The organism is uncultured Streptococcus sp. (assembly GCF_963511325.1).
Lineage (GTDB): Bacteria > Bacillota > Bacilli > Lactobacillales > Streptococcaceae > Streptococcus.
Genome location: NZ_CAUPII010000002.1, coordinates 1 through 57,671, shown reverse-complemented (window position 1 = coordinate 57,671; position 57,671 = coordinate 1). Strand labels below are relative to the sequence as shown.

Annotated in this window: 51 protein-coding genes, 1 tRNA gene, 1 other RNA gene and 3 pseudogenes (1 of these 56 running past the window's edge); 4 read left to right on the top strand and 52 right to left on the bottom strand. The window is 40.0% G+C overall.

Going from position 1 to position 57,671, the window contains the following annotated elements:
• From RQ973_RS01000 to RQ973_RS00940, 13 genes and pseudogenes are all read right to left on the bottom strand, one after another.
• Positions 1 to 768: pseudogene (locus RQ973_RS01000) on the bottom strand (glycosyltransferase family 2 protein); it reaches 110 nt to the left of the window's first position.
• A gap of 215 nt (positions 769 to 983) precedes the next feature.
• Positions 984 to 2,204, bottom strand: a complete 1,221-nt coding sequence (locus RQ973_RS00995; protein WP_311522442.1) for a hypothetical protein — start codon at positions 2,202 to 2,204, stop codon at positions 984 to 986.
• 7 nt (positions 2,205 to 2,211) lie between these two features.
• Entirely contained in the window at positions 2,212 to 3,699 is a 1,488-nt protein-coding gene (locus RQ973_RS00990) for a glycosyltransferase (RefSeq protein ID WP_075232298.1), read from the bottom strand.
• 98 nt (positions 3,700 to 3,797) lie between these two features.
• Positions 3,798 to 5,006, bottom strand: coding sequence for a glycosyltransferase family 8 protein (locus RQ973_RS00985; RefSeq protein ID WP_311522440.1), 1,209 nt, complete (start codon positions 5,004 to 5,006; stop codon positions 3,798 to 3,800).
• 105 nt (positions 5,007 to 5,111) lie between these two features.
• Positions 5,112 to 5,291 (bottom strand): glycosyltransferase, encoded by a 180-nt coding sequence (locus tag RQ973_RS09460; protein ID WP_371607937.1) that lies wholly within the window; start codon positions 5,289 to 5,291, stop codon positions 5,112 to 5,114.
• A gap of 548 nt (positions 5,292 to 5,839) precedes the next feature.
• Positions 5,840 to 6,877: an aldose epimerase family protein gene (locus RQ973_RS00975; RefSeq protein ID WP_049549453.1), complete on the bottom strand. Its 1,038-nt coding sequence runs from the start codon at positions 6,875 to 6,877 to the stop codon at positions 5,840 to 5,842.
• Positions 6,878 to 7,023: 146 nt separating this feature from the next.
• Positions 7,024 to 8,019: a tagatose-bisphosphate aldolase gene (gene lacD, locus RQ973_RS00970; protein ID WP_049549452.1), complete on the bottom strand. Its 996-nt coding sequence runs from the start codon at positions 8,017 to 8,019 to the stop codon at positions 7,024 to 7,026.
• Between the two features lie 10 nt (positions 8,020 to 8,029).
• Positions 8,030 to 9,196: an SIS domain-containing protein gene (locus tag RQ973_RS00965; protein WP_049549451.1), complete on the bottom strand. Its 1,167-nt coding sequence runs from the start codon at positions 9,194 to 9,196 to the stop codon at positions 8,030 to 8,032.
• A 118-nt stretch (positions 9,197 to 9,314) separates the two neighbouring features.
• Positions 9,315 to 9,719: a PTS sugar transporter subunit IIA gene (locus RQ973_RS00960; protein ID WP_000167443.1), complete on the bottom strand. Its 405-nt coding sequence runs from the start codon at positions 9,717 to 9,719 to the stop codon at positions 9,315 to 9,317.
• A gap of 3 nt (positions 9,720 to 9,722) precedes the next feature.
• Positions 9,723 to 10,544 carry a PTS system mannose/fructose/sorbose family transporter subunit IID gene (locus RQ973_RS00955; protein ID WP_004250397.1) on the bottom strand — a complete coding sequence of 274 codons (822 nt, stop codon included), beginning with the start codon at positions 10,542 to 10,544 and terminating at the stop codon, positions 9,723 to 9,725.
• Positions 10,531 to 11,436, bottom strand: a complete 906-nt coding sequence (locus tag RQ973_RS00950; RefSeq protein WP_075230736.1) for a PTS mannose/fructose/sorbose/N-acetylgalactosamine transporter subunit IIC — start codon at positions 11,434 to 11,436, stop codon at positions 10,531 to 10,533. Before RQ973_RS00950 ends, RQ973_RS00955 begins: the two co-directional genes overlap by 14 nt.
• Positions 11,437 to 11,462: 26 nt before the next feature.
• Positions 11,463 to 11,939 carry a PTS system mannose/fructose/N-acetylgalactosamine-transporter subunit IIB gene (locus tag RQ973_RS00945; RefSeq protein ID WP_075230737.1) on the bottom strand — a complete coding sequence of 159 codons (477 nt, stop codon included), beginning with the start codon at positions 11,937 to 11,939 and terminating at the stop codon, positions 11,463 to 11,465.
• Entirely contained in the window at positions 11,936 to 13,723 is a 1,788-nt protein-coding gene (locus RQ973_RS00940) for a beta-galactosidase (RefSeq protein WP_311522438.1), read from the bottom strand. The genes RQ973_RS00945 and RQ973_RS00940 overlap by 4 nt, the downstream gene beginning before the upstream one ends.
• Positions 13,724 to 14,048: 325 nt before the next feature.
• Here RQ973_RS00940 and RQ973_RS00935 point away from each other — a divergent pair, with 325 nt between their 5' ends.
• Positions 14,049 to 14,765 (top strand): GntR family transcriptional regulator, encoded by a 717-nt coding sequence (locus RQ973_RS00935; RefSeq protein ID WP_311522436.1) that lies wholly within the window; start codon positions 14,049 to 14,051, stop codon positions 14,763 to 14,765.
• Between the two features lie 271 nt (positions 14,766 to 15,036).
• On the top strand, positions 15,037 to 19,419 hold the full coding sequence (locus RQ973_RS00930) for a G5 domain-containing protein (protein WP_311522435.1): 4,383 nt from the start codon (positions 15,037 to 15,039) through the stop codon (positions 19,417 to 19,419).
• A gap of 98 nt (positions 19,420 to 19,517) precedes the next feature.
• On the opposite strand, the gene purB is transcribed toward RQ973_RS00930, so the two are convergent.
• From purB to RQ973_RS00795, 25 genes and pseudogenes are all read right to left on the bottom strand, one after another.
• Positions 19,518 to 20,816 carry an adenylosuccinate lyase gene (gene purB / locus RQ973_RS00925; protein ID WP_311522434.1) on the bottom strand — a complete coding sequence of 433 codons (1,299 nt, stop codon included), beginning with the start codon at positions 20,814 to 20,816 and terminating at the stop codon, positions 19,518 to 19,520.
• Positions 20,817 to 20,827: 11 nt separating this feature from the next.
• Positions 20,828 to 21,670 (bottom strand): hypothetical protein, encoded by an 843-nt coding sequence (locus RQ973_RS00920; protein WP_311522433.1) that lies wholly within the window; start codon positions 21,668 to 21,670, stop codon positions 20,828 to 20,830.
• Between the two features lie 25 nt (positions 21,671 to 21,695).
• A complete protein-coding gene (locus tag RQ973_RS00915; RefSeq protein WP_311522432.1) occupies positions 21,696 to 22,391 on the bottom strand; it encodes a hypothetical protein in 696 nt (231 codons plus the stop codon).
• 9 nt (positions 22,392 to 22,400) lie between these two features.
• Positions 22,401 to 23,474, bottom strand: coding sequence for a 5-(carboxyamino)imidazole ribonucleotide synthase (gene purK, locus RQ973_RS00910; RefSeq protein ID WP_311522430.1), 1,074 nt, complete (start codon positions 23,472 to 23,474; stop codon positions 22,401 to 22,403).
• Entirely contained in the window at positions 23,461 to 23,952 is a 492-nt protein-coding gene (gene purE / locus RQ973_RS00905) for a 5-(carboxyamino)imidazole ribonucleotide mutase (protein WP_311522428.1), read from the bottom strand. Before purE ends, purK begins: the two co-directional genes overlap by 14 nt.
• Before the next feature lie 190 nt (positions 23,953 to 24,142).
• Positions 24,143 to 25,405, bottom strand: coding sequence for a phosphoribosylamine--glycine ligase (gene purD / locus RQ973_RS00900; protein WP_311522427.1), 1,263 nt, complete (start codon positions 25,403 to 25,405; stop codon positions 24,143 to 24,145).
• 121 nt (positions 25,406 to 25,526) lie between these two features.
• Entirely contained in the window at positions 25,527 to 27,074 is a 1,548-nt protein-coding gene (gene purH / locus RQ973_RS00895; protein WP_311522426.1) for a bifunctional phosphoribosylaminoimidazolecarboxamide formyltransferase/IMP cyclohydrolase, read from the bottom strand.
• 41 nt (positions 27,075 to 27,115) lie between these two features.
• Positions 27,116 to 27,813 (bottom strand): annotated as a pseudogene (locus RQ973_RS00890) (suppressor of fused domain protein).
• A gap of 41 nt (positions 27,814 to 27,854) precedes the next feature.
• Positions 27,855 to 28,427, bottom strand: coding sequence for a phosphoribosylglycinamide formyltransferase (gene purN, locus RQ973_RS00885; protein ID WP_311522425.1), 573 nt, complete (start codon positions 28,425 to 28,427; stop codon positions 27,855 to 27,857).
• The gene (gene purM / locus RQ973_RS00880) at positions 28,427 to 29,449 is read right to left on the bottom strand and encodes a phosphoribosylformylglycinamidine cyclo-ligase (protein WP_036756560.1); all 1,023 of its coding nucleotides are present in this window, start codon (positions 29,447 to 29,449) and stop codon (positions 28,427 to 28,429) included. Before purM ends, purN begins: the two co-directional genes overlap by 1 nt.
• Before the next feature lie 36 nt (positions 29,450 to 29,485).
• Complete coding sequence (gene purF, locus RQ973_RS00875; RefSeq protein ID WP_311522422.1) at positions 29,486 to 30,928, bottom strand: amidophosphoribosyltransferase; 1,443 nt, start codon at positions 30,926 to 30,928, stop codon at positions 29,486 to 29,488.
• Positions 30,929 to 31,096: 168 nt separating this feature from the next.
• Positions 31,097 to 34,822 (bottom strand): phosphoribosylformylglycinamidine synthase, encoded by a 3,726-nt coding sequence (locus RQ973_RS00870; protein WP_311522421.1) that lies wholly within the window; start codon positions 34,820 to 34,822, stop codon positions 31,097 to 31,099.
• A gap of 63 nt (positions 34,823 to 34,885) precedes the next feature.
• Positions 34,886 to 35,593 (bottom strand): phosphoribosylaminoimidazolesuccinocarboxamide synthase, encoded by a 708-nt coding sequence (gene purC / locus RQ973_RS00865; RefSeq protein ID WP_000095682.1) that lies wholly within the window; start codon positions 35,591 to 35,593, stop codon positions 34,886 to 34,888.
• Between the two features lie 168 nt (positions 35,594 to 35,761).
• Positions 35,762 to 37,102 (bottom strand): bacteriocin secretion accessory protein, encoded by a 1,341-nt coding sequence (locus RQ973_RS00860; protein ID WP_001190313.1) that lies wholly within the window; start codon positions 37,100 to 37,102, stop codon positions 35,762 to 35,764.
• 12 nt (positions 37,103 to 37,114) lie between these two features.
• The gene (comA, locus tag RQ973_RS00855; protein WP_311522419.1) at positions 37,115 to 39,268 is read right to left on the bottom strand and encodes a peptide cleavage/export ABC transporter ComA; all 2,154 of its coding nucleotides are present in this window, start codon (positions 39,266 to 39,268) and stop codon (positions 37,115 to 37,117) included.
• A gap of 355 nt (positions 39,269 to 39,623) precedes the next feature.
• A complete protein-coding gene (locus tag RQ973_RS00845) occupies positions 39,624 to 39,860 on the bottom strand; it encodes a hypothetical protein (protein WP_311522415.1) in 237 nt (78 codons plus the stop codon).
• Between the two features lie 340 nt (positions 39,861 to 40,200).
• Positions 40,201 to 40,389, bottom strand: a complete 189-nt coding sequence (locus RQ973_RS00840; RefSeq protein WP_311522413.1) for a hypothetical protein — start codon at positions 40,387 to 40,389, stop codon at positions 40,201 to 40,203.
• A gap of 317 nt (positions 40,390 to 40,706) precedes the next feature.
• Complete coding sequence (locus RQ973_RS00830) at positions 40,707 to 40,862, bottom strand: hypothetical protein (RefSeq protein WP_162837517.1); 156 nt, start codon at positions 40,860 to 40,862, stop codon at positions 40,707 to 40,709.
• A 208-nt stretch (positions 40,863 to 41,070) separates the two neighbouring features.
• Complete coding sequence (locus RQ973_RS00825; protein WP_000793176.1) at positions 41,071 to 41,247, bottom strand: hypothetical protein; 177 nt, start codon at positions 41,245 to 41,247, stop codon at positions 41,071 to 41,073.
• Between the two features lie 12 nt (positions 41,248 to 41,259).
• Entirely contained in the window at positions 41,260 to 41,409 is a 150-nt protein-coding gene (locus RQ973_RS00820; protein WP_311522410.1) for a class IIb bacteriocin, lactobin A/cerein 7B family, read from the bottom strand.
• Positions 41,410 to 41,426: 17 nt separating this feature from the next.
• The gene (locus RQ973_RS00815; RefSeq protein WP_075229712.1) at positions 41,427 to 41,570 is read right to left on the bottom strand and encodes a class IIb bacteriocin, lactobin A/cerein 7B family; all 144 of its coding nucleotides are present in this window, start codon (positions 41,568 to 41,570) and stop codon (positions 41,427 to 41,429) included.
• Positions 41,571 to 42,017: 447 nt separating this feature from the next.
• Complete coding sequence (locus tag RQ973_RS00810; RefSeq protein ID WP_311522409.1) at positions 42,018 to 42,254, bottom strand: acyl carrier protein; 237 nt, start codon at positions 42,252 to 42,254, stop codon at positions 42,018 to 42,020.
• 5 nt (positions 42,255 to 42,259) lie between these two features.
• Positions 42,260 to 43,252 carry a phosphate acyltransferase PlsX gene (gene plsX / locus RQ973_RS00805; protein ID WP_311522408.1) on the bottom strand — a complete coding sequence of 331 codons (993 nt, stop codon included), beginning with the start codon at positions 43,250 to 43,252 and terminating at the stop codon, positions 42,260 to 42,262.
• Positions 43,249 to 44,019 carry a DNA repair protein RecO gene (gene recO, locus RQ973_RS00800; protein WP_311522407.1) on the bottom strand — a complete coding sequence of 257 codons (771 nt, stop codon included), beginning with the start codon at positions 44,017 to 44,019 and terminating at the stop codon, positions 43,249 to 43,251. The genes plsX and recO overlap by 4 nt, the downstream gene beginning before the upstream one ends.
• Entirely contained in the window at positions 44,016 to 45,185 is a 1,170-nt protein-coding gene (locus RQ973_RS00795) for a pyridoxal phosphate-dependent aminotransferase (RefSeq protein ID WP_311522406.1), read from the bottom strand. Before RQ973_RS00795 ends, recO begins: the two co-directional genes overlap by 4 nt.
• Before the next feature lie 153 nt (positions 45,186 to 45,338).
• On the opposite strand from RQ973_RS00795, the gene RQ973_RS00790 reads away from it, so the two are divergent.
• Complete coding sequence (locus RQ973_RS00790) at positions 45,339 to 46,349, top strand: YeiH family protein (protein ID WP_311522405.1); 1,011 nt, start codon at positions 45,339 to 45,341, stop codon at positions 46,347 to 46,349.
• Between the two features lie 141 nt (positions 46,350 to 46,490).
• Here RQ973_RS00790 and tnpA read toward each other — a convergent pair.
• From tnpA to tadA, 11 genes and pseudogenes are all read right to left on the bottom strand, one after another.
• Positions 46,491 to 47,006, bottom strand: a pseudogene (tnpA, locus tag RQ973_RS00785) (IS200/IS605 family transposase).
• Positions 47,007 to 47,183: 177 nt separating this feature from the next.
• The gene (locus RQ973_RS00780) at positions 47,184 to 47,621 is read right to left on the bottom strand and encodes a CoA-binding protein (RefSeq protein WP_311522404.1); all 438 of its coding nucleotides are present in this window, start codon (positions 47,619 to 47,621) and stop codon (positions 47,184 to 47,186) included.
• Positions 47,622 to 47,742: 121 nt separating this feature from the next.
• Positions 47,743 to 48,711 (bottom strand): ribose-phosphate diphosphokinase, encoded by a 969-nt coding sequence (locus tag RQ973_RS00775; protein ID WP_000010179.1) that lies wholly within the window; start codon positions 48,709 to 48,711, stop codon positions 47,743 to 47,745.
• A gap of 216 nt (positions 48,712 to 48,927) precedes the next feature.
• Entirely contained in the window at positions 48,928 to 49,422 is a 495-nt protein-coding gene (locus RQ973_RS00770; protein WP_311522403.1) for a carbonic anhydrase, read from the bottom strand.
• A 160-nt stretch (positions 49,423 to 49,582) separates the two neighbouring features.
• A complete protein-coding gene (locus RQ973_RS00765; protein WP_311522402.1) occupies positions 49,583 to 50,278 on the bottom strand; it encodes a TIGR00266 family protein in 696 nt (231 codons plus the stop codon).
• A gap of 70 nt (positions 50,279 to 50,348) precedes the next feature.
• On the bottom strand, positions 50,349 to 51,713 hold the full coding sequence (gene radA, locus RQ973_RS00760; RefSeq protein WP_311522516.1) for a DNA repair protein RadA: 1,365 nt from the start codon (positions 51,711 to 51,713) through the stop codon (positions 50,349 to 50,351).
• Between the two features lie 41 nt (positions 51,714 to 51,754).
• Entirely contained in the window at positions 51,755 to 52,246 is a 492-nt protein-coding gene (locus tag RQ973_RS00755; protein WP_311522400.1) for a hypothetical protein, read from the bottom strand.
• 16 nt (positions 52,247 to 52,262) lie between these two features.
• The gene (locus RQ973_RS00750; RefSeq protein ID WP_311522399.1) at positions 52,263 to 52,820 is read right to left on the bottom strand and encodes a histidine phosphatase family protein; all 558 of its coding nucleotides are present in this window, start codon (positions 52,818 to 52,820) and stop codon (positions 52,263 to 52,265) included.
• Positions 52,780 to 53,223: a dUTP diphosphatase gene (locus RQ973_RS00745; protein ID WP_311522397.1), complete on the bottom strand. Its 444-nt coding sequence runs from the start codon at positions 53,221 to 53,223 to the stop codon at positions 52,780 to 52,782. The genes RQ973_RS00750 and RQ973_RS00745 overlap by 41 nt, the downstream gene beginning before the upstream one ends.
• Positions 53,224 to 53,436: 213 nt before the next feature.
• Positions 53,437 to 53,534: signal recognition particle sRNA small type (ffs, locus tag RQ973_RS00740), an RNA gene on the bottom strand.
• 32 nt (positions 53,535 to 53,566) lie between these two features.
• Positions 53,567 to 54,034: a tRNA adenosine(34) deaminase TadA gene (gene tadA / locus RQ973_RS00735; protein ID WP_311522395.1), complete on the bottom strand. Its 468-nt coding sequence runs from the start codon at positions 54,032 to 54,034 to the stop codon at positions 53,567 to 53,569.
• Between the two features lie 303 nt (positions 54,035 to 54,337).
• Here tadA and RQ973_RS00730 point away from each other — a divergent pair, with 303 nt between their 5' ends.
• On the top strand, positions 54,338 to 54,880 hold the full coding sequence (locus tag RQ973_RS00730; protein ID WP_311522393.1) for a hypothetical protein: 543 nt from the start codon (positions 54,338 to 54,340) through the stop codon (positions 54,878 to 54,880).
• Positions 54,881 to 55,364: 484 nt separating this feature from the next.
• Here RQ973_RS00730 and RQ973_RS00725 read toward each other — a convergent pair whose 3' ends face one another.
• From RQ973_RS00725 to RQ973_RS00715, 3 genes are all read right to left on the bottom strand, one after another.
• Positions 55,365 to 56,651, bottom strand: a complete 1,287-nt coding sequence (locus RQ973_RS00725; protein WP_311522515.1) for an adenylosuccinate synthase — start codon at positions 56,649 to 56,651, stop codon at positions 55,365 to 55,367.
• Positions 56,652 to 56,882: 231 nt separating this feature from the next.
• Positions 56,883 to 57,119 (bottom strand): sigma(X)-activator ComW, encoded by a 237-nt coding sequence (gene comW, locus RQ973_RS00720; protein ID WP_311522392.1) that lies wholly within the window; start codon positions 57,117 to 57,119, stop codon positions 56,883 to 56,885.
• A gap of 419 nt (positions 57,120 to 57,538) precedes the next feature.
• Positions 57,539 to 57,612: transfer RNA gene (locus RQ973_RS00715), tRNA-Asn, on the bottom strand.
• Positions 57,613 to 57,671 lie beyond the last annotated feature (59 nt).

Sequence of the window (57,671 nt, the reverse complement as noted above, 5' to 3'; positions counted from 1 at the left end):
CCTGAATTTCCTTATCCAACAACTCCTGAGGTGCCCCAATCAGATTCAAAATAGTCAGACGCTCTTCAATGCTCTTTAAGGGATAAACATCTGCAAGATTAACTGTTCTAGTTACACTTGTGGAGCGTTTTCTATGAATATAAATGGCTTTATTCATATAGGCAATCTTATCTGCTTGAAGATAAACCTTATAGGTCGTATAATCGTCTTCTACCTTCTGATCCGTTGGATAGACAATATCCTTGAAAAGCTCCGCTTTATAGAGTTTTGCCCACGGAACAGTAAAACATTGACTAAGATTATATTTTCCGTCATATTGATGATGGAACCAATCAAAAGGGCTATACACTTGTTCAAAATAGTTGTCTGCACCTACATGAATTAAAAAACTTCCCTGATCTTCAATAAACTGAGTAAAATTACCAATTGCAATATCTGCATCCGTTTTTTTCAATAAATCATAAAGGCTTTGGATATGGTCTAACTCTAGCCAATCATCATTATCCACAAAGACAATGTAATCACCTGTCACAGCTTCCAAGGCACGATTACGACTGGAAGCAACTCCTCCATTTGGCTTATGGTAAACTTTAACACGCGCATCTTGATTCTTATATCGTTGACAAATAGCTGCTGAACCATCCGTTGAGCCATCATTGATTAAAATAACTTCAAGATTTTGATAAGTTTGTTGAAGAATGCTATCTAAACATTTTCAAGATAGGCCTCTGACATATAAACAGGAACGATAACACTTATTTTTTCAATTTTTAGTCTAAGTGCTTCAAATATCGCTGGATTGATACAATCATATTCTCTTAGCCACAAACTCTTGATTATATTTCTTCCATACTAAGTTGATGATTGAAATACAAATTGTCAGCAAGTGAAGTACTAAGCTAAACGCTATATAGTTATTGATATCTTTATCTAGGAAGATCTACTCTAAAGCTTTCACGATACTTCTCTTATTTATCCATCATTTAAAAAAGTAACTTCAACTCTTCCCTGATCGCTAAGTACGGATTCATCTTTTGTTTATCATAAGTAGATTGATATTTTTCTGGATTTGCAAGTTGGGATAATTTGTCAATCATCTCTGCTACACCATCCCTTGGAAACACATGGTCAGTAACATAAAACTCTGGTTGGTGACACGTGTCCTTAAAAGCATAAAGGACCATGCCATTTTCAAGAGCTGTACGGCTACCATCAAGTATTTCCTGCGCATGAGAAATATCCAGATAAATGCTACACGTTTGTAAAAGTTTCTCATATATCTCTCTAGACAGGCCTGGGTAGAGATGAACATTTGCATGACAATCCAAATCTAATAAACGCCCTCCCATTACTGTTAGCGCAGCAATATGAAATTCAAAATTCGGTAGGGCAGATACAAGGACTTCAATTTGCTCTAGTTCTTGCGTATCTGTCAAAATTAAAATATGCGGGCGAAACTCCCTAAAGGCCCCAAGAAACGTTGGTAGATAAATCAGGGGAAGATTCATATTGTCTGTCTTTAATTTCAAATCTCGAGTCAGTAGTTTCCCACAACGATCTTTTAAATACGAAATATCTTCGACAGATAACTCTTCTCTTATATAAAACATTATCTGATTAGATGAGAGGTTAGGCATATCCCTAAGCAAGTTTATATCTGATAATACTAAACAATCACATGTAGATAATTGTTTATCTAAAATCAGTTTTCTTGCTTCATCAATTGAAGAAAGGCCCTGTTCCCGACCGTTTGCTTCTCGATAAAGTGCACGATTATGAGATGAAAAAAGATAGAGTTGCTCTTGATTTTCCTGACCATAAATGTCTATCTCTTTTTTTCCACCACTCCAAATTTCTCTCTGAAAACAAGTTCCCGATAAATCATAATGATCTTTTGCACAACAAATACCTTTGTTATCATACCATTCGACTACCTCCACCATTTGTGGCCACTGAGGATAGCAGTAAATCTTCCCTTTTTTATTTCCTTCCGCTACGATATCACCTGTAGAAAGAACCTCCCAAAATCGAGGTAAGGGAAGTTGAGTCATGTGTAAGGGATTTGAACTTTCATGATTAGAAAAAAAACTAGTAAAAATATTGTTAATCGTTAATGATTTCAGATTCTTCCCCATAAGTTCTAAATCTTTTTTTAGGCGATCGTCATCTGAAGACCATTCCCTTGTCAGATAATAATACATCATTTCTTTTTTATTTCCATTCTCTAGTCAAAAATTCATACCATTGTTTTATTATGCGGTCTGATAAATATTCTTCAGCCAAGCGGTAAGATCCTTCCCTCAGCTGTTTGATTTGTTTGAAGGCTTTCTCTAAAGCTTTTGTTAAATCAACCACAATTTCCTCATCCGAACGAGCAGCAAAAGGAACTAAATAACCATTTTTACCCTCTTGAATAAAGGTCTGATTTCCATATGGTACATCTAAACCAACAAGAGCTTGTCCAGAACCAATTGCTTCTAATAAAGTTATACCAAAAGTTTCCCATTCCGAGGTAGCCAAATAAAGTTCATACTCTTTGAAACGGTTTGAAATTGTCTGATGCCCCTTAAGATGGATATAATTTTGTGCTCCTAGATTGGCAATCTCTGCTTCAATATCCTGCCATAGCATCCCTTGCCCATAGATATCTAAGTTGACGTCTGGAAAAATTTCATGAAAAGCAACGATGGCTTTGATTGCTAAGTCTAACCGTTTTCGGCGTTCAAACCGCACGGCAATCATCACAGAATAAGGTTTTCGTTCATCAGCTAATTGCAACTGTTCTAGGGCAGCTACTGGAAGAACGCGAACTTGACCAGTTTTCCCTAGTAATGCTAAATGTTTTTCCAATTCATCCTTCTGTGATTGCGTTGATACTAAAATATCATCAAATTCCTCGGCATATTGAAAAAGGTGATAGTATTCAGAATTGATCTGATCTCCCCAATAATGAATAGAGTGCACAACACAGGATAATCTTGCTTCTCCTTTTAAACGTAAAAGAGGTGATGTGAAGGGAAGATTCTCTAGACGATCAATAAATACATGATCCTCTTTACTAAACTGCAACTCTGATAAGGCTCGCTCTAAAAATTCAGACTCACTATAGAACCACTCCGATCCACACCGATAAACTGCTTCAGTATCCTCACCTGGTTCTTTCTTAATCTCTTCAAAGGCTATGGAACCATCTCTATTATGAAACAGTCGGCGAACAACTCTAGCTACTATACCAAATCCAGCATCCACTGCTGTAAAAAATTCTGTGAACAGCTTTTTCTTACCATAATGTTCTCTACGAAGTAAACGACCAAATACATAATAATCTACATAATCCACATAATCCGGTTTTAGACTGTTTTTATGTAGAATGGTAGTCACACCATCTTGTTCTTGAAAAATCACTTCACAATTATTTTCCTTATATTCAGCAGTCAGGTGTAAGAGCTGCTTCATATCATCTATACGGATCCCCAAGCTCATATCACGCTGATCTGTCAACAACATATGTGCTAATAGGATTTCTTCCTCAAGATGACCCAAAGAAAGGTAATAGTCCCATTTAAATCGAGGAGGGACCTGTGTAAAAACAAAACTGGCAGGAAGGTCCAAGTCGCGAAAAACCTTCCCACGATATGCTTGAGCAACATCTACACCATTTGGTTCTAAACCCACCATAAGATTAAAAGTGTAAAGCATTCTTTAACTCCAAACTAAACTCTAATCACAAGCATCAAAGCATGGACTCCATAAAAGAAGTGAACTAGCGAATGATTAGATTATCTACTAAAACTTTCTCATTTATCTAACGAATTGAGGTAAGCTTTAATCGCCACTACCATCGCTTCAGGAGTTTGTGAAGAAAAAATCTGACTTCCTCCTGTTGGGTCCTTACTGGTATTATCAAAAGCAAAGATCGGTTTCCCTAATTTATGAATCTCCTGAGTGATATTCATAATTTCGTTAAAATGATTGATATCCAAATAAAAATCGATTTTGCTAAGAACATTTTCAAAATTATAAGGATTGAACTGTGGATAAATGGACACATTTAAATATCGTTGTAAATCGACCACTTGGGAGGCAAAAGTTGTATGAGCCAAAATATGAAAATGAACCTCAGGTAGTGCTTTTATCAAAAACTCCAAGTGCTCCATCTCGCAAGCATTTGTAAAGATTGCAGTATGATATTTTTCTTTTTCTGTAAGCTCATCTAAACCATGTTTGATAATCTCTTTCCGTAAGATAATATCTGACCAATCTAAAGTATAGAAGAACCACCACTTATCTCCCAAGCGATTATTATATACAGCTGACCATGGTTTTTCGTCTGTATAATGAATAACAGAAACCTCTGATTCATATTGATTCGCTTTTACATACCATTCATCTTTTTGAAAACGTGTCGCAATAGTATCCATTCCAACCATAAAATTGTAATTGACGTCTAGCTCTTTCCATTGCCCTACAAAAAATCGGTTTAAAATTCCTTGATCACCAAACTCAACTTCATGGTACTGATCTGCTAATTCAAACAATTTTGTTGAAATCGCATGCTCTCTCCAATGGGCATTATTTATCAATAAAACGCCTGAATTGAAATTTGTTTGCTGCAATTCATCTCTAACTGCTGCGACTGGGCCATCACCTAGATCTATTGCAAAAAGGGGTGTTAAATCTCCATTGACAATAATATCCGAATCAAGATATAAAACCTTATCTTCCTTCAGTATGTCTGGAATAAAAAAGCGAAAATAAGCTGCGTATGATAAATGCGCCGTTGGTAAACGATATTTTCGGAGATGATTATTAGAAATCTTTACATTTACAATTTCTGAATGAATAGCTTTCAATCGCTGATTCATAATACGAAACCATTCCGAAGGTAGATCGTCATTAAAAACATAAAATTTTATATCATCGTTATAAGCACAAACAGACTTGATAGTAGTTTCCACCTTATCCATATATCCATTATCTGCTCCAAGTACGATTGCTTTCTTCATTTTTCAATCCCTTTTATCTAACGTTTATTTTCTTTTTCTATTAACTAATAAAATCTGTCGAATTTCATCTACCATTTTTGAGGTTCTTCATGGGCGATTACTTTATCAAAGAGTTCTGCTTGATGGGCTACAATATCTAAGGGCAGCACAGTTTTTCCCTAGATCTTGATAGGTTTGATTGAGAATACTATCTAGACATTGTCGTAAGTAGTTTTCAACGTTGTAAACTGATACAATTATACTAATTTTTCTGTCATTTTTATATTTCTCTTTATACTTTTCCAAAGTTATGAAAAACGGTTCTTCAGTAGGATTCCCAATTCACTACTAGCTTTCTATAGTTTGCGGAAAAATTCTCTGATGAAAGCTGAAATATCTTTACTCATGATTTTATCCAGCCTCTCAGTAGTCAACTCCTCTGACCGGTTCCACCAATATCCTTGATTTGACCATCGGGTAACAGTTGAAAAAAGCGCTGATGTTGCTTATTTTTATGTGAAAAGATACAGAATTTTCCAGATACTGATACCATTGCTAATCTTCCCCTTATAACTTTGACCAAGAACACGAATCTTCTATAGAGAGTTTTTTTCCCAAAAATCTTTATAAAAATCTAGTATTTTTTAGTCAAAATCCTAGATTTATTCCATTTTAATTATACCTTATTTTTAGCAAAAAAGCCATCTTATAAAATTCTCAATCGGGCATAATCTGGATTTTCAAATCTCTATAAGTCTTCTCTGCCATCATCCGAAAATCAAAAGAATAACCTAAACTCTAACAGCTAGCAAATAACTAACGGTTAAAATCTAGGTTTACTCATAGAAACTTCATTATTTCACGACAAGCTCGTAACGAGTTTTGCTGGTGAAAGTTTCACCTGCTTTTAGGATGACTTGGTCTTTAAGGTCACTATGAATAGCATCTGGTAAAGCCTGTGCTTCAAGAGCAATCCCATTGTGCTGAATCATCGGCTGACCAGCGATGATGACACTCTCATCCACAAAGTTTGCTGTATAAACTACAAAGCAAGGTGCTTCTGTCTTAAAGAGTAAGAAACGACCTGAACCCTGGTCATAGAGGAAACCAGCATTATCATGTCCTGCAGGCAGAGCAAATGGATGGTCCAAACCAGATACGAGTTGGATTTGCTCATCTTCTTCTGCAAAGATATCCTTCAACAAGGCACCATTATAGATATGTTTGACCACATCACGATTAGCATCTGGAGCTTTAGCTGGAACACCATCAGGAGCAATTGGATAAATCCCCTCTGTATTCAATTGGAATACATGGCGGTCAACTGTCTGCGTGAAATCACCAGATAAGTTAAAGTAGCTATGGTTAGTTGGATTGACCAAGGTATCCTGGTCTGTCGTTACCTTGTAACTAACTTCGTAGGCACCACTTTCTTCCAAGTTGTAGCTAATCCAGATCTTAAGATTTCCAGGGAAACCTCCTGTCCCGTCTGCTCTTTCTGTGTAAAGAGTCAAACCATTATCATTCACTTCAACTAGCTCAAACAAGCTAGAATCCCAACCAGTTGAGCCACTGTGGTTACAGTTGCTAGCATTGTTGACTTCAAGATCATAGGTCTTACCATTAAGTTCGAAAGTCGCTCCTGCAATACGACCTGCAACTGGACCTACACTTGCTCCATGTTTAGGGCTATTTCCCACATAGCTTTCAAAATCGTCAAAACCTAGGATAACATTGGCAAAATTTCCAGCCTTATCTGGAGTTACATAGCGTAGAATTGTTGCTCCATAAGTCATGATTTCCAGTTGGTATCCTGCCTCCGTTTCAAAACGGTAAGCGAGGACATCCTTGCCATCAACTTTCCCAAATACACGTTCTGTGTATGCTTTCATCCTTCTCTCCTTTTTCTAATTCAATTAAGTAAACAAACCATAGAAAGCGCATTCACTCTCTATGGTTTTATTTTATGATTTACAGACACCTTTGTCAAGAAACCATAGATATTTTATTAACAAAAGTCGTTTCTTCTATTTCTGATCTATGCTTCTACACGTTCAGTCCATGAAGTAGCTGTTGTTTGAAGTACTTTATTGAGTTCATCAATGTTTTCAAATCCAGTTGTACGAAGCCATTCGCGAGCTGCTGCTTCACCATCTTTGATATAAGCTTCAACTGATCCAGCCCATGTTGCACGTCCACAAAGAACACCGTTGAAGTTTGCACCTGATTCGTGGGCAAAGACAAGAGTTTCTTGGAAGAGTTTAGCTGATACACCTGCACTCAAGTAGATGTAAGGAAGGTTAGTCGCTTCATCTTGTGCTTTGAAGAAAGCAGCTGCTTCTTCACGTGTATGAACAATTTCGCCATCACCAAAGCCTTCAACGTATTTCACGTTAACTGGAACTTCTACTTTCAAGACATCAATGTTGAAGCGTGGGTCTGAGAAGACTTTCATAGCACCGATAACTTTGTGTGGTTTTACTTTAGCGTATTCTGCAGAACCTGCGTCCGCAATCTTTTCATCGTAAGCCAAGATTTCAAGGAAGAATGGAATATCTTCAGCTACACACTCAGAACCAATACGTTCAATGTAGGCTTGTTTTTGTTGGTTGAGTTCGTCAGAGCTATCTACGTCATAGTAAAGCAAGAATTTAACGGCATCTGCACCTTGTTCTTTGATACGTTTTGCAGACCAAACGTCCAAGCAGTCTGGCAAGCGTTTTGTACTTGTTGTATCGTATCCTGTTTTCTCATAAGCAAGGAGAAGACCTGCATTTGGATCAAGAGCTTTTGTAGCTGGAAGTCCGTACTCAGGGTCAAGTAGCATTGATGAAGCGTATTTTGTCAATTCATCCGCTACCAATACTTTAAGTTCTTCCATTTGAGCTACTGTTGGCTCTTCTGTTTGGTATTGAGCCATAAGGCGTTTCAAAGCACCACGTTGGTCAAAAGCAAGAGCTGAGATGATACCATTCTCATCAGAGAGTTTTTGCATACAAGCACGTTTATTTGGGCTTAATTTTAATTTACTCATAAATAACTCCTTATTTTTCAAACTCGTGAATAATGACACCTTGAACTACACGGTTAACTGTACCTGTAGGTGATGGTGTATCTGGTCTGTTACCAACTTTAAGTGAAGTCAAGAGAGCAAATAACTGACCATAAACGATGTAAGGGAAGACACGGTAAACATCATTCAGAACCCCACCGCATCCAAGTGCTACTTCCTTCACATTTTCAAGGCCGAAGGCTTGATCACTCAAGAGAACAACACGTCGAGCAATTTGGTCGCCTGCAACTTCACGAACCAAGTCCAAATCATACTTGCGAGTGTAATCTGTGGTTGAACCAAATACCAAAACAACTGTATCTTCATTGATCAAAGATTTTGGACCATGACGGAAGCCAACTGGACTTTCATACATAGTCGCTACTTGACCAGCAGTCAATTCCAAAATTTTAAGCTGTGCTTCATGAGACAGACCAAAGAATGGACCTGCACCTAGATAAATCACTCGGTTAAAGTCTAGGTCAACCAACTCTTTGACATCTGCCACATTGTCAAGAACTTTGCGAGCTAAACTAGATAGCACGTCGAAACGTTCAGCTTTAACAGCAAAGTCTGTCGGATCAAATACCAAGAGCGCTGTCAACATCATTGAAGTGAAGCTTGAAGTCATCGCAAATCCAGCATCGTTGGAAGCAGCTGGTTGCAAGAGCAAGAGGTTGCGGTCATCACCATGAGCTTGAAGAGCCAATTTCCCTTCAGCCGCACATGTGATTGTTACTTGGTAAAGTTCGTCAACTAAAGCTTTTGCTAAGTCAACGGTTGCTACACTCTCAGGCGAGTTTCCGCTACGTGCGAATGATACCAAAACAGTCGCCACATCTTTTTTCAAATAAGTTTGTGGGTTTGCTACGATATCAGTTGTCGCGATAGCATTAAAATTCCATTTACGTTCATCATAAACTTCTTTAAAGTAAGGAACCAGAGTATCACCTACATAAGCAGAAGTTCCAGCACCAGTCAGGATAACTTTGATGTAGTCATGTTTGTCAGCAATTCCTTGTAAGAAGGCTGCAATTTCATCACGTCGTGCTTGATAAACTTCAAAAGCTTCTTTCCAAACGTCTGGTTGTTGGTAAATTTCGCGAGTTGTGATTTCTGCTCCCAACTCAAGCAATTCTTCTTTTGTATAATCTAGCATTGAGTTCCTCTAATCTATTATTATATTGTTTTTTATTTAAAATATGGGAATGGGAGTAAGCCCCATTCCCATTTATATTCTATGAAATATGTTCTAACAGTATTTCCGTTATTACACCTTATTCATCTTCATCGTCATCGAAGCTTGCCAATAAATCATTAACTTTGACAATGCTCTCTGAAGCACGACTCTTATAATCTGCATCAGCGCCAGTTAGGCTCGCATTGATAAATTCAATCACCATTGGAAGATTCATTCCTGCATAAAGTTCGATGTCACGACCTTCCATAATCAGACGGCTCACCACGTTACATGGTGTTCCACCAAGGAGGTCAGCAAAGACTAGGAAATCATCCAAACCTTCAACAGCAGCTTCAAATTTCGCAGTAAAATCTTCTGGCCCATCTTCTGGAAGAAGAGCTACTGCATGAATGTTGTCTTGTGGACCCATAATCATCTCTGTGCTACCTTTAAGTTCTTCACAGAAACGACCGTGACTCACTAAAATCAATGATTTAGTCATAAATTATGCGCCCATTCCAAGTGCAAATTTACCAAAGGCAGAAAGTGCCAAGGCAAGCACGATAATGATACCGATAGCTTTTGTAGAGTTCATACCTTTCTTACCAAGCAACCAGAAGATAAAGGCTGTGAAGATTGCTGGAAGCAAGCGTGGGAAGATTGAGTTCAAGATGTCTTGGAAGTCAATCATCTTTTCACCGATTGGCAATTTGTATGAAATTTCAAAGTTGATCATTGTTGCTACAAGAGCACCCATCATGAAGACACCAAGTACAGATGCAGCTTCAATCAAAGCTGTCAAAGTGCTTTGCATGTTGTTGATAAGGTTAACCCCTTCTTTGTAGGCAAATTCCAACTGTTTCCAACGGAAGATGTCATACGCTACTGCAACTGCAATCCAAAGGAAGATACCCCAAGGTTGACCAGCGATAGCCATTGTTGCAGCGATAGATCCCATGATAGCAGGTACAAGTGAACCAAAGATAGTATCTCCAAGAGGAGCGAATGGTCCCATCAAACCTGTCTTGATACCATTAACCGCATCTTTTGAGACAACGCCATCTTTTTCTTCCATGGCAAGGTCAAAACCAGCGATGATTGTGTGGAAGAATGGTGAAGTGTTGAAGAATTGAGTATGAACTTTCATCATTTCTTTCAACTCAGGAGTTCCATCTCCATACATTTTACGCAATTGTGGCAAGATCATGTAAAGGTAACCTGATGCTTGCATACGTTCGTAGTTCCATCCCAATTGGAAAGTGAACAAGCTACGTTTGTTAATTTGATTAAAATCTTCTTTTGTTAATTTGTAATTAGAATTCGTCATCTTCAATTTCCCCACTTTCTGATGGTGTAGAAGGTGCTGCTACAGCAACTTTTTGGCTGTTTTTGAAGTGAACAACTGCAAGGAAGATACCTACGATAGAGATACCGATCATAGACAATCCTTTGAAGTTGTTAGCAAAACCGATAGTTTCTGCAACTTCAGCAGGAAGAGTGCCAATGAGACCAGCAACTGCTCCACCAAGACCTGTTACGTATGAGTAAAGAACAGTCAACATAGCTGTCAAACCGAATCCCATAGCAAGGTAGTGAAGGTTACGTTTAACTGGAAGGTAACGAAGCAAGATAGCGAATCCAAGACCTGGAAGCATACGACCTGCAAGAGTCAAACCGTCTGCAACCCATTGGAATTCTTTAACAAAGTTTACAACTGCTTGTACGAATTCTCCACCGAAAGCTAGGGCGAAGAATACTGGAAGGGCACGAGAAGCAGCCCATGGAAGCGCACCAAGAAGGTAGTTACGTTCGATTCCTTTGTAGTCAAAGCGTTCGATCGCAGCATCAATACGGTGTGCGAAGAATGTAGTAGTCATACGACCAAGTACGTCGAAGTAAGTTAAAAGTGCCGCTACAGGAACCGCAATTGTTGTAATTGCAAGAGGTGCGTCAATCCCTTGTGAAACTGAGAATGCTGTTGCAAGAACCGCACCAGAAGTTGCGTCGATACGAGAAGCACCACCGAAGGTACCAACCCCAAGGACAAACAACTGCAAGTTACCACCGATAAGCAAACCAGTTGTCAAATCTCCCATGATCAAACCAGTAATGAAACCAGCGAATACAGGGGAACCTGCAGAAGAAACGATCGTCAACTCATCACAGATTTGATAAGCTGAGTACAAAGTGAGAAGTAAAATTTGCCACCATTGTATCATAACAATGACCTCCTAAAAATTTTTTCCTATTTTAATAAGCTCAAAAAGTCTGAAACTGGATCATTTGGAACCATTTGAGCAGTAAGTTTTACACCTTTTTCCGCCAATTTGTGGAAATCTTCTACGTCTTTATCTACAACGTTGATTGAACGTGTGATAGAACGAGTTTCTGGTGTTTGAGACATGTTGCCGACATTGACTGTTTCAAGCGGTACGCCTGCTTCAACCAAACCAAGGAAACGGTCAGGTTTGCGTGCTACAATCAAGAGACGTTGGCTGTCATATTTGCCAGCAAGGATATTGGCTGCAGCTTTATCAACCGGCAAGATACTAAGTTTTACACCTGGTGGTGTTGCAAGTTTCAATCCGCTCTTCTCAACGTCATTGTTCACAACCTCATTGTCAACGACCATGATGCGTGAAACATTGAGTTTAGCAGACCAAAGATTGGCTACTTGTCCGTGGATCAAACGTCCATCGATACGGCATCCTACAATTGTCATAAGTTTTCCCCCTTTATGTGTTTTAGTGTAGGTTTACGAGTTAAATGTATGTGTTCTTTATAATCCCCTTCAGTTTCAAAGATAATGATACGGTTAGCACCTTCTTTGAGATAGCTGTGTGGAATATAAAGTGATAAGGTTGGACCAACATTCCAGAAACGGCCTAGATTACGGCCATTGACATAGGCAATCCCTTTGCCAAACTCAGATAAGTCTAAGTAGGTATCCTTTGGCACCTCAACTTCAAAGTCGTAGGCGTAAAAGGCAGGTTGTCCTTCTGTCCATCCTTTTGAGAAATCAATCTTTTCAGGATTATCTAGTGGAAGCGGATAGTGTTCCCAATTCAGCATAAAGTGTAGGTCTTTGCAGACACCTGTACGAATCCCTTTTCGTTGTGTATCTGCTAGGAACTTATGCCCGTAATTGACACGCCCCATATTTTCAATAAGGATGTCAAAACGAGAGAGCGCTTTCTTTTCTCCTTGATAGAAGATATCTTCTCCAATTTCAGTTTGGTACTGAGTTGCGACCCATTTCTCATCTACGAACAGCTGAGCTCTATCGCGTCCATCAATGATGCGGATGCGTTCTTCCTCTGCGTCCCAACTAGCTTCTGTACGATAGAGAAGGTAGCCGTAGCTTTGTCCCAACTCTTCCATTTTCTTAGGATAGAGACTTTCAGTTGGAGTTGTTAAACTATCTAAGGTTTCAAATAGAGAAACTTTCTCAACCAATGGAATGTTTTCAACTTCCATGCTTTCTTTGTAAAGCGGTTCTAATTGTGGATACTCAGGATAATAAGTAGCCATCATTTCTTTAACTGCCATGTATTTAGCAGTTGGATTGCCAGCTTCATTAAGGAGAGCGTCATAATCATAAGATGTTACTTGTGGTAAATCAATAGTTCCTCGAGCTGAACAACCATTCATAAAACCAAAGTTAGTTCCACCGTGGAACATATAAAGGTTGATAGAGCCTTGCTCTAGCACCTCATGTACGGCTTCTGCTAACTCCTCTGGCTCACGCGTGATGACTGGTTCTTTCCATCGGTTAAACCATCCATCCCAGAATTCCATACACATGAGTGGCCATTTCTTGTCATACTCATCAAAGAACTCTTGCATTTGCGAGAAGTTAAAGTTTGCTTTTGAACCAAAGTTCCCTGTCACAAAGAGATCATCTTCAATCAAGGTACCAGCTTTCAGAGTTGCTCGCCATGGACCATCAGATGTAAAGAGCGGACAAGTCACTGAACGTTCTTCCATCAATCGGCGAATCTCACGCAAGTAGGTTTTGTCCTCACCGTATGAACCGTACTCATTTTCAACCTGCATCATGAGGATGTTACCACCATTATCCAACAATCTTGAAACAAGACGTGGAAGTAAATGATCATAGTAACGTCCTACCATTTCAACAAAGGCTGAATCAGAGGAACGGATTCGCATGTCTTTATTTAAAAGCCATGCTGGTAAACCACCGAATTCCCACTCTGCACAGATAAAGGGAGATGGTCGAACAATAGCATACAAGCCTAAGTCCTGAGCTGTCTGAAGAAATTTTTCAATATCAAGATTGCCTTCAAAATTGAAGTTTCCTTCAGTTGGCTCATGCAAATTCCAAGCGATATATGTTTCAACAGTGTTAAAACCTAAAGCCTTGAGATTGTACAATGAATGATACCAGTCTTCTTCAGGAATTCTAAAATAATGAATGGCACCAGATAAGATTTTGAATGGTTCCCCATCTAGGTAAAAATCATCCTCAATTTTAAATCTTGTCATTTTACCACCTCATACTTTTCGTTTGCGCTTTCATTTGTTGTTATATTAAATGATAAACTAATGAATCCATCTTGTCAATAGATTTTTCGAAAATTATTTAAAATTTTTCTTTTTTTTACTGAATTGTTTTCTAAAATTCTTATAAAAAAAATTTTTTTCTTAAATATTCTTGATCCAGATAGCATAAATATATAAGTTTATAACCTCAAATAATATGTAAGTCAATCACTTAGAATATTATTTTATTTTTTTACATTATTTACTATCATTTTCAAACCATTTATGATAAAATCAAAGATGGAGAAGGAAAAAATGAGGTGAAAATATGGCAATTCCAAAGTATCAATATATCAAAGATGAATTGAAAAACAAAATCATTTCAGGTCAATTTGCAAGTGGCGACAAGTTCTACACTGAAGCAGAATTGATTGCAATGTATGACGTAAGTTCAATCACTGTTGTTCGCGCCTTAAACGACCTTGCTAAAGACGGTTATATTGTCCGCCAACAAGGAAAGGGAACCTTTGTGGCTCGCGCTCGCAAGCACAAACTCGTAGAATTTTCTGATGTAGAAATTTTTGAAACCAAGGACGATAAAGTCACTGTTCTTTCCATTGAACGCGGTAACGATCTTAACTACTTAGAAAAATTAGGATTGCGTGGCGATCAATTTTATTACAAAATCGAACGTATCCGTGAATCTAACGGTGTTACTTATATCTACCACACATCTTATATCCCTGAACAATACATCAATGCAAACTATCCAAATCTTGAATACTATAGTTCTATCTATAATCGTTTCAAATTGGACTACCACATTCACATGAATGACGAGCATTTTGAAGAAATCAATGAAATTGTATTTCCAACTCCAGAACATGCTGCTTCTATCCTAGGAGTCGACTCTCAGTTCCCAACTGTTCTCCAAACCAAGACAACTAAACTTGAGTCAACTGGCCAAGTGTTGGAATACATTGAAACTTACAAACGTTCTGATTTCTATAATATTAAATTTATCTCATGTGATCGCGATCACTAAACATTAAAAAGTCTGAGACAATTGTTTCAGGCTTTTCTGTTTTTCATTATAGCACGCCAGCTTTTAGTAGGAAATATCAAATGGCTTTAAACTATAATTTGGAGAAATTTTACTAAAAACAGAGTAAAGATTGAAAAGCAGTTCAAATTAAATAACTTCTTATATTTTTTATAGGTATTTTATTAAAATACTTGACTTTACTAGATTCAGATAATACAATGAAATCAGTTTGTGAAAACGCTACCAAAACAATAAATTAGGAGGTTATTTAATGAAACCAGAAAATAAACAGCGTTTCTCTATTCGTAAATACGCAATCGGAGCAGCTTCTGTCTTGATCGGCTTTGCCTTTCATGCGCAAGCTGTTGCCGCTGATGGAGTCGTACCTACTACAACAGAGAATCAACCTACTATCCAAGCCGCAGGAGAATCGTCTCCACAGGCCAGCGAAGAAAAACTTGAAACTAGTCCTACACCAGAAGCCGTAGCTCCTGCAGCTCCAGTGACACCTGTAACAAACACTGAAGCACCAAAAGTTGAAGCTACTCCTGCTCCTATCGTAGAAAAAACTGTTACAACCGAAGAAACTCCAGCAAAACCAGAAGTAACTGAAGAAGCTAAGCAGCCAGAACCAGAAAAGGCAGAAAACAAAGAAGTTGCTAAAGTTGAAGCTCCTGTAGTCGCTACAGAGAGAGCAGCTCAAGTCAATGAAAAACTGGCTAAAAAGAAAATCGTTTCAATCGATGCAGGGCGTAAATACTTCTCTCCTGAACAACTGAAAGAAATCATCGACAAAGCCAAACACTATGGCTATACTGATCTTCATCTCCTAGTCGGAAATGATGGTTTGCGTTTTATGCTAGATGATATGTCCTTAACTGTAGGAGACAAGACTTATGCGAGCGACGATGTCAAACGCGCTGTTGAAAACGGAACAAACGCCTACTACAACGATCCAAACGGCAATCATCTAACTGAAAGCCAAATGACCGACTTGATTAACTATGCTAAAGATAAAGGTATTGGACTTATCCCATCTGTTAACAGTCCTGGTCACATGGACGCTATCCTTAATGCCATGAAAGAACTGGGTATTGAAAAGCCTAACTTTAACTATTTTGGTAAAGAATCAGCACGTACTGTCGACCTTGACAATGAAAAAGCAGTTGCCTTCACAAAAGCTTTGATTGATAAGTATGCAGGCTACTTTGCTGGTAAATCTGAAATCTTCAACATCGGTTTGGATGAGTACGCTAACGATGCTACGGATGCTAAAGGATGGAGCGTACTTCAAGCCTATAAATGGTATCCAGAAGATGGATTCCCAGACAAGGGCTATGACAAATTCATCGCCTATGCTAATGACCTAGCTCGTATCGTCAAATCTCACGGTCTAAAACCTATGGCCTTCAACGACGGTATCTACTATAATAGCGATACAAGTTTTGGTACCTTTGACAAGGACATCATCGTCTCTATGTGGACTGGTGGCTGGGGCGGTTACGATGTCGCTTCTTCTAAATTACTAGCTGAAAAAGGACACGAAATCCTCAATACTAACGATGCTTGGTACTACGTTCTCGGCCGTAATGCTGACGGGCAAGGTTGGTACAACCTCGATCAAGGATTGAACGGTATTAAGAGCACACCGATTACTTCTGTACCAAAAACAGAAGGAGCTGACGTTCCTATTATCGGTGGTATGGTAGCTGCTTGGGCTGATACTCCATCTGCTCGCTACTCTCCATCTCGTCTATTCAAGCTTATGCGTCAATTCGCAAATTCAAATGCGGAATATTTCGCTGCTGACTACGAGTCTGCTGAACAAGCTCTTAAAGAAGTGCCAACTGATCTTAGTCGCTATACAGAAGAAAGTGTTGCCGCAGTTAAAGAGGCTGAAAAAGCCATTCGTTCTCTTGATAGCAACCTTAGCCGTGCTGAACAAGATAGCATTGACCAAGCAATCGCAAAACTCCAAGAAGCTGTTGGTAACTTGACCTTCACTCCAGAAGCTCAAAAAGAAGAGGACGCTAAACGCGAAGTTGAAAAACTAGCTAAGAACAAGGTTATCTCTATCGATGCTGGTCGTAAATACTTTACTCTTGATCAACTTAAACGTATCGTTGACAAGGCTAGTGAGCTCGGCTACTCTGACCTCCACTTGCTCCTTGGAAATGATGGACTTCGCTTCCTCTTGGATGATATGACGATCACTGCAAACGGCAAGACCTATGCTAGTGACGATGTGAAAAATGCCATCATTGAAGGAACAAAATCTTACTACGATGATCCTAATGGAACTACTTTGAACCAAGCTGAAATTACTGAACTTATCCAGTATGCTAAAGATAGAGGCATTGGAATTATCCCTGCTATCAACAGCCCTGGCCACATGGATGCTATGCTTGTCGCTATGGAAAAACTAGGCATCGCAAACCCTCAAGCTAACTTTGACAAGGTTTCAAAAACAACCATGGATCTTGAAAACGAAGAAGCAATGAACTTTACGAAAGCCCTTATCGGCAAGTACATGGACTTCTTTGCAGGCAAAACTAAGATCTTTAACTATGGTACAGATGAGTATGCCAATGATGCTACCAACGCTCAAGGTTGGTACTACCTCAAGTGGTATGGCCTCTATGGTAAGTTTGCGGATTATGCTAATAGCCTAGCTGCCATGGCTAAAGAAAAAGGTCTTCAACCAATGGCCTTTAACGACGGTTTCTACTACGAAGACAAGGATGATGTTGAGTTTGATAAAGACGTTATCATCTCTTACTGGTCTAAAGGATGGTGGGGTTACAACCTTGCATCTCCTCAATACCTAGCAAGTAAGGGGTACAAATTCCTTAACACGAATGGAGATTGGTACTACATTCTCGGTCAAAAACCAGAAGATGGTGGTGGCTTCCTCAAAAAAGCTATTGAAAATACTGAAAAAACTCCATTTAACCAGCTAGCTTCAACTAAATACCCTGAAGTTGACCTACCTACTATTGGTAGTATGCTAGCTATCTGGGCTGATAGACCAAGCGCTGAATACAAGGAAGAAGAAATCTTTGAACTTATAACTGCTTTTGCAGATCACAACAAAGACTACTTCCGTGCTGACTACAAAGCACTACGCGAAGAACTTGCTCAAATCCCTGAAAACTTAGAAGGATATAGCACAGAAAGTCTCGACGCTCTCAAGGTTGCTAAAGACGCTCTTAACTACAACCTCAACCGTAATAAGCAAACTGAGTTGGATGCACTTGTAGCTAACCTTAAAGCTGCTAGAATTGGTCTTAAACCAGCCGCAACTCACTCAGGAAGTCTTGATGAAAGCGAAACTCCTGCTGCTGTTGAAAACCGACCAGAGCTTCTCGTTAAGACAGAAGAAATTCCTTTTGAAATCGTTAAGAAAGACAATCCTAACCTCCCAGCAGGACAAGAAAAAGTCATCACTGTCGGTGTCAAAGGAGAACGTACAAATTACCTTTCTGTCGTGACTGAAAATGGTATGGAAACCGAAACAGTTCTTGAAGACAAAGTCACAAAAGAACCTATCACTCAAGTGGTAGAAGTTGGAACTCCAGTCACTCACGTAGGAGACGAAGAAGGAGTTGCTCCTGTTGCAGATGCAAAACCACGTGTTGTCATCGAGGACGAAGAAATTCCATTTACAACCATCACTCGCGAGACTCCTTCGCTACCTAAGGGACAAACTCGTCTAGTAACTGCAGGTGTGAACGGTCGTCGCAGCTACTTCTATTCTGTAACTACGGCTACTGATGGAACTGAAGTTAAAACTCTAATAAGCAGTGAAGTAAACCTAGAACCTATCACCCAAGTGGTAGAGGTGGGGAACCCTGTCACTCACCTTGGTGATGAAAAAGGACAAGCTACTATTGCTGAAAACAAACCAAGAGTTGACATCCAAAATGAAGAAATTCCATTTACAACCATCACTCGTGAAACTAATCAATTACCTAAAGGACAATCTCGTATCGTGACTGAAGGTGTAAACGGCCGTCGTAGCCATTTCTACTCTGTGACTACTGCTGCTGACGGAACTGAAGTTAAAACATTGGTTACAACTGTCGTAGCGCAAGAACCTGTCGCTCAAGTGATTGAAGTGGGGAACCCTGTCACTCATGTTGGTGATGAACATGGGCAAGCTGCTATTGCTGAAAACAAACCAAGAGTTGACATCCAAAATGAAGAAATTCCATTTACAACCATCACTCGTGAAACTAATCAATTACCTAAAGGACAATCTCGTATCGTGACTGAAGGTGTAAACGGTCGTCGTAGTCATTTCTATTCTGTAACTACGGCTGCAGACGGAACTGAAGTTAGAACATTGGTTACAAGTGTCGTAGCGCAAGAACCTGTTGCTCAAGTGATTGAAGTGGGGAACCCTGTCACTCATGTTGGTGATGAACATGGACAAGCTGCTATCGCCGAAGAAAAACCAACACTAGAAATCCCAAGCGAGCCAGCTCCAGCAACTGTTCCTGCTGAGGAAAACAAAGCACTTCCTCAGGGTCCAGCTCCTGTTGCAAAAGAAAATAAACTTCCTGAGACAGGAAGCCAAGGTTCAGAATGGTTGATTGCTACTGGTCTTATGTCAGCTCTCACAGCTTATGGACTTAGCAAGAAAAAAGATTAAAGATGAATCTTTTGATATAAGATAAAAAGCGGGACTTAAGTCTCGCTTTTTTGTGTTGAATATAAGTACTGTTTTACTTGTGAACCTATCACAGCATATTAGTCACCGAGTCCGAGGCGGTCAAAGATATCATCCACTCGTTTGGTGTAGTATACAGGGTTGAAGATTTCGTCGATTTCTTCTTGAGTGAGGCGAGAAGTTACCTCTGGATCTGCTTCTAGAAGTGGTTTGAAGTCAACTTGGTTATCCCAAGAGTAGGCTGTTTTTGGTTGTACCAAGTCATAGGCTTGCTCACGGGTCATACCTTTCTCAATCAAGGTCAACATGGCACGTTGGCTAAAGATAAGACCAAAAGTCGAGTTCATGTTGCGGATCATGTTTTCAGGGAAAACCGTCAAGTTCTTGACGATATTTCCAAAACGGTTGAGCATGTAGTCAATCAAGATGGTCGTATCTGGCGTGATGATACGCTCAGCTGATGAGTGAGAGATATCACGTTCATGCCAAAGGGCTACGTTTTCATAAGCTGTTACCATGTGACCACGAATGACACGCGCAAGACCTGTCATGTTTTCAGAACCGATAGGGTTGCGTTTGTGAGGCATAGCTGAAGACCCTTTTTGCCCTTTAGCAAAGAACTCTTCTACTTCGCGTTGCTCAGATTTTTGAAGACCACGGATTTCCGTTGCCATACGCTCGATAGAAGTTGCGATGCTAGCAAGAACTGCAAAGTACTCAGCGTGAAGGTCACGAGGAAGCACCTGTGTAGAGATTTCTTGAGCACGGATACCAAGCTTGTCGCAGACGTATTTTTCAACAAATGGTGGAATGTTGGCAAAGTTACCAACCGCACCAGAGATTTTACCAGCTTCCACACCAGCAGCCGCATGCTCGAAACGCTCGATGTTGCGTTTCATTTCGCTATACCAAGTTGCCAATTTAAGACCAAAAGTTGTCGGCTCAGCGTGCACACCGTGGGTACGACCCATCATAATGGTGAACTTGTGCTCCTTAGCCTTGTCAGCGATGATGTTGGTGAAGTTTTCTAGGTCACGACGGATGATGTCGTTGGCCTGCTTGTAAAGGTAACCGTAGGCAGTATCCACCACGTCAGTAGAAGTCAAACCATAGTGGACCCACTTGCGCTCTTCACCAAGAGTCTCAGAAACCGCACGTGTGAAGGCCACCACATCGTGACGAGTCTCCTGCTCGATTTCCAAAATACGGTCGATGTCAAAGTCCGCTTTCTCACGAATCAAAGCCACATCTTCCTTAGGGATTTCCCCTAACTCAGCCCATGCCTCGTCAGCCAAGATTTCCACCTCAAGCCAAGCACGGTATTTATTTTCTTCAGTCCAAATGTTCGCCATTTCGGGGCGAGAGTAACGTTCGATCATGTTGTTTCTCCTTAATCTTTTGGTGTATATAAATCTTTATAGAATTTGTCATTAAAAGATTTAAATTTATTGTCTTGACTATCTAGTTTTCCCCTAAAATAAATATACTTAGGTTCTTTATCTATTAAATCAGCAATATTTCTTGTATTAGAACGTTTTTGTATCTGCTCTAAACTTGAATATATATTCGGATAGTTAGAGCTTATAAATTGTATCTGTAGTATTTTTTTATTAAAACTTGCAATAGAAACTTGAGCTAGACCGTAAAATATCTTTTGTTTATCCTTCACAAGAGGTTTTTTAATATCAACAAAATATTCATCCAGAGAAAGTAATTCATTTTCTATTCTGATATTTTTTAAACTTTTATCAATTTGCGGATCTTTATAAAGCTCTACAAACGTTGCCACAGCAGAAAGTTGTCTATCATGAACTTGTTTTCTATAAATATTTGTTCTAGAGAAAGTTATCGAATGCTCTGTAGTATCAAGTGAAGCAACACTTTTTTTACCATTTACCTTCGCTTTACTCAATGACTTCTTAACAGATATTATTCCACTATCTGAAATTGTTCCTTTAGCCCCTAAAACTTCCTTATTCACCTGTTCCTTAAATTCTTGTGGGGATATGCAAGTACAACCTTCAACATGTAGTTCGTCATTATGAGATGGTTTAAAATAAAACCTTTTCCCACCTCTTCTTTTCCAGTTTGTACATGTTAAAGGAATTTCACAATTATTATCAATACACCTAAATTGTTTTTCAGAATTCAATCTTCCTTCAAGGGAATATTTTTGCGCCTCAAGTGCACTAATGGTCTCACTCAATTCTAAACTATACGCTCGTTCAACCACAACCTACCCCATCCTTTCAATTCTTTTACTGATAATACTTTCCATCTATCTTCAACCTATTTTTTATTTGCTCAATAAAAGGCTTAAGACGTCTATACGCTAATTTGCCAAGCTCTAACTCATATTTAATTTCTTTCCTTTGTTCAGCAATCAAGTGGATTCCATTTCTATAACTATAAATCTCAATTATTTCTGCTGGCAAATCTATTACACTATCTTCCCTATGAATTTTACCAATTAAGTTCAATTTCTCAGCTGTTCGACATTTATCATCAAATCGAATCGAAGTCTTTTGTTTTTTCTTTCTCTTATAATATATAGTGTGTATTTCTTTACCATCATGAGATAATTCAGCTTGTAATTTCTCCTTCTTATTTTGTGGAATACATATACTGGTAGGTACATTATCTTGATGAGTTAAATCTTCATACTCAGGAGTATCTGAATAATAGGTATTTAAAACATACTCTAACACCGCTTCATAGATAGATGCATAAGAGAGAATTTGACTCCTAATTTGAAATCTTAAATGTATATCAGTTGCTTCTAGTCCCTCATATAATTTATAAGCGTATCTAACAGATTGAAATTCCTCTATAATCCGTTTTTTTAAATCAGAATCTTGTATAAAATCAAATTCTTCTTCATACCAATCTTCTTTAGGTAGGTGACTTTCACAATATTTTTGAATTTCTTCTTGACTACTTTTTGGTAATGGCATAATAACTCTTTAAAACTCCTCTACTTCATCCGGCACATCACTAAACAAAGTCACGTGTCCCATCTTGCGATTCTGCTTTGCTTCTATTTTACCATACAGGTGGAGGTGGGCGCTTGGATTTTCTGTGACATATTTTTCAGCGGCCTCGACATGCTGGCCGAGGACATTGAGCATGACGGCTGGGGCATGCAGATGGATAGCTGGCAATGGTGCTCCCAGAACACCTAAAATATGGGTATCAAACTGGGAGAAGTCGCAGGCTTCGATAGAGTAGTGGCCTGAGTTGTGTGGACGTGGCGCAATTTCATTGACAATGATGTCATCAGCAGTCGCAAACATTTCCACGCAAAGGGTGCCAGATAGGTGCAGTTGTTCAGCAATTCGCACCGCCATGGCTTTGGCCTTGTCAGCTAGACTGTCAGAAATACGGGCAGGAACGATAGTTTTAGATAGGATGTTGTTGCGGTGGATATTTTCCTGAACTGGGAAAACCGTCACATCCTTACCATTCCCAGACACAATGACAGAAATCTCCAAGTCGAAATTGACAAATTCTTCCAAAACGCAGTCTGCTGAATCTGCTAATGCATAGGCTTCTACCAAGTCTGCTTCTGAGCGAATGACCTTTTGTCCATGCCCATCGTAGCCACCTGTCGCAGTCTTGAGGACATAGTTTTTCGATAGGTCAATATCTGCCAAATCTTGGCTTGAGGTCACAACCTTATAAGGTGCCACGGTGACTTGGGCCTTATTTGAGAGAAAGTCCTTTTCAAAAATACGGTTTTGAGAAATGCGAAGCAGATCTGTCCCTTGTGGGAGCTGTCCTTCTTTGATAACGGCGTCAAGGCCATCAGCATCCACATTTTCAAACTCATAGGTGAGGACATCGCAACGCTCAGCCAACTGACGGAGGGCATCCACATCGGTATAAGGTGCCACGATGATTTCCGCCACGCGAGAGGCCGGGCAATCCGCAGCAGGATCAAGTGCAATGACCTTGTGACCCATGTAAATAGCAGAAATGGCCATCATCTGACCAAGCTGACCGCCACCGATAATTCCGATTGTTTTAGATGAGCTCATTTGTAGACTCCTCTGCGATTTTTCCTTGTTCTTCTGCGAAATCTGCCAAAGCTGTCGCGATAGCCTGATCCTCTACTGACAAGAGACGGAGGGCAAAGAGGGCAGCGTTAGTCGCACCTGCTTCACCGATAGCCATGGTTGCGACTGGCACACCACCTGGCATCTGAACGATAGAGTAGAGCGAGTCCACGCCACTAAGAGCACGTGTTTTGACTGGTACACCAATGACAGGCAGAGTGGTTTTGGCAGCTACCATACCTGGCAAGTGAGCAGCGCCACCCGCACCTGCGATAATGACCTTTATGCCACGGCTACGTGCTTCTTCGGCATGTTTGAACATGAGGTCAGGCGTCCGATGGGCGGAAACAACTTTCTTTTCGTAAGCGACGCCGAAGCGGTCTAGAACTTCTGCTGTTTTTTGCATGGTTGCCCAGTCGGATTTTGAGCCCATGATGATGGAAATAATTGGTTTAGTCATAATTTTTCCTTTTTCTTCTTTTTTGATAATGGTCTTAGGTGGTGGGGACGGAAGCAAACCTTCGGTTTCATTCCTAAAATTTGAGCCTAAGGTCTCAAATTTTCCCTAGACCAGAACAGATACTGTTCTGGTCTTTTCACCACGGCGACCATTGTCGTGTTTGGCGACTGCGTCGCCTTTTCTTATATCTTTATCTAATTGCCTTGCTTCCGATATCGGTTCGGTAGAAGAGGCCTTCTGTGTTTTGGTTGTTGAGTTCCTTGTAGATAATGTTTTGGCCGTCTTTAACGGTATCTGCTGTTGTGACGAGAATATAGACACGTCCGCCGTTTGAGATGAGACCTTGGCCGTTTTCAGCGAATTTGGCACCGGCATAGTAAGTGATGATGTCGCCTTCTGTCTTGGTAGGAAGCTTGACACCTTTCTCATAAGCGAGTGGATAACCGTTTGATGCTACAACCACACCTAGTGTCACACCCTTATCCGTCCAAGTAATAGCTGGCTCTTTACCATCTAAAATGTCAGTGATGTTTTGTGCAAAATCTGATGTCAAGCGAGGCAAGATGATTTGCGTTTCAGGATCTCCAAAACGAGCGTTAAACTCGATAACTTTGGGTCCATCAGCTGTCAAAATAAGACCTGCGTAAAGGACACCAAGATACGGACGGCCTTCTTTGATCATACCTTCAAGAACTGGCTTGATAATAGTCTCCACTGCCGTATCAACTACATTCTGTGGTAAGTGTGGAACTGGCGCATAGGCACCCATCCCACCAGTGTTAGGCCCCTTGTCGTTATCATAGGCACGTTTGTGGTCCTGAGCTGTTGGCATGATGTAGAACTTGTCACCATTGACAAAGGCAAAAAGTGAAAATTCCTCTCCTGCAAGAAACTCCTCGATAACCACACGCGCACCTGAGTCACCGAATTTATTGTCCAAGAGCATCTCGTGAGCAGCTTCGACTGCTTGCTCGACTGTCTCCGCAACGACAACACCTTTCCCAAGGGCCAAACCGTCTGCCTTGACTACGATTGGAGCGCCTTTTTCTTCGATATAGGCCTTGGCTTCCTCGAAATCTGAGAAGGTCCCATAGGCTGCTGTCGGAACATCATATTTGACCATGATTTCTTTAGCAAAATCCTTAGACCACTCCAGCTCAGCCGAAGCTTTAGTCGGACCAAAAGCCTTGAGACCTGCTGCATTGAAATCATCCACGATTCCGGATGCAAGGGCATCATCTGGCCCGATAAAGGACCAAGCTATATCGTTGGCTTTTGCAAACTCAATCAATTTAGAATGTTCGGAAATAGAGATATCCACCAATTCCAGACCATCCAGAGTCATCCCGTCATTTCCAGGAACTACAAAGACTTTTTCAACGTCTTTTGACTCAAGCAACTTCTTAGCAATGGCATGTTCACGACCACCCGAGCCGACAACTAACAGCTTCATCTTTCAACCTCTTTTGCGAATTATTTACCAATATTATACCATAAACGTTCGTTTTAATCTTGTTTCGTTTCGCTTTTAAAGTAAAAAAAGGAAAGAAACTGTTTTCTTCCCTTTTATTTTCTTAATGTCTAAAATGTCTCACGCCTGTGAAGACCATGGTCAAGCCGTATTTATCAGCAGCTTCGATGGATTCTTGGTCACGGACGGATCCACCAGGCTGGATGATGGCCTTAATACCTGCTTTGGCGATTTCTTCCACGTTATCCGCAAATGGGAAGAAGGCATCTGAAGCAAGGACAGCGCCCTCAAGACGGTCTTTAGCTTGGTCAATAGCAATACGGACAGAAGCCACACGGTTGGTTTGACCAGGACCAACACCAAGTGTCATGTGGTCATTGGTTACGATAATCCCATTTGATTTGACGTATTTAATAGCTTTCCATGCAAACTCAAGGGCCGTCGCTTCTGTCTCAGTTGGTTGGCGTTTAGTCACCACTTGCCAGTCAGCTGGGCTTTCTTTGACCACGTCTTGGTTTTGAACGAGGAGACCACCAACAACACCAGTGTATTCTGCTTCTACTTCGCTAGCGTCTTGAGCATCAAATGGCAAGGCAAGGATCCGCAAGTTTTTCTTTTTGTTGGTCAAAATAGCTAGCGCTTCATCCGTATAGCTTGGTGCGATGATGATTTCAAGGAAAACGCCGTGCATCTTCTCAGCTGTCGCAGCATCTACTTCACGGTTGAGAACGACAATACCACCAAAGATAGACACTGGATCAGACTCATAAGCGTAATCCCAAGCAGTTTCGATATCGTCAGCTTGACCAATCCCACATGGGTTCATATGTTTGAGAGCCACAACAGTTGGACGATCTTTGAAGTCACGGATGATACGGATAGCGGCATCAGCATCACGGATATTGTTGAAGGACAATTCTTTACCGTTAAGCTGCTTCGCTGAAGCAATTGAGTAAGCAGTTGGCAAACCCTTTTGGTAGAAGTCTGCATCTTGTTGAGGATTTTCACCGTAACGCATTGGTTGCTTAAGGTCATAAGTCAATGTGAATTTTTCAGGTTTTTCTTCACCCACTTGAGCAGTGAAGTATTCTGCAATCAAGGCATCATAGGCTGCTGTGTGACGGAATACTTTTGCTGCCAAACGTTGGCGAGTTTCGTAAGATGTTTCGCCGTTTGCTGCCAATTCGTCCAAAACAACCGCATAGTCAGCAGGATCTACCACAACTGTGACGCTAGCGTGGTTCTTTGCTGCAGAACGAAGCATGGATGGACCACCGATATCGATGTTTTCAACTGCGTCAGCGTAAGTCACGTCTGGTTTAAGAATCGTTTCCTTAAATGGGTAAAGGTTGACCACAACAAGGTCGATCAACTCAATCTTATTGTCCTTAGCAGCCTCTAGGTGGCTATCCAAGTCACGACGAGCGAGGAGACCACCGTGGATATTTGGGTGGAGAGTCTTCACACGACCATCCATCATTTCTGGGAAACCAGTCACATCGTCAATGGCGATAGTATCCACCCCAGCATTATCAAGAGCAACCTTGGTCCCACCTGTCGAGATGATATCCCAACCGAGTTTTTTGAGTTCTTGGGCAAATTCTACAATGCCCGCTTTATCTGAGACACTAATTAGTGCACGTTTTGTCATTTTTCTTCCTTTCCTTGAATCAAGAGGCTCTTTCACATCAGTTAAACTAGAGACTGACGATTATAGTCTGTAAGCTGATTTCCCAGTTCTTGCAACAATTTCTTGACCTCAAGCCTACTGGTTTCACTTTCGTAAACACTTCGCAGTTCGGCATCTGTCGCACCAATCAAGGTTACAAATTCCACTTTTCCATGCGGAGTATCAATGGTATCAGCTAAATCATCAGCAGCAGTCAAAAATCCTGTCAGATTAGACTTCTGCTGGGCATCGATTCCCTCTGTCTGCTTGGTATAAATGTATTCTTCTGGCAATATGTTTTAAAAATATATCTTGCCACATACTGTAGCAAACCACAACCATTTTTTATTTCTTCTTCGTCATTATTTGATTTCTTTAACTTAAAAGTCAATTCAATCCCATAACCACTGTATTCAGGGTCTTCGCTTTCTTTTGTATATAATTCTGACAAACCGTAGCTAACAAAATGCCAAAATTCTCCTGCATCATAAACACTAATACCATCAAGCGGATCTGGCCCACCTAACATATACTTGATAACCGTTCCATAATGAAGAGGATTTGGCTGATCAGGGTATATACGATTAAACTCTGCATCAATAGCTTCCCACCCTGGTGCACTATCATCTGTATTTTCAGATTCAACAACAATCTTGTCTTCATCTTTAATCGGTTTTTCTTCGCCAGAAGATTTTTTCTTAAAAAAATCAAACAACCCCATAAACTTCTCCTTAGCTGATGGCTTTTAGCCCTGCTACAAAATCATCTCTGATTTCCTGCTTGCTTCCTCTCCACTCCCAAACTATCCAAGACTTCTGGATAAAGTTTGTACTCTGTTTCGTGGATGCGAGTTTCGAAAGTATCCAGGGTATCCCCTTCAAGGCGTGGTACACGAACCTGTTTGATGACCTTACCGGTATCAACACCAGAGTCCACCCAGTGAATAGTCACGCCAGACTGGTCAACGCCTGCATTCCAAGCATCCTCAATACCATGAGCACCTGGGAATTCAGGGAGATAGGCTGGGTGAATATTGATGATACGGCCTTCATAAGCTGCTAGCAAGGTTGGACCGACGATTTTCATGTAGCCTGCAAGACAAACCAAGTCAATCTGGTGTTCATCCAAGAGTTCGACAATGGCTCCTTCATAGTCTGCCTTGTTCTCAAACTCTTTAAGTTCAAAGGCATAGGTTAAAATACCAAGATTCTCTGAACGCTCAAGTACATAGGCATCCCTATGATCTGAAAAGACAAATTCTACTGGAAATTGTTCCGCAATCACCTGAAAGTTTGAGCCGTTACCAGAGGCAAAAACAGCAATTTTTTTAGACATTATTTAATCACCACACTTGCATCTGTCTTCTTCACAATACGACCGATTTCATAAACAGGTTCGTCAAGAAGTTCTTTGACACGTTCCACATTCTCTGGTTTAACCGCAAGCATGAGACCAATACCCATGTTGAAGATTTCAAACATTTCTTCATGTTTGATTTGGCCATATTTTTCAAGGGCTTTGAAAATTGGAAGAACAGGAACCTTGCTTTCATCAATTTCAGCAGCCAAGTCATCTGAGAACATACGTGGTACATTTTCAATGAAACCACCACCTGTGATGTGGGCAATCCCGTTAACCAATTCTTCTTTGATCAGTGGCAATGCTGCTTTGACGTAGATACGAGTTGGTTCCAAAAGAACATCTTTGAGTTTCTTGCCTTCCAATTCTGGGAGAACTTCTTCACCTGTATAGTCCGCAAAGACACGACGCACGAGTGAATAACCATTTGAGTGGATACCACTTGAAGCAAGTCCGAGAAGAACATCACCTTCTGCTACTTTTGAACCGTCAATAATTTGAGATTTTTCAGCCACACCGACTGCAAAACCAGCCAAATCGTAGTCATCTTCGCCATACATACCAGGCATTTCAGCTGTTTCCCCACCGATGAGGGCAGCGCCTGCCTGCACACAACCTTCTGCCACACCAGCAACCACTTGTTCTAGCTTAGCTGGTTCATTCTTTCCAGTAGCGACGTAGTCAAGGAAATAGAGGGGCTCCGCACCTGCAGCGATGATATCATTGACACACATAGCCACACAGTCTTGGCCAATCGTATCGTGTTTGTCGTACTTGATAGCCAGCATGAGCTTGGTTCCGACTCCGTCCGTCCCTGAAATCAAAACTGGCTCTTTGACACCTGTTTTTGAAAGGTCAAACATGCCACCGAAACCACCAAGAGCTCCCATAACACCCGCACGCTCTGTACGTGCTACGTGTTTTTTAATCCGTTCAACAACTTCATAACCTGCTTCAACGTCCACACCCGATTGGGCATACGCATTTTTATTTGTCATTTGTTTATTCCTCTTCCTTTCCTTCAATGGGGAATTTTATTTGTAAAAACTCGTTTTTTCTTCCAAACTTCTACGATATTCTTCTTCATAGTCATAGAGAGGAGTTGGATAGTTCCCATCAAAGTAAGCCACACAGAGACCGCCATTTGGTGCATCTGTTTCAATCCCAATAGAGTTTATCAAGCCATCAATAGAAAGATAAGTCAGACTATCCGCACCAATGATTTGGCAAGTTTCCTCAACGGTATGATTAGCCGCAATCAACTCCTGACGTGTCTGGATATCAATTCCGTAGAAACATGGATAGGCAAGAGCAGGACTACCAATGGCAACGTGTACTTCTGATGCTCCTGCTTCTTTCAAGAGTTGGACAATGCGACGTGATGTTGTTCCACGTACGATAGAGTCATCAATCATGACCACACGTTTTCCTTTGACGACACCAGAAACGGCAGACAGTTTCATACGAACTCCTTGCTCGCGCAATTCTTGAGTCGGCTGGATAAAGGTCCGTTGCGTATATTGGTTCTTGATGAGACCCATTTCATTTGGCAGACCTGATTCTTCCGCAAAGCCCATCGCTGCGCTGAGTGAGGAATTTGGTACCCCAACTACAATATCAGCTTCGTGCTTGAACTCACGTGCCAATTGAGCTCCCATTCTCTTACGAGCCGTATGAACATTAACACCATGGATGTTGGAGTCAGGACGGGCAAAGTAGATGTACTCCATGGAACAGATTGCCAGTTGAGTATCGTTTGTATAACTGTCATACTGGATGCCATTGTCATCAATAATAACAATCTCGCCTGGTTTCACATCGCGAATCCACTCAGCACCGATGACTTCAAAGGCACAGGTTTCAGATGAAACCACTACTGCTCCATTGGCCATTTTCCCGATTGACAGAGGACGGAAACCATTTGGATCCAGCGCTGCAATCAGCTTATCCTCAAACATCAAGAGATAAGCAAAACCACCTTTGACAAGACTGAGCGCTTCCTTGATTTTCCCCATCAGGTTTGGATTGTGGCTACGGCGAATCAAGTGAGCCAAGATTTCTGAATCAGAAGTCGAGCTAAAGATTGCTCCTCTTTGTTCCAATTCTTGCTTGAGTGATTCTGCATTGGTCAGATTCCCATTATGAGCCAAACCAAACTGCATGTCATGAAAACGGAAAAGGAAAGGTTGGATATTGTCTACAGAAGCTTCTCCCGCAGTCGCATAACGCACGTGTCCAATCGCTCCAGTTCCTGTCAATTTATCCAAATTAGCAGGATTTTTGAAGACTTCTGATAAAAGCCCCATATCACGATGACGCTTCAATTGTCCATGGTCATTAGAGAGGATTCCTGCCCCCTCCTGACCACGGTGCTGAAGACTATGGAGTCCAAAATAGGTCAATTTGGCAGCGTCTGGGTGACCCCAGATACCAAAAACACCACATTCTTCATTAAGAGATTTTACTTCGTATGTCATTTTATATACCTAATTTTCATTTCTGCATCATTCCTTAGCGATACTAGAGCGGAATGATACGGTAGAAGCTCGTTTCACTCGCAACAATAAATCATTTGCAATTATCGCAAGTTACATCTACTTGATTTTACATTCACTGATGGTTATCTATTAAAAAATCTGCAAATCTTACTTCCCAGTAAAGTATTTCACAGCTGATGCAAAGAGGTGCTGGTCTTTATTTCCTGGAATATTTTGGAAGAGACCATCTTCGAAACGTTCTGAGTGACCCATCTTACCAATAATTTGACCGTTCTTACTTGTAATACCTTCGATAGCATTGACAGATCCGTTAGGATTGTATTTTGAATCCATGCTTGGTTTCCCTTCGAAGTCAACATATTGGGTAAAGATTTGACCATTGTCACGAAGCTCTGCAAATTCCTCAGCTGTCACGACAAATTTACCTTCACCATGTGATACTGGAATGGCATGGATGTCACCAACTTCTACTCCGGCAAGCCATGGTGAGTTAGTATTGGCAATACGTGTTTCCACCATCTTAGCCACGTGTTGGTTGGCATCATTGTAGAATAGAGTTGGACTCGTGCTACTTGCATCTTCAAAGTTACCATATGGAAGAAGACCAGATTTAACAAGGGCTTGGAATCCGTTACAGATACCGATAATCAAACCACCACGTTCGATGAAACTATCAATGGCTACACGTACTTTTTCATTGAGCAAGATGTTCACGATAAATTTAGCTGATCCATCTGGTTCATCGGCTGCTGAGAAACCACCTGCAAAGAAGATAATGTTAGCTTTTTCGATATTGTCAACCATAGTGTCAACAGACTTGACAATAGCTTCTTCATTAAGTGTTACAAATGGTACCAAGTTGACTTTGGCACCTTCTTTTTCAAAGGCCTTTGCTGAATCGTACTCAGAGTTAGTACCTGGGAATACTGGGATGTAAACTACTGGTTTTTCAACTGTTTCTTTAGCTTTAATCACAGCATCTGATGCCACAGCAGGTACTTCTTCCAACTCAGTTGCTTGTGCAAATTCCGTTGGGTAAACTTCTTCCAATTTACCTTGGAAGGCACTGTCAAGTTTGTGTCCATCAAGTGTTACACCATTGACAGTAAGTGTAAAGTCAGCTACTGTTTGTCCAATCTTGGCAACACCTGCAATTTCTTCAGGAGATGTGAAGACGAATCCACCCAATTGAGCTGTCAAGCTAGTGTCAAAGTCAGCTAATTCAACGTTTGCACCAATATGGTTACCAAATGTTGCAAGGGCAAGAGCTTCAACCACACCACCATATTTAACAGCTGATGCAGATGTGACTTTATGGTCAGCTTGGATGGCTTCAAATTGAGCAAAGTTAGACTTGATAAGATCAAAATCAATTTCTTGTGCCAAAGATTGACCTGGAATATAGTAAATATTTTCACCAACAGCCTTAAATTCTGGAGATAGGACCTTACGGCTATCTGCTGTTGTCACACCAAAAGCAACCAAGGTTGGTGGTACTGTCAATTCTTCAAAGGTACCAGACATAGAGTCTTTACCACCGATAGATGGCAAACCAAGTTGAATCTGAGCTTCAATGGATCCAAGGAGAGCAGCCACTGGTTGACCAAAACGCTCTGCTTGTTTATCCATTCGCTCGAAGTATTCTTGATAAGAGAAACGAGCCTTAGACCATTTTGCACCAGCAGCAACCAAACGAGCAGTTGCTTCGATGACCGCATAAGCCGCACCATGGTATGGAGACCATTCTGCTACATAAGGGTTGAATCCTTGCGCCATGACAGAAGCAGTTGTTGTCACACCATGTTGAACTGGCAATTTCTGTACAGAAGCTTCCGTTGGTGTGATTTGGTAGCGACCACCGAGTGGATGATTAACTGTTGAACGACCAACTGAGCTATCAAAGATGGTTTGTAAACCTTTTTGACTGGCATGGTTAAGGTCAGCCAAGACTTCAAGAGTATCAGCTTCAAGGGTTTCAGCAGATGTTTGACGTTCTTCTGGAAGCTTGACATCCTTGTCAACCACCTTAGCATCTACAACCACACGTACACCGTTTGTATCAAGGAAACGACGTTCCAAATCAACGATTGTTTCACCATTCCAGTGCATGACAAGATTTGGTTTTTCAGTTACTGTCGCAACGACAACAGCATCAATATTTTCTTTGTTACATTCAGCAACGAAGGCATCTACATCTTCTGGACGAACCACTACGGCCATACGTTCTTGAGATTCAGAGATAGCAATTTCGGTACCGTTCAAGCCTTGGTATTTCAATGGCACTTTGTCTAAATCAATTTCAAGACCATCTGCCAATTCACCGATAGCCACACAGACACCACCAGCACCAAAATCATTTGATTTCTTGATCAGACGTGTCACATCCCCATTACGGAAAAGACGTTGAATCTTACGTTCTTCGATGGCATTCCCTTTTTGAACCTCAGCACCAGCTGTTTCAACAGATTCAACCGTTTGAACTTTAGAAGAACCTGTCGCACCACCGACACCGTCACGTCCAGTTTTACCACCGAGCAAGATAATCACATCACCTGCTTCAGGTTTTTCACGGACCACATTTTCCTTAGGAGCTGCACCGACAACGGCACCTAGCTCCATACGCTTAGCAACGAAACCTGGGTGGAAGTATTCACGAACATAAGTTGTTGCAAGACCAATTTGGTTACCGTATGAAGAATAACCGTGAGCCGCTGTTTTAGAAATCACTTGTTGTGGCAATTTACCAGGACGAGTTTCAGCAATCGGAGCTGTAATATCACCAGCACCTGAAATACGCATGGCTTGGTAAACGTATGAACGACCTGACAATGGGTCACGAATGGCACCACCGATACAAGTAGCCGCTCCACCAAATGGTTCAATCTCCGTTGGATGGTTATGGGTTTCGTTCTTGAACATAAGAAGCCATGGTTCTTTGACACCATTGACATCCACTTCAATTTCAACTGAGCAGGCATTGATTTCATCAGACACTTCCATGTCATCCAAACGACCATTGGCACGCTCATAACGTCCAAAAATAGTCGCCATATCCATCAAGGTTTGAGGTTTTTCTGTACGTCCCAACTCATCACGCATGGCAATATATTTGTCGTAAGTCGCTTGCAATTGTTTTTCAAATTTAGAAGCTGAGAAATCGATGGTTTTCAACTCAGTCTCGAAAGTTGTATGACGGCAGTGGTCAGACCAGTAAGTATCCAAAACCTTCAACTCAGTCTCAGTTGGCACACGTCCAATAGATTTGAAGTAATCTTGAATGAAGAGAAGGTCATCCACTTCCATTGCCAATCCTTGATTAGCTTTATACTGTGCAAAATCTTCTGCCGTATAAGTTTCAAAGAAATCCAAGCTTGGAATGGTCTTGTCAGACTCAGAGAAATCCTGTTTAGCAATACCAAGAGTGATATCTTTGAAACGAGAATCCACTGGGTTCAAGAGGTAGTTTTTGACAGCTTCCAACTCATTCGCATCAATATCCTTGTTAACCAAGTACAATTGTGCTGTGTTCACCGTTACATCATTTGAACTACCAAGCAACAGCAAAGCTTCTTGTGAAGATGCCGCACGTTGGTCAAATTGACCAGGCAAGCTTTCGATAGCAAAGAAAGCATACTTCTCAAGATCAGCCTTAACCGCAGCCTCGTCCAAAACAGTATCAGTCACTTGCTCAGAGAAGATATGTTTTTCTGCACGCGCAAACAAGTCCTCTGCCAAACCAAAAACATCGTAAACTTGAACAATCCGAAGATCCTTCAAAGTTTTCAACTGAAGATTATGCTGTAATTCTTTTACTAAAGAGTGAGATTTCACACGAAAATCAGCTTTTTTCTCAACGAAAATACGTTTATCCATTTTATTTCCTTTATTTCTATTCAAATAGGTTATCGAAGACGAAGGTTTTCCGTTTCAAACAAGTTACTTCAAGCCTTGCAATTTCTCTAACACAACCTTATAAACATCTGTCAAACTGCCTAAATCTCTACGAAAAACATCCTTGTCCATATGGTGCCCTTCCGCATCCCAAAGACGGCAGTTGTCTGGTGAGAATTCGTCTGCCAAGATGATCTTGCCATCCTTATCAAAGCCAAATTCCAATTTGAAGTCAATCAACCGAAGACCAATTTGTGCAAACCAATCTTTCAGCAATTCATTGATACGACGCGTTTCTTCCTTGATATAAGCAATTTGCTCATCATTGGCAATATCCAAGAACTTGACATGCTCATCATTGATAAATGGATCGTCCAAATCATCGTTCTTGTAGTAAAATTCAACGATTGGAGTCTCCAAGTCCAAACCTTCTTCCACACCAAAACGTTTTGAGAAAGAACCTGCAGTTACGTTACGAAGCACAACCTCCAAAGGAATGATTGTCACTTTTTTATTCAATTGTTCTGTGTCAGAAATACGTTCGATAAAGTGTGTCGCCACACCAGCAGCATTCAATTTTTCAAAAATAAGAGACGAAATCTGATTATTTAACACACCTTTACCCTCAATGGTCTCTTTGCGAGCTCCATTCAGCATGGTTGCCTGGTCCTTGTAGACCGACTTAATCACATTTTCGTCTTCTGTAGTATAGATATCTTTAGCTTTTCCCGTATAAATAAGTTTACTGGACATTTTCTTGTTCGCCTTTCGTATTACTTTACATCATTCTAACACAACAGACACTAAAAATCAAATATTTCACGAACTATATTTGATATCATATCTGAAAAAGTACAGAAAAATCGCAAACGAATTTTCATTTGCGATTTTCTAAGATTGATTTGAGTTAAAATGAGAACTTTATTCTTGTTTCAAAAAGCGGTCAAGATAGTAGCGTAAAAAACTCTTCCTACCTGTAATCATAGTCAAACGACCTTCAAGTCCATAACGAAGTTTTTCTGCTTGTTCAGCATTCAAATCCGTCTCTGCCTCTAATTTAAAGAAATTGCCCTTTTCTGTCTGAGTCGCACTGGTATCGATATTCGTAATCTTGGATGTCAATACTAGCTGCTTATTGGCATCCGTTACCGTTGTAAATCGTACCTCATTTCCAGGCTTGAGACCAGCCACTTCCTTAGAACTGATATAAGCTGTCAGTTTTGCCTTCCTCTCTCTAGCCAACTGCGGAAAAAGGTGAGCGAGGATAGTTCCTTCTGGAATGATGGTAGATCGACTATGCTCAGGATTCAAATGTAGAACACCATCTTCTGTTGCTGTAATTTTCTCCTTCTCTAAAAGATTCCCTTGAATCTTTTTACCCGACTCCGCTTCAAGAATTTTCTGATCCAAGAGCGTTAATTCCTGGCCTACCTTGGCTAGTTGCTGAGATTTTAATGACTCCAACTGACTTCCCAATCCAGATGCATAAGCTTGCTGGGCTCCTGAACCTGCATACTGTACTCGATAACCTGCAAGAGTTGACTCCAACTGAGTGATTTGAGCATCTAGCTGAGATAAGGCCTGCTGTTTGGTTTCCGATCCTTGCTCCTTTGTCGACTGATAAATAGCATAAGCTGGATGATCACTCTCTAAGTGTCCATCACCCTGAATAGCAGACTTGGCTTGCTGATATTCTTTAATTTTGGACTGGGTTTCTCCGATGAGATTGCCTAATTCTGCCTGACTACCACTGGCTGCTGCATTTTGAGATGATATACTAGCATTTTGTTGCTCAACCTGACTCCGTAAACTAGCAACTTGATTTAGATAATCTAAAAAACTATGCTGATAGCCAAATTTATCTGCTTCTGGAAATTGATCACTTCCTGCTTGAAGGCTTGCTTTTAAATACTCCAGTTGAACCTTCTGATCCTTGAGCATTTCCAACTGACTGGCATAATTCTCAGCCTGAACGGCTTCTGCTCCCTCTTGGTATTGAACGAGAAGATCCCCTTGCTTGACAAACTTATTTTCAGCCAAATGATTCGCCACAATCTTACTATTACTACTAGACTGAATGGTAGCAATGATACGAGCAGGTTCTACCGTAGCTCCAGCTGTCAAGCTTATCTCCTTTTGGGCAAAGATTGAAAAAACGATCAGGAACAAAAACAAGATAAAACTTGGAAAAATCACATAACTAGAAAAATTATGGTAACGACGATTGTAAAACTCAGCACTTTCTAAAAATTCTGATTGCATCTTTTCTCCTCTCTAACTATTCACCAAGTGGGCATAAAAACCACCCTGAGCCAGTAAATCCATATGTGTCCCCTCTTCGACAATCTTGCCCTGATCCAAAACGACAACCTTCTCTGTCCGCTCAGCAATGGTCAAGCGGTGGGCGATGAAAATCAAGGTCTTGTCTAAAGCCATGAGATTATCGACAATTCGCTTCTCTGTCAAAATATCCAAACTGCTGGTCGCCTCATCCAAGATCAAGACAGGTGCATCTGTCAAGAGAGCACGCGCCAAAGCAATTCTCTGACGTTGACCACCTGAAATGCCCGCTCCATCCGAAGTCAATTCTGTCTGGTAATTCAGTGGCATCCGCTCGATATCCTCCCGAATCTCAGCCAACTCCACTGCTCTCAAGATATCCTCCTGGGTCGTCCCTTCCTTGGCTCCAAGAAGAAGGTTCTCCAAGATCGTTCCGTTAAAGACGTAGGGCTGCTGAGGCAGGTAGTTGATATACTGGCGTAGAGTCTTTTTATCAATCTGATTGAGATTGACACCACCCAGACTAATCTCCCCCTGACTTGGATCATAAAAATTAACCATCATCTTAGCCAAGGTCGTCTTACCCGATCCTGAAATCCCTACAAAAGCCACTTTAGAGCCTTGCGGAATGGTTAGATTGATGTCCGACAAGACATCTCGACCATAGCCATATTTGTAGTGAACCTGCTTAAAAGTCATATCTCCTTCTAGCAAGCTCAAATCCGAGACTGTTTTCTTTTCCTCAAACTCAGATGCAACCAGATAAACTTCATTGAGACGGTTATTGGCTACCTGCGCTGTCTGAAGTTTGGTTTGCAGATTGATGATATTTTCCAATGGATTTGTAAAGTAAATAAGCAAAGTATTATAGGTAATCAACTGGCCCAAACTCATCTTATTGTCCATGACTAGGAGAGCCCCCATCCAGAGAATGGCAACATTGAGCAAGAGTTGGGCAAGCTTTTTCAGAGCCTTTTGCTGACTTTCTGCCCGACTGTAAGTAAAAGATTTTTTCAGATAATCTACAAATTCCTTGTCAATCTTTTGATAGCGTGAACTTTCGCTAGTTAAGGACTTGATGGTCTCAATACCATTGATGTCCTCAATGATAGAAGAAGACAGAACCGCATTGGCTTCCATAGTTTCCCGATTCATCTTTTCAAAGGGCTTCATAAAAGCAAAGATAATCACTGTGTAGATAGGAAGGGCTAGTAAACTCATGAAAAAGAGATTGCTATTCTGCGAAAATAGAACTACTGAAATAATCAAGACAGTAGATACATCCAAAAAGATTGACAGAATAGTTGAAGCCAGTGCATCGATGATACTATTCGCATCCGTGAAACGAGACACGATTTCCCCTGTCCGTCGTGTCGCAAAAAAGGACATAGGTAAATGAAAAACATGCTTGATATAAGACAAAATCACATCAATCGACAAGCGTTGCCCCAAAACAAGTAAAAGATACTCCTGGGCATAAGATAAGATTTGCTGAAGGACATAAACGATGACTAGCCCTATCGAAATAATTCCCAGTGTCGAGTGCATCTGATCTGGTACATAAGTGTCAATGATAGACTGCAGATAATAAGAACCCACAATGTTAATCAAGGTCACCAAGAGGGTCGCCAAAACGATATTGACAATCAAGCCACGCTGTTTCACTAATATAGGGATAAAGGAGAGAAGCCCATTTTTTTGTTCCTTATGAGGCTTATAACTCGGAGATGGAGCCATAAAAATAGTGATTCCTGTCCACTCCTTGGCAAAGCGCTCACGAGAAATCTTGGTCAGCTTAACACTAGGATCTGGATCAGCAATATGAATGTTGTTCTTGTCCTGGCCAGTCACCACATAATAATGGAGCAATTTCCCTTCCTTAAGCACATGAGCCACAAAAGGAAAAGTTACATCCGGCAAATCAAACAAGGTCATGTCCGCCTTTATTGCTCGCGTCTCAAAACCTATCTCCTCAGCAACCTTGACTAAACCTAAAGCCGTAGTCCCATCCATGGTCGTCTTGGCCAACTCTCGCAAGTGAGCCAGAGAATAATAACTACCATAATAACCAAAGACCATGGCTAATGAAGCCACACCACAGTCCATCTGGTCTACCTGAGGACGATAATGCCGTTTACTAAATTTCATATCCTACTCCTTTTCCTAACAATATCCAAAGAAAACTTTGTAAGATTATTTTATCCAAACAAAGAAGCAAAAAGAAAATTATTTCTAAAAAAACAATAACTGCACCTGAACAGCACTTTTTCATAAATAAAAATAGGTAGAACAAACGTCCTACCTAGAAAATATAATGATTAATATTTCTTACCTTTTCCAATTTTTTTTGTCAATCATATACAAAACTATAAATGAAAACAAGGATGGTACAAGATAACTTTTTTCACTCACTATCATCTGAAATCCAAGTGTTGTTAGTATCTTGAGAATAAACATATTCATCAGAAATAAGAAAAGGAATGTTAGAAAGATTTTTAAAGTCTTATTCATCTCCATCCTGATTATCTTCTTTACCTCTTATTTTCTGGATAGCATGATATTTTACCGCTATGTAAATGATTAAAAAAAGTAGGGGATAAGAGAATAAATCTGAAAGTTCCATGAAATTTATACTATACTTTCCTAGCAATAGTTTATAGTCTATTAAAACTTGCATGATAGAAAGTACAATACGTACTAGTAGAAGCAGCCCTAATAATATCACTTCTTTTTTAAACATACGAATATCTTTCTAACTAAAATCAGACTACAGTTCATCAGCTTAACACCCAAACATTCCCCAAGATTGCCCTAATACTGGAGCCACAAAGTTCAGATCTATTTAATCAACCTTTATCACATTTTTCTTCACTTCTACAAAGTAAAATAAATACCATCAAGAATAGTGAAATTGTAGGTATGTCAAAATTTTCAAACCATGTAGGTAGATTTATTTTGTTTACATCAGCGACTATTCTAACAATGATATAAACCATCGAACTGCAGCATACAGTAAACTATAGACAAGCTTTTTGTAACACTTGAACGACTTTCATCTCAAACTCCATTTTGATGGTCCATCAATTCCCAATCTTACTTCCTTTTGTTTGATACTTGTATCCTACATAAAACAGACCAAGCAGAATTGGATAGTTTTCTAGATAAAACAAGGTATTGATCGGTTTTTTCAAAATCAAATACGTTGCGATATAGATAATGACTGACACGATAAAATAACCTTCAGCAAATCCTAATAAAAATGTTTTCATAGCAGACTCCTATTTATCTGACAAGAATGGCAGAGTTTTTCCGCCATTCACACGCACAAAATCTTTTCATTCAGATTCATCATTTATAGTTTGGATTATTTTTTGACAAATCGTTGCAAAAAATCCCAAAATAGCCTGAGGCAATCAATCCAACTAAATACCATTTCCAATCAAAGGATAACAACGAACCTGTACGAATTACATGAAGTACGAGATTGAGACCCATTGCCACCAAAGGAACTATGGTAACAATGTATTGAGATCAGTGTTGCGATTCATACTTGATTTTCTTTTACGATTTGCCACAAATTTTTAAATTAACGTCTACTTCCCAAATGACGCCCATACATATAGGTAACGACTCCTAAAACACCCCAAGCCACTGCTGTAGAAGTAGTAACAATGAAACCTCCCTTAGTTACAGCCAAGTCTTCCTCTGTCATAATAGCAAATTTTTCATCCAGTTTCTTCATCTTTCATCTACTCCTTTTTAAATAATACTAGCTAATCCAATAGCTACTCCAACCAAAAGTCCTACTATTCCTGAGGCTGATATAATTATAGCCGCACATTCTTCTGAGATATTCATTTATTTCTCCATTTTTTTAGTTCTTATTTCATTGATAACAACTAAAAGATGATTATTCTATAGCATTTGCCACATACTAATAATAGTTCTCTTTAAACCTTGTCTTTACCTGAATCTAAATAACTCATCATCAAAATAAGCATCGGAACAAATAACTCTGTTTGGAAATATTTTTCAACATTAAAGGTGATTACATGTAAATCCCCCAATATACAAAGCACTCCAAAAATAATTAAAAAGGCTCCCATTACATTTTTTAGATTTTTCATACAAGTTCACTTCTATCCAAATTTACGTTTTAAATCTTGACCAATTAATCGACCACCAAGGAAAATTGCCAATCCTGCACCAACCGTGGCTATGGTAATTGATCCACCTTCTGTATTCATCAATTCTTCTTCTGTCAATTCTGTCCATTTATTTAAATTCATTTTTTCTCTCCTTATTATTACATAAAATAGCCCCAAGCAATACCACCAATTAGTAAGACACCTCCTACAACTACGGCGGTAACCGACCCCCCATCCACTTCCATTAGCTCTTCTTCTGTAAGAGCTACAAAGTTCTGTTCCATTTTGTCAAAGTTTGTCATCTTTTTTCTCCTTTATTTTTATAGTTTTTTGTTTGCAATTTTTAACCTTTAAACCATTTTAAAAGCCAAATTGGATAAATAACTGAAATAATCATTTCTAATCTCCTTCCTTTTCTTCTTACTTATCTATTCGAAAAATAATTTAAAATAAATTTATTTATTTCAAAAACCACTTAATTAACCATGGATACAAGCTTGGTATAAACATGAAGTAATCTCCTTCCTCTTCTTCTCACTTGTCTATTCGAGAAATCATTTTAAAATAAACAATTAAATCAAATTTATTTTAAAAACCACTTGATCAACCACGGATAAAGACCTGTCACATACATCAGCAATCCTCCTTTTTTGTTCTTATCTCTTTATTCGTAAACTCAACTATAAAATTTCAAAATCTTATCTTTTTCGAAAAACAAAAAAACAACATGACTTGCATGTTGCTATATGTTAGATTTTATCTTTAATGGCTTTTAATACATCTGCCACACTTTGAAGATGGTCGATTTCTTCATCACTGATTTCAATTCCAAATTCATCCTCAATGGTTAGTACGAATTCCATCAAATCTACCGAATCAGCATCCAAATCATCCTTCAAGCTCAAGGCCTCTGTGACTACAAAGTCTTCTCCTTGACGTTCTTGGATGATGGTCACGATACGGTTAAAAATTTCTTTATCTGTCATATATATTATTCTCCTGAAAATTCACGCGCAGTTTGAGCAACTACGTCTGTTTCTAGCATGGTACGAATCTGACGAATCGTACTGTACACAGCCTTGGCATCACTTGATCCATGAGTCTTGACAACCGGCGCCTTGACACCAAACAAGACTGCACCTCCAACGTCAGAATAGTTGAGCTGCTTTTTCAAACCTCTAAGACTATCCTTAAGAAGAAGAGCACCTAATTTAGCTCGCAAACCGCCACCTGTAATGGTATTTTTTAGTAAGCCCATGATTCCCATGGCTGTACCTTCAATGGATTTGAGCACAGCGTTTCCCGTGAAACCATCTGTTACGACTACATCAGCAACGCCATCCATTAAATCACGCGCTTCCACATTACCGATAAAGTTCAAACTCTCATCAGCTACTAGCAAGTCATAAGTTTCCTTGCGGAGTGGATCTCCCTTGCTGCTCTCGGTCCCGTTATTAAGCAAACCAACTCGTGGTTTTGCAATTCCACGAACATTTTTAGCGTAGAAAGAACCTAGGATGGCATATTGATGAAGGTGATGGGCTGTGTTTTCTGCATTGGCACCGAGATCTAGCATATCAAAACCTTTCCCATCAATAGTTGGCAAGGTTGACATAAGCCCAGGTCGATCGATATTCTTGATACGACCTACGATGAAAAATCCGGCCGCAAGCAAAGCACCTGTATTTCCTGCAGAAAGAACAGCATCTGCCTCTCCATCTTTGACAGCCTTGGCCGCCAAGACCATACTGGCATTTTTCTTCTTACGGATGGCTCTTGTAGGCTCATCGTCTGAATCGATTTTTTCATCAGTATGGATAATACTAACGCGCTCTGTAGCTGTTAGATATTGCTTAATTTTACTTTCATCTCCGTAAAGTTGAATCTCAATATCTGAAAAGTCAGCAAGAGCTTGATTGACTCCCTCTACAATAGCTTGAGGTGCATAATCGCCACCCATTGCATCTACTGCGATTTTTTTCATTTGTCTTCCTCTTTTAGTAATTGTCCCCAATCGGCTAGGGAATCAATAAATTTCTTTGATTTTAGGTGAATCCCGACGTACTCTTCGTAAATCTGGTCCATAAACTTACGCAAGTCTTGCTTAATTTCTGACTTGAGCGAAATAGTCTCCAGAGTATCAAAATCAATGGCTTGAAATTGATTGAGCAGATAAGGAATATTGGGATTTAGATGACATCGTTTCTCATCCTCATGATAATGCTCTGGGCAAAGACAGGCTCCATATTTGAAAGAAAAGTCAAAGGCCTGACCTACTCGATGACAAAAAGTACACTCATTAAAGTTTAGACCAATCCCAAACCGTGTCAAAATCTGAATTTCAAAAATATTAGTCAAGACCTGATAATCTAAGCCCTCTTCCATCAGCTCTAATGTCTTCTGCAAAAAAGCAAATAAAGGAGCGTCCTGCTGATTATCCTGCAAACTCGCATCAGCCAAGGCTGCCACATAGGTCGCATAAGCCATGGTAAAGAGATCACTATTGATCCCTGGAAAGGTCATCACCTCATGATAATCCTCAATATAACTGAGTCCATCATCATTGATGCGCAAGAGAAAACGAGCTAGCACCAAGGGCTGAATAACCGGAGCCAGTTTTGATTGACCAGCGTGTTTCACAAAAAACATGCGCTTGCCTGCCTGTTCTGTAAAGATTTTAACAAGCTTATCATCCTCTCGAAAATTTCGATTGTAAAGTACTAAACCCTGACTTGTGATAGATTGAATCATGCTTCTCTCATGTACTCCTCAAGTCGTTTCATAGCTTCTCTGATGGTTCCCATGCTAGCTGCATAAGATAGGCGAACATAGCCCTCTCCATACTGTCCAAAGGCAGCACCAGGGATGAAGGCGACAGCCTTTTTCTGGGCAAAATCTTTCAGAAAAGCAAAGGAATCTTGATTATAGCCTGCTGGAATCTTAGCAAAGATATAAAAAGCACCATCTGGTTTGATAATCTCAAAACCAAGTGCAGTCATCTTCTCGATAATGTAGTCCCGACGTTGGATATATTCCTTCTTCATAGGTTCCGCATCATTCTTACCAGCTGTCAAAGCTTCTACCGCTGCGTGTTGAGCCATGGTGTTTGCGGCAGTGACCAAGTACTGGTGACTCTTGATGAGTTGAGCTGTAAAGTTTGCTGGTGCAAAGATAAAACCTAAACGCCAACCTGTCATGGCATGGGATTTGGATAGACCATTGATGATAATGGCCTGATCTCTCAGCATAGTACCCAGCGATACATGATTTTCCCCTGTATAGGTCAATTCTGAGTAGACTTCATCACAGACTACGAAAATCTCATACTTACGTAAAACAGCTGCCAAGTCTTCTAATTGCTCGCGACTATAAGTGATTCCTGTAGGGTTGGCTGGATAGTTGAGAATAACTGCCTTGAGCTTGTCCCACTGCTCCAAAATTGCCTTTTCCAACATCTCAGGCGTCAAAACAAAACCATTTTCAGTTGTATCAATTTCGACAATCTCTGCACCAACTAGATTAACTATTGGCTCATAGCCAGGATAGGCAGGAGCTGGCAAGAGAACCTTGTCTCCTTCCTCCAAAATGGCTGTCAAAGTAGCTGATAAAGCTTCTGTCGCACCAATTGTAACCAAGATTTCATTTTCAGGATTGTAGTCCAACTGATACTTTTCTTTTACAAAATCACTAGCTGCTTGGCGTAAGGTCAACAAACCGCTCATCCCTGTATAGTAGGATTGGTCTTGATCGATGGCTCGCTTTGCAGCCTCCTTGACATGATCTGGCGTTGTAAAATCTGGTTCTCCCAAGGTCAACCGCAGGACTCCAGGAATCTCTGAAATAGCCTGGTCAAACTGACGAATCAAGGAAACTTGAATCTTATCTAATTGTTTATTAAATCGCTTGGTTAAGTCCATAGATACCCTCCTTGCTTAAAGAACATATGTCTATTATACTACAAAAGCTCTCTGACCGCAAAATTACATCCAGAATTAGCCTTCCAAAGGCTTTCTATTTACTTTTTTCCGAGATAAGATTATAATAAGGAGTATTTATTTTCGGAGGTTTTTATGTCATTTCTATCAAAAAATTGGGCAGGACTGTTAGCCTGTCTGATCATTTCTATCATCTCTTGGGTTTTAGGAGGCTTTCTGCCTGTTGTAGGAGCTCCTGTTTTTGCCATCTTTATTGGCATGATTCTCCACCCATTTCTCACTTCCTATAAACAACTAGATGCTGGTTTGACTTACAGCTCCAAGAAATTGCTTCAGTATGCTGTTATCTTGCTTGGGTTTGGACTCAATATCTCTCAAGTTTTCGCAGTTGGAAAATCTTCACTCCCTGTCATCCTCTCAACTATTTCTATTGCGTTGATCATCGCTTATCTCTTCCAGCGCTTTTTTAACCTAGATACAAAGCTAGCTACCTTGATTGGAGTTGGATCTTCTATCTGTGGCGGTTCTGCCATTGCAGCGACTGCTCCTGTTATTCACGCCAAGGAAAAAGAAGTGGCCCAAGCCATTTCTGTTATCTTTTTCTTCAATGTCTTGGCAGCTCTTATTTTCCCAACCCTAGGAACCTGGCTTCACCTATCAAACGAGGGCTTCTCCCTCTTTGCAGGTACTGCAGTCAATGATACTTCCTCTGTAACAGCCACTGCCAGCGCCTGGGATAGTCTTTACCACACAAACACTCTTGAGTCTGCTACTATTGTCAAATTGACACGCACCTTAGCTATCATTCCCATCACTCTCTTCCTCTCCTACTGGCAAAGCCGTCAACAAGGCAACAACCAAGGAGTAAAACTTAAAAAAATCTTCCCTGTTTTCATTCTCTACTTTATCCTAGCTTCCCTGCTAACCACCTTCCTTACTTCCTTCGGTGTCAGCAGTAGCTTCTTTGCACCTCTCAAACAACTATCTAAATTCCTCATCATCATGGCCATGAGCGCTATCGGCCTCAAAACCAATCTCATTGCTATGATTAAGTCCAGCGGTAAATCCATTCTTCTTGGTGCCCTCTGCTGGATTGCCATCATCCTGACTAGCCTCGGCATGCAAACGCTCATCGGTATTTTCTAATCATGACCACCCGTCAAACGGGTGATTTGTACCAGGGCTATAAGCCCAGATAACTAGCCAGCGCCTAAAGACTCTGGCTTTCACCTTGTTCAAGCCTCATTGCTCTTGACTCGTCACTTGCCTCTTAAAGAGGCGTGAGTATTACTTACCACTATCCCTAAAGGGATCCTCATATTCTTTAACACTTAATTTATCTAGTGCTATATCATGCTTTACTCGTTCTCAATTTTTTATACTCGTGAAGAAATCATCCACTGGATAATTTCTTTAATCTTGAATATATTTCCTAATTGTGGCTTCATTGAGGCCAACTGTACTCACATAATATCCCTCTGCCCAAAAATGTCGATTTCCAAACTTATATTTCAGATTTGCGTGTTTATCGAACATCATTAGAGCGCTTTTACCTTTTAAATATCCCATGAAACTTGAAATACTAATTCTAGGTGGAATATTTACCAACATATGAACATGATCTGGCATTAAATGGCCCTCGATAATCTCAACACCTTTATAACTACATAATCTATGGAATATTTCTCCCAAACTACTTCGATATTGATTATAGATCACTTTTCATCTATACTTAGGGGTGAACACAATGTGATATTTACACATCCATTTTGTGTGTGATAAACTATGTGCTTTTTGAGCCATATTTTTCTCCTTTCGCTTTACAATTGGCTTGAACACCTTAATTGTATCGCGTTTGGAGTTTTTTGGTATAACCTTCGATGCGCACCCGCATAGCGGGTGGTTTTTTTGTCTCGCACCTAACGGAGCGAGACGGACTGAAAGTCACATAAGACAAAAGGTAGCCCGCAAGCTACCTTTTTATTGTTCAAGAATTAAGCGTGTATGTTCTCTCTTAATACAACGGTTCATCACGATATCATTGCAACCTCCAGCACGCAAGATTTCTTCCGCTTCTAGACTTTCAAGTCCTAGTTGCGCCCAGAAAATCTTAGCATCAGCCTTGAGAAAATCTCGTGCCACATCGGGCAGAAACTCACTACGACGATAGACATTGACGATATCTACAGGGAAAGGAATCTCAGCTAGACTGGCATAAGCCTTTTCTCCTAAGATTTCCCCACCTGCAGCCTTAGGATTTACTGGTATGATTTTATAGCCACGAGCCTGCATTTCCTTTGTCACTCGATTGCTAGTTGTTTCCTCACGGTCAGACAAGCCCACTACTGCTAGAGTCTTACTGGTTTCTAGATACTGACGAATCACGCCATCACTTGGATTGATAAATTCTTGAGTCATAAAAATCCTCCTTTTTCATCAGTATAGCATATTTTGAAAGGGTTTGCAGAATTCTGCTACCAAAAAACTCCCAACAAGGCCTATCACTTTGTTAGGAGTTTTGTCTGATCCAACGAATTCGTTAGATTTTTTTCTCAATACTAAATAATGGAGATAGAGGACGTTTTTCGTGGATACGGATAATGGCATCTGCCAAGAGATGAGCGATAGAGATTTGCTCAATCTTATCAATTAAACGCTCTTCTGGTAGGTAGATAGTGTCCAAAACAACCAATTTTTTAATAGCTGATTTTTGGATATTATCCATAGCAGGCCCTGAAAGAACTGGGTGCGTACAGCTTGCGTAAACTTCGACAGCTCCAGCTTCAGCAAGTGCATCTGCCGCATGACAAATAGTTCCAGCTGTATCAATCATATCATCAATCAAGATACAAGTCTTACCTTCCACCTTACCAATGATATTCATCACTTCACTGGTATTCATCTTGTCCACGCTACGACGTTTGTCAATAATAGCAATTGGAGTTTTCAAGAACTCTGCTAATTTACGAGCACGAGTCACCCCACCATGGTCTGGACTGACAACCACATAGTCAGAACCAACCATGCCACGACGCTCAAAGTAGTCTGCAATTAAAGGAGCACCCATCAAGTGATCGACAGGAATATCAAAGAATCCCTGAATCTGTGCAGCATGCAAGTCAATCGTCAACAAACGATCCACTCCAGCCACTTCTAGCATATTTGCCACAAGTTTTGAAGTGATTGGCTCACGCGCTCTCGCCTTTCTATCCTGACGTGCATAGCCATAGTAAGGCATAACAACGTTGACAGATTCTGCACTGGCGCGTTTCAAAGCATCTACCATAATCAAAATTTCTAGCAGATTGTCATTTACAGGTGAGCTAGTTGATTGTAGGATAAAGACGTGTTTTCCACGGATCGATTCTTCGATATTAACTTGAATTTCTCCATCTGAAAATTGACGTACAGTCGATTTTCCCAACTCTATCCCAATCTCTTGCGCCACACGCTCTGCCAATTCTCTATTTGAAGAAAGGGCAAACAGCTTTAAATCAGAAAAAGACATGATTTCCTCCAGTATTTATGTATCACTTGTGTTTTTTCACAACATTTTTCCAACTACCATTGTAGCGCTTTTTTCTTGATTTTTCAATAAAAAATAAGACAAGAATGGACATTTATCCCCTTGTCTTGTGCTCATTTATATTCCTTATATTCAAGCTGAAATGTGACAACTTAGACATTCTATCTCATAGGAAGATAGGAACTCACAAAGGAAAAGTTAGTATACCTCTCTCATACTGCCTGTATCTACATCATAAACAGCCCCTGAAATAACCACATCATCTGGAATCAATGGGCATTCTCGAAGTAATTTCATATCCTCACGAACACTCTCCTCAACATCTTGAAAAGGGAGAAAATCTTGACCCGAGACATCAACCCCTAATTCTGTTTTTAAATGTTCTTGAAACTCTTCGTTTTGAAATGTCTGAGCACCACAGTCTGTATGATGAAGAACCACAATCTCTCTTGTTCCCATTTGTTGCTGGGAAATCACGAGTGAGCGAATCATATCATCTGTCACTCGACCGCCCGCATTCCGTAAAATGTGAGCATCTCCAAGTGCTAGCCCCAAAGCTTGTGCAACGTGCAGACGTGAGTCCATACAAGTCACAATGGCTACTCTTGTTTTCGGCTTGATTGGCAGATTTAACTGCCCATGCAGGGCAACATAAGCCTGGTTAGCTTGCATAAACTGTTCAAAATACGACATGACAACACACTTTCTTACTTTTAAGATAATTTGAAAACCAAATTATTTATCTTCTATCTTACCATCTTTTCTTTGTCTTGTCAGTTTTCAACTTCCATATAAAAAAACTAGAACAGAAACTTCTAGCATCTAGCTTGGGTCCCTATCCTAGTTTTTATTGTTATGATTCTTTTTGGATATACTTGTTGAGAGAGCCTGCAAAGCTTTGAAGATTGAGACTTTGTACATAAACCTCACCAGTACCTCGGAAAGTATTCACCACTCCTTCGCCTGTACCAATAGATTGCCAGAAACCATTTTCTAAGTGGATATGATAGTCCAAAGATTGACTCCAAGCCACCACATGGGCATTGTCAATAGTTATTTCTTGGTTTTGAAGCTCAATTTTCTTAATAGATCCAAAAGCATTAGCCAAAAGAGTTCCCTGACCTTGGGTTGTCATCACGAAAAGACCACCTTGACCCCCGAAAAGAGCTTTCCCAATAGATTGGCGCTCCATTGTATAGAAAGCTGTACCATCAAGAGCTAGAAAGGCTCCATCATTCAATCGATATTGCTTTTCTCCTAGCTCGAGAGCAATCACTTGACCGGGAGTATCTGGTGCTAAAGCAAGGTTGCCGTTGTCAGACTCTGCAACTGCTTGAGTAATGAAGGTGCTTTCGCCAGAAACCATTGAACGTCCTACAGCTTTGACAAAACGTCCCAAACCAGAACCGCTGGCATTGAGCTGGGTGTTTAGACTTACATTGGGTGTATGGTAGACCATGCTACCGCGCTGGATAAAGACCGTTTCTCCCTGATTGAGTGACAACTCTACCAAAGGAAATTGCATATGACTATCCATAGAAAATTTCATCAGAAATTCCTCCTTTTTTTAATAAATGTTAGCAATAAAATAATTAGTAATCTAAACCTGAGTACAACTATTAGGAGAATACTTTTTTCAAGACTTCTCCGATAGTCGTCACTCCGATCACCTGAATTTCCTTAGGTGGCTTGATACCAGTCAAGGAATTTTTCGGTACGTAGATTTTTGTAAAACCAAGTTTCGCTGCTTCATTGATCCGTTGCTCGATTCGATTCACACGTCTGATCTCTCCCGTCAAACCTAATTCTCCTACAAAACATTCCTGAGGATTGGTTGGCTTGTCCTTATAGCTCGAAGCAATAGCAACCGCAACTGCCAAGTCAATAGCAGGCTCATCCAATTTGACACCACCAGCAGATTTGAGATAAGCATCCTGATTTTGTAAAAGAAGCCCTGCCCGTTTTTCCAAAACAGCCATAATCAGACTTGCACGATTGAAATCAAGGCCTGTTGTAGTCCGCTTGGCATTACCAAACATAGTCGGTGTTACCAAGGCCTGAACCTCCGCAAGAATTGGACGGGTCCCTTCCATGGTCACTACGATAGACGAACCAGTCGCACCATCTAAACGCTCTTCTAAGAAAACTTGACTAGGATTAAGAACCTCAACCAATCCACCTGACTGCATCTCAAAGATTCCAATCTCGTTGGTAGAGCCAAAACGGTTTTTGACCGCTCTCAAGATACGGAAGGTATGGTGGCGTTCCCCTTCAAAGTAAAGCACTGTATCCACCATATGCTCCAACATCCGAGGCCCAGCCAAGGTTCCTTCCTTGGTCACATGCCCGACAATAAAGATGGCAATGTTATTAGTCTTAGCCAACTGCATGAGTTCTGCAGTCACATCACGTACCTGGGAAACAGAACCCTGAACTCCAGAAATCTCAGGAGACATGATGGTCTGGATGGAGTCGATAATGAGGAAGTCTGGCTGGATGCGCTCCACCTCTGTCCTCACGCTCTGCATATTGGTCTCTGCGTAGAGATAAAACTCACTATCAATATCACCTAAACGCTCTGCACGGAGTTTGATTTGCTGGGCAGACTCCTCCCCACTAACGTAGAGAACAGTACCTACTTGAGACAGCTGGGTTGAGACTTGTAAGAGCAGAGTTGATTTCCCAATCCCTGGATCCCCACCGATCAGGACAAGACTTCCTGGTACCACACCTCCACCAAGAACTCGGTTAAACTCCTCCATCTCTGTCTTGGTTCGATTGACATTGATGGAGGTCACTTCAGCCAGTTTCATGGGCTTGGTTTTCTCACCTGTCAAGGACACACGCGCATTCTTGACCTCGGCAACCTCAACCTCTTCTACAAAAGAAGACCAAGACCCACAGTTTGGACAACGTCCTAGATATTTAGGGGAATTATACCCACAATTTTGACATATAAATGTCGCTTTTTTCTTTGCGATGATTCTAATCCTTTCATTTTAAAATCTCTTATTAATTTTCCAAATCAGTAACTATTTCTTTTCAGAACAATCAGTCCACCATCATCCGCATGGACATAATACTTCCCATCAGGACTAAAACCAAAAATATAGGGTAAATAACCTTGATAAATTTGAGTCCTAGTTTCTTTATTCTCTTCCCAATAAATGGTTAAAATCGGATATTCTTCAGATTGGTCTTTAGCCATTGTCACTCGGATGTCTTTACCATTATACAAAGGAAGGTTTCCACCATATTGTCCAGCGATAGGGATAGGAGAGTCGTAAACTTCACACATAGCTACTAACTCTATCTCATCGTAATCCCCATCTATTGGAGTGACTTGATTTTTTTCACTATCGATGATGGACATATATTCTGAAGAAATGCAAAGGATTTTTTGATAGTCTCCTGGAAGAAAAGCCAAGTAAAGAAAACCTCCAATACTAATCTCATACACCTTCTTATACCCTTGACAATTTTCTGCGGTAAAAGCTTGAAAATCCTTATAGCTCATTTAATTGTGCTTCTTTCTATATCTCTATCTCACACTCAATCACTTGGCAAAAATCAATCTTCTCGTCTGGTACAAATTGGCGCATGAGCATTCGATGGGTGACAACAACGACTGTCTGATAGTCTCGATACTTGCCCATAGATTCTAGCAACCGAGACCTCATTTCCTCAGCTGTCTCATATTGAATAGGACAATTAGGAGGTAAGGATCCATTATTTTCTAGAAAAAGAGTACGAGCTTTTTCAAAATTCTCTACGCCACTTTCATAGACTTGCCATTCATGCAATAATGGCTCCACTCTCAAAGGAAGGCTAGTAGCACAGGATACATAAAAAGCCGTTTCTAAAGCTCGCGTCACTGCAGAAGACACCAGGATATCAGCTGAGCCAAACAAAGGATTTTTGCAAAGTTCCTGAGCTTGTTGTCTTCCTTTCTCAGATAAGGGCGCCAAATCCATCCCGAATCCAGTATAGGAACGCTCCTCTAACTCACGGTAATCTGGCTCCCCGTGACGTACAAAGATAATCTTCATCTTAGTGTCCAGTTGATCCAAATCCACCGGTCCGAACACCATCTGCCGCATCGCCATCCGCAATCAAAAATGGAGCAAAGACAGCCTGAACCACACGTTCCCCAACTTCAAGAATCACTTCTTGGTCAGTAATGTTTTTCATCTGTGCAAAGATATGTCCTTCATTTCCTGGGTTACCATAATAATCTCCATCAATGACACCCACAGAGTTAATCAAAACCAAGCCCTTCTTACGAGGGGTTGAAGAACGATCATAGAGGTAGAGAACCTCAGTCGGTTGCATATAGGCCTTAACCCCTGTTGGAACAAGGACAATCTCTCCTGGAGCAATGACTGTGCGCACAGCAACCTTTAAGTCGTAACCAGCTGCATGTGCTGTCTCACGCTTGGGTAGCAAACTCTCATCTGTAAAACTAGAAACTAATTCAAAACCACGAATTTTCATATTTTCCCTCTTTTTAATCTTTCATTCTAGGCTATTTTATCTTATTTATTCGAAAAAAGCACGAAAAATCTTCTATATTAAATAAAGAAAAGTGTCCTATCAAAAAGCAAACAATAAAATCATACAAAAAAATTTAAAGATATTTCAAATGTCACTTATTTTCCCCTTTATTAACAAACTCATTCTTTTTTAGCCACACTTAAACTATTTTCTTTAAAGCACAAAAAAAGAGCACACAATTCAAATCGCTTAGGGCTGCTGGATTCCTCCCCTGACCCGCTTCACGCAGAACTGTTGCTCCATTAGTTATTATACCACATTCCCAAAGATTTTAAAAGAGAAATTATTTTTTCCGTCGATTTCTAAAAAATTCCTGCATAATGCCAGCACAGTCACTCTCTAAAATGCCCGTCTCAACCTCTACACGATGATTAAGACGCTCATCTGTCAAGATATCATACAGACTTCCAGCTGCACCAAATTTCTGATTTTTAGCCCCATAGACTACCTTTGGGATACGGGCAAGCCCAATCGCCCCGCTGCACATCACACAAGGCTCAATGGTCACAAAAAGCGTGCAATCCAGCAAGCGCCAGCTCTCTTCCCTCAGATTCGCATTCTCGATGGCCATAATTTCCGCATGCATGACCGCACGTTGCAACTCCTCACGTGCATTGTGCCCCCGACCAATGATTTCTCCATCCTTTACAATTACGCAACCTATTGGGATTTCATCATTCTCTAAAGCAATCTCTGCCTCCTTTAAGGCCTCTCTCATAAATGCTTTTTTTTCTTCAACTGTATAATCCATAGCTTCTCTCTTTTCTCACCTATCAATTCTATCATTATAGCATGTTTTCCTAGACAAAAAAAGAGCTCTATAATATTTGCAGTTACTAACTTTAGATATTATTCAATCTCTGGTTTGTAGAAATAATGTTTTAAAAAGAGTATAATAGTAGCAAAATTTAGAGAAACACTAGAAATCATGAACTGAGAGTAATGGAGACAACTGATACAGAATGTCCAGATCTGTCGGAAGATTTTTAACTATAAGTCTCCAAGAGATGATTATCCTGAGATTTAAATAATAAACAAGATGAAAGGGTAAATAATGAAATTAGAATTTTTACAGGATGAACCAAAACTTACCTTGATGTTTCCATATAAAGATACATTTAATAGAGTAGGGGGACCATCCATGATATCTATATCTGTTATGATTCTCTGGATTCTGAAGCGTCTGATGACTTACAATACTGATTTTGCAGACAAGATTGTTATGGCGGTAGCGCTGATTTATGCTCCCCTCCTTATATGGTTTATGGGGTATTATCTCTTCATAAATGGAGTAAAATTAGAAATTTATAAAAACAATATTGTTCAGTATTATACCTATAGCAGTAGAGGCCACAGCCTATTACATTATCAATTTAGCCTTCAAGATATCGAACAACTAACCATTAAAAAGCGTCCCTTTAACTGTGTAAAGCTAACCATCAAATTTAAAAATCCTGTTTGTGTGGGATTACATGGGAAAAAAATAAATAAGCTAAAAAGTGTCAGTATCATCACAGATAAACTAAAGGCAGATGCTTTTATGCACGAAATACAGCAATTTCAAAGTGATAAATCAGATAATCAAGTTATCAACTAAGCTGATTCATATAAATTCAAGTTTGTCTAACTTACAAATTCTCAAGAAACTAGTTCACTGATGAGGTTGGGATCAGAAATCCCAACCTCATTTTTTCTTAGTTATGCGCCTTTGATGTGATGGCAAATTGAACGATTTGTTGGTATTTGAGAATTCAAAAAGCTACTTTTACCAAAAATTCTTTTCTCCATTCACAACCTTAACTAATTTACCCAAATGTTGAAAACTCGTAGATCTGGGGCTACCAAATCAAGACTTAATCTAGAGACTTAATGCCCAATGTTTTTTCTTCATATCCTACTTTCAAGAAGACACCCAGATAGGACTTAAAAACTGAAAAAAAAAGCCACCGAATGCGGTGACTTTATAGGGAGATTATTATGAAAAAGAAAAGTTTAGGATATTTGTTACAACAAGTTAGGAGGTCTTCTTGTAACTGTCTATAGTATACCCGACCTAACTTAAACAAATCTTAAAAAATCTCTTATGACCAAACATTTTCTAAAATATTTGTTTGTTCACGACCAGGACCTACTGAGAAAGTAGAGATACGAACGCCAACCAATTCGCTAACACGACGAACATAGTTACGTGCATTTTCAGGAAGATCTTCCAAAGTACGTACTCCAGTGATATCTTCTGACCAACCTGGTAATTCTTCATAAATAGGTTTACAACGTTTCAATTGTTCAAGACTAGCTGGATAGTAGTCAATGCGTTGACCGTCAAGATCATAAGCAACACAGATTTTAACTGTATCCAAACCACTCAAAACATCGATAGAGTTCAAAGAAAGATTCGTAATGCCAGAAACACGGCGACTATGACGCATAACCACTGAGTCAAACCAACCTACACGACGTGGACGACCTGTTGTAGTACCATACTCATGACCTACTTCACGAATGCGTTCTCCCACTTCATCAAACAACTCAGTTGGGAAAGGCCCATCTCCTACACGACTTGTATAGGCCTTACATACACCTACAACCTTGTCAATCTTGCTTGGACCAACACCAGAACCAATTGTCACACCACCAGCAACAGGGTTTGAAGAAGTAACAAACGGATAAGTTCCTTGGTCAATATCTAACATGACCCCTTGTGCACCTTCAAAAAGAACGCGTTTGCCATTATCAAGTGCATCATTCAAGATAACAGAAGTATCTGTTACATATTGCTTGATTTGTTGGCCATACTCATAATATTCTTCAAAAATATCATCAAATGAAATAGGTTCGCTATCATACAATTTTACAAATTGACGATTTTTCTCAGCAAGATTGCGTTCTAAACGTTCACGGAAAATCTCTTTATCCAAAAGATCTGCAATACGGATTCCAACACGAGCAGCCTTATCCATATAAGCTGGTCCGATACCCTTGATAGTAGTACCAATTTTATTTTCACCCTTAGCTTCTTCTTGCAGACGGTCTAACTCGATGTGATACGGCAAAATAACATGCGCACGATCAGAAATACGTAGATTATCTGTTGTAACACCTTCATCATGAAGATAGCTCAACTCTTTCACAAGTGACTTAGGATTTACAACCATCCCATTCCCAATGACAGAAATTTTTTCAGGGAAGAAAATTCCAGAAGGAATCAAGTGCAACTTAAATTTCTTTCCATCAATCACAATTGTGTGACCAGCATTATCACCACCTTGGTAACGTGCAATCACTTCTGCATTAGCTGAGAGGAAGTCTGTAATCTTCCCTTTACCTTCATCACCCCACTGGGTACCTACAACAACAACTGAAGTCATAATCTTGTCTGAGCCCTTAGGCTCTTCCTTTCTCACATACATGGCAGGAATCTCACCTGCAATTATATCTTACAATTTATTATAATAAAGATTCTCAATTTTTTCAAGACCAAAGACTAGAATCATTAGGGAATTAGAGAAAATTAGAAAATTAATATTAAAAAAATATTGTAAATTTATATTATGAAAAGAAAAAACTATAAAATCGTTCGGAAATATGAAAATTATAAATTATCCCCCAACATAGTCATTTGAAATCAATAGCTGTTCAATGTACAAACGGTAGCAAGCTCTATAGTGGTAAGAAAATAAAGGATGCATAGTATCAAGCTTGTACCGAACTAAATAATAGAGTAAAAATCGAAGATGAAAAACTTCCCATTCTAAATCATTATCTATCAAGTTACTATATTCCTTTTCAATAACATCATAAAAATCAAGATATTGTTCATAAATCTGTTCAATCATTTTATTTGACTCCATTTCTATTGATAAAATGAGTATAACAAAAAAATAGAAGAACCAGGGAAGATACTTCTATCATGTACTATAATGAATATTCAAATAAATAACAGATAAAAAAATTAACAGTTCAGCTCAACAATCCTACATTTCAAAAAAGATCTAAAATTTCTATAATGAAAAGAAATCACTGTAGGAATATGGTAGTCTACTTTATAATAAAAAACTTATCTGAAGATTGATTACAACACCACAAAATCTATTAAAGAATTACTTATAAGACCTATTAAAAATACCTAAAATGAAACATTCAAATCTAACAAACTTATAAAAGATATTAAATATTAATAAAGAGCTAAATAAAAAAGGGATCAAGATGACCCCTGAAAGATAAATAAAAAAACGTTCCTTAGAACGTTTACATACTCCGCCAGTAGGACTCGAACCTACGACATCATGATTAACAGTCATGCGCTACTACCAACTGAGCTATGGCGGATTAAAGCTAAGCGACTTCCTTATCTCACAGGGGGCAACCCCCAACTACTTCCGGCGTTC

Bases quoted from the DNA above. Each gene is read 5' to 3' on its own strand.
- purN (WP_311522425.1), bottom strand. From the start codon at position 28,427: ATGTCTAAAAAAATTGCTGTTTTTGCCTCTGGTAACGGCTCAAACTTT.
- RQ973_RS00745 (WP_311522397.1), bottom strand. From the start codon at position 53,223: ATGAAAATTCGTGGTTTTGAATTAGTTTCTAGTTTTACAGATGAGAGT.
- purB (WP_311522434.1), bottom strand. From the start codon at position 20,816: ATGATCGAACGTTACTCTCGCCCCGAAATGGCGAACATTTGGACTGAA.
- RQ973_RS00930 (WP_311522435.1), top strand. From the start codon at position 15,037: ATGAAACCAGAAAATAAACAGCGTTTCTCTATTCGTAAATACGCAATC.
- lacD (WP_049549452.1), bottom strand. From the start codon at position 8,019: ATGAGTAAATTAAAATTAAGCCCAAATAAACGTGCTTGTATGCAAAAA.
- RQ973_RS00780 (WP_311522404.1), bottom strand. From the start codon at position 47,621: ATGACTCAAGAATTTATCAATCCAAGTGATGGCGTGATTCGTCAGTAT.
- RQ973_RS00990 (WP_075232298.1), bottom strand. From the start codon at position 3,699: ATGCTTTACACTTTTAATCTTATGGTGGGTTTAGAACCAAATGGTGTA.
- RQ973_RS00845 (WP_311522415.1), bottom strand. From the start codon at position 39,860: ATGTTTAAAAAAGAAGTGATATTATTAGGGCTGCTTCTACTAGTACGT.
- RQ973_RS00790 (WP_311522405.1), top strand. From the start codon at position 45,339: ATGTCATTTCTATCAAAAAATTGGGCAGGACTGTTAGCCTGTCTGATC.
- purF (WP_311522422.1), bottom strand. From the start codon at position 30,928: ATGACATACGAAGTAAAATCTCTTAATGAAGAATGTGGTGTTTTTGGT.
- purH (WP_311522426.1), bottom strand. From the start codon at position 27,074: ATGACAAAACGTGCACTAATTAGTGTCTCAGATAAAGCGGGCATTGTA.
- RQ973_RS00770 (WP_311522403.1), bottom strand. From the start codon at position 49,422: ATGTCGTATTTTGAACAGTTTATGCAAGCTAACCAGGCTTATGTTGCC.
- recO (WP_311522407.1), bottom strand. From the start codon at position 44,019: ATGATTCAATCTATCACAAGTCAGGGTTTAGTACTTTACAATCGAAAT.
- RQ973_RS00725 (WP_311522515.1), bottom strand. From the start codon at position 56,651: ATGACTTCAGTTGTTGTTGTAGGTACCCAGTGGGGTGATGAAGGTAAA.
- RQ973_RS00840 (WP_311522413.1), bottom strand. From the start codon at position 40,389: ATGAAAACATTTTTATTAGGATTTGCTGAAGGTTATTTTATCGTGTCA.
- RQ973_RS00860 (WP_001190313.1), bottom strand. From the start codon at position 37,102: ATGCAATCAGAATTTTTAGAAAGTGCTGAGTTTTACAATCGTCGTTAC.
- RQ973_RS00995 (WP_311522442.1), bottom strand. From the start codon at position 2,204: ATGATGTATTATTATCTGACAAGGGAATGGTCTTCAGATGACGATCGC.
- RQ973_RS00830 (WP_162837517.1), bottom strand. From the start codon at position 40,862: ATGAAGAAACTGGATGAAAAATTTGCTATTATGACAGAGGAAGACTTG.
- RQ973_RS00985 (WP_311522440.1), bottom strand. From the start codon at position 5,006: ATGAAGAAAGCAATCGTACTTGGAGCAGATAATGGATATATGGATAAG.
- RQ973_RS00945 (WP_075230737.1), bottom strand. From the start codon at position 11,939: ATGACAATTGTAGGATGCCGTATCGATGGACGTTTGATCCACGGACAA.
- RQ973_RS00815 (WP_075229712.1), bottom strand. From the start codon at position 41,570: ATGACAAACTTTGACAAAATGGAACAGAACTTTGTAGCTCTTACAGAA.
- comW (WP_311522392.1), bottom strand. From the start codon at position 57,119: ATGATTGAACAGATTTATGAACAATATCTTGATTTTTATGATGTTATT.
- RQ973_RS00870 (WP_311522421.1), bottom strand. From the start codon at position 34,822: ATGGATAAACGTATTTTCGTTGAGAAAAAAGCTGATTTTCGTGTGAAA.
- RQ973_RS00975 (WP_049549453.1), bottom strand. From the start codon at position 6,877: ATGAAAGCATACACAGAACGTGTATTTGGGAAAGTTGATGGCAAGGAT.
- RQ973_RS00825 (WP_000793176.1), bottom strand. From the start codon at position 41,247: ATGAAAAATCTAAAAAATGTAATGGGAGCCTTTTTAATTATTTTTGGA.
- plsX (WP_311522408.1), bottom strand. From the start codon at position 43,252: ATGAAAAAAATCGCAGTAGATGCAATGGGTGGCGATTATGCACCTCAA.
- RQ973_RS00960 (WP_000167443.1), bottom strand. From the start codon at position 9,719: ATGACTAAATCATTGATTTTAGTGAGTCACGGTCGTTTCTGTGAAGAA.
- RQ973_RS00950 (WP_075230736.1), bottom strand. From the start codon at position 11,436: ATGATACAATGGTGGCAAATTTTACTTCTCACTTTGTACTCAGCTTAT.
- purD (WP_311522427.1), bottom strand. From the start codon at position 25,405: ATGAAGCTGTTAGTTGTCGGCTCGGGTGGTCGTGAACATGCCATTGCT.
- RQ973_RS00915 (WP_311522432.1), bottom strand. From the start codon at position 22,391: ATGCCATTACCAAAAAGTAGTCAAGAAGAAATTCAAAAATATTGTGAA.
- RQ973_RS00935 (WP_311522436.1), top strand. From the start codon at position 14,049: ATGGCAATTCCAAAGTATCAATATATCAAAGATGAATTGAAAAACAAA.
- RQ973_RS00765 (WP_311522402.1), bottom strand. From the start codon at position 50,278: ATGAAATTTTCTATGGATAGTCATATGCAATTTCCTTTGGTAGAGTTG.
- RQ973_RS00775 (WP_000010179.1), bottom strand. From the start codon at position 48,711: ATGTCTTTTTCTGATTTAAAGCTGTTTGCCCTTTCTTCAAATAGAGAA.
- RQ973_RS00795 (WP_311522406.1), bottom strand. From the start codon at position 45,185: ATGGACTTAACCAAGCGATTTAATAAACAATTAGATAAGATTCAAGTT.
- RQ973_RS00810 (WP_311522409.1), bottom strand. From the start codon at position 42,254: ATGACAGATAAAGAAATTTTTAACCGTATCGTGACCATCATCCAAGAA.
- RQ973_RS00955 (WP_004250397.1), bottom strand. From the start codon at position 10,544: ATGACGAATTCTAATTACAAATTAACAAAAGAAGATTTTAATCAAATT.
- RQ973_RS00820 (WP_311522410.1), bottom strand. From the start codon at position 41,409: ATGAATTTAAATAAATGGACAGAATTGACAGAAGAAGAATTGATGAAT.
- comA (WP_311522419.1), bottom strand. From the start codon at position 39,268: ATGAAATTTAGTAAACGGCATTATCGTCCTCAGGTAGACCAGATGGAC.
- RQ973_RS00730 (WP_311522393.1), top strand. From the start codon at position 54,338: ATGAAATTAGAATTTTTACAGGATGAACCAAAACTTACCTTGATGTTT.
- RQ973_RS00755 (WP_311522400.1), bottom strand. From the start codon at position 52,246: ATGAGCTATAAGGATTTTCAAGCTTTTACCGCAGAAAATTGTCAAGGG.
- purE (WP_311522428.1), bottom strand. From the start codon at position 23,952: ATGACTAAACCAATTATTTCCATCATCATGGGCTCAAAATCCGACTGG.
- purM (WP_036756560.1), bottom strand. From the start codon at position 29,449: ATGACAAATAAAAATGCGTATGCCCAATCGGGTGTGGACGTTGAAGCA.
- tadA (WP_311522395.1), bottom strand. From the start codon at position 54,034: ATGGATTATACAGTTGAAGAAAAAAAAGCATTTATGAGAGAGGCCTTA.
- RQ973_RS00965 (WP_049549451.1), bottom strand. From the start codon at position 9,196: ATGCTAGATTATACAAAAGAAGAATTGCTTGAGTTGGGAGCAGAAATC.
- RQ973_RS00940 (WP_311522438.1), bottom strand. From the start codon at position 13,723: ATGACAAGATTTAAAATTGAGGATGATTTTTACCTAGATGGGGAACCA.
- RQ973_RS00750 (WP_311522399.1), bottom strand. From the start codon at position 52,820: ATGGTGTTCGGACCGGTGGATTTGGATCAACTGGACACTAAGATGAAG.
- purC (WP_000095682.1), bottom strand. From the start codon at position 35,593: ATGTCCAGTAAACTTATTTATACGGGAAAAGCTAAAGATATCTATACT.
- purK (WP_311522430.1), bottom strand. From the start codon at position 23,474: ATGAGCTCATCTAAAACAATCGGAATTATCGGTGGCGGTCAGCTTGGT.